This is a genomic window from Streptomyces resistomycificus, assembly GCF_001514265.1.
Classification (GTDB): Bacteria; Actinomycetota; Actinomycetes; order Streptomycetales; family Streptomycetaceae; genus Streptomyces; species Streptomyces resistomycificus.
This window is the reverse complement of record NZ_KQ948999.1, coordinates 113,139-170,809: the sequence shown is the minus strand read 5'-3', so window position 1 is coordinate 170,809 and position 57,671 is coordinate 113,139. Positions and strand designations below refer to the sequence as shown.

42 protein-coding genes and 1 riboswitch (2 of these 43 cut by a window edge) are annotated in these 57,671 nt (G+C 71.4%); of the genes, 24 read left to right on the top strand and 18 right to left on the bottom strand.

Features of this window, described 5'->3' with window-relative positions; genetic code table 11:
- Positions 1–981: the 3' portion of a chaperonin GroEL gene (gene groL, locus AQJ84_RS31060; RefSeq protein WP_053192629.1), read on the top strand. 645 nt of this gene lie to the left of the window's left edge; the window shows 981 of its 1,626 coding nt (coding positions 646–1,626); its start codon lies beyond the left edge, outside the window; the stop codon is at positions 979–981.
- Positions 982–1,060: 79 nt separating this feature from the next.
- Here the strand turns inward: groL and AQJ84_RS31055 are convergent, their stop codons facing one another.
- The 3 genes from AQJ84_RS31055 to AQJ84_RS31045 all read right to left on the bottom strand — a co-directional run bounded on the left by AQJ84_RS31055 (position 1,061) and on the right by AQJ84_RS31045 (position 3,443).
- Complete coding sequence (locus tag AQJ84_RS31055; protein WP_030045237.1) at positions 1,061–1,750, bottom strand: ester cyclase; 690 nt, start codon at positions 1,748–1,750, stop codon at positions 1,061–1,063.
- A 152-nt stretch (positions 1,751–1,902) separates the two neighbouring features.
- Positions 1,903–2,676 carry an SDR family NAD(P)-dependent oxidoreductase gene (locus tag AQJ84_RS31050; protein WP_030045236.1) on the bottom strand — a complete coding sequence of 258 codons (774 nt, stop codon included), beginning with the start codon at positions 2,674–2,676 and terminating at the stop codon, positions 1,903–1,905.
- A 98-nt stretch (positions 2,677–2,774) separates the two neighbouring features.
- Positions 2,775–3,443: an MOSC domain-containing protein gene (locus AQJ84_RS31045; RefSeq protein WP_053192631.1), complete on the bottom strand. Its 669-nt coding sequence runs from the start codon at positions 3,441–3,443 to the stop codon at positions 2,775–2,777.
- Between the two features lie 80 nt (positions 3,444–3,523).
- Between AQJ84_RS31045 and AQJ84_RS31040 the strand changes: the two genes are divergently transcribed.
- Entirely contained in the window at positions 3,524–4,426 is a 903-nt protein-coding gene (locus AQJ84_RS31040) for a LysR family transcriptional regulator (protein WP_053192633.1), read from the top strand.
- 39 nt (positions 4,427–4,465) lie between these two features.
- On the opposite strand, the gene AQJ84_RS31035 is transcribed toward AQJ84_RS31040, so the two are convergent.
- On the bottom strand, positions 4,466–4,795 hold the full coding sequence (locus tag AQJ84_RS31035) for a WhiB family transcriptional regulator (protein ID WP_030045232.1): 330 nt from the start codon (positions 4,793–4,795) through the stop codon (positions 4,466–4,468).
- A gap of 381 nt (positions 4,796–5,176) precedes the next feature.
- On the opposite strand from AQJ84_RS31035, the gene AQJ84_RS31030 reads away from it, so the two are divergent.
- The 4 genes from AQJ84_RS31030 (at position 5,177) to AQJ84_RS31015 (ending at position 9,546) form a co-directional block, all read left to right on the top strand.
- A complete protein-coding gene (locus tag AQJ84_RS31030) occupies positions 5,177–5,788 on the top strand; it encodes a response regulator transcription factor (protein WP_003948568.1) in 612 nt (203 codons plus the stop codon).
- Between the two features lie 265 nt (positions 5,789–6,053).
- Positions 6,054–6,641, top strand: coding sequence for a sigma-70 family RNA polymerase sigma factor (locus AQJ84_RS31025; protein WP_030045231.1), 588 nt, complete (start codon positions 6,054–6,056; stop codon positions 6,639–6,641).
- A gap of 155 nt (positions 6,642–6,796) precedes the next feature.
- Positions 6,797–8,305: an IMP dehydrogenase gene (gene guaB / locus AQJ84_RS31020; RefSeq protein ID WP_053192635.1), complete on the top strand. Its 1,509-nt coding sequence runs from the start codon at positions 6,797–6,799 to the stop codon at positions 8,303–8,305.
- A 116-nt stretch (positions 8,306–8,421) separates the two neighbouring features.
- Entirely contained in the window at positions 8,422–9,546 is a 1,125-nt protein-coding gene (locus AQJ84_RS31015) for a GuaB3 family IMP dehydrogenase-related protein (RefSeq protein WP_053192637.1), read from the top strand.
- 61 nt (positions 9,547–9,607) lie between these two features.
- Here AQJ84_RS31015 and AQJ84_RS31010 read toward each other — a convergent pair whose 3' ends face one another.
- Both AQJ84_RS31010 and AQJ84_RS31005 read right to left on the bottom strand, forming a co-directional pair.
- On the bottom strand, positions 9,608–10,186 hold the full coding sequence (locus AQJ84_RS31010) for a hypothetical protein (RefSeq protein WP_030045228.1): 579 nt from the start codon (positions 10,184–10,186) through the stop codon (positions 9,608–9,610).
- A 198-nt stretch (positions 10,187–10,384) separates the two neighbouring features.
- The gene (locus tag AQJ84_RS31005; RefSeq protein ID WP_030045227.1) at positions 10,385–11,593 is read right to left on the bottom strand and encodes a nucleotide sugar dehydrogenase; all 1,209 of its coding nucleotides are present in this window, start codon (positions 11,591–11,593) and stop codon (positions 10,385–10,387) included.
- Between the two features lie 292 nt (positions 11,594–11,885).
- On the opposite strand from AQJ84_RS31005, the gene AQJ84_RS31000 reads away from it, so the two are divergent.
- Positions 11,886–13,592: a glycerol-3-phosphate dehydrogenase/oxidase gene (locus tag AQJ84_RS31000; RefSeq protein WP_030045226.1), complete on the top strand. Its 1,707-nt coding sequence runs from the start codon at positions 11,886–11,888 to the stop codon at positions 13,590–13,592.
- A gap of 130 nt (positions 13,593–13,722) precedes the next feature.
- On the opposite strand, the gene AQJ84_RS30995 is transcribed toward AQJ84_RS31000, so the two are convergent.
- Positions 13,723–14,766 (bottom strand): serine hydrolase domain-containing protein, encoded by a 1,044-nt coding sequence (locus AQJ84_RS30995; protein ID WP_053192640.1) that lies wholly within the window; start codon positions 14,764–14,766, stop codon positions 13,723–13,725.
- Between the two features lie 203 nt (positions 14,767–14,969).
- On the opposite strand from AQJ84_RS30995, the gene AQJ84_RS30990 reads away from it, so the two are divergent.
- The 8 genes from AQJ84_RS30990 (at position 14,970) to AQJ84_RS30955 (ending at position 31,172) form a co-directional block, all read left to right on the top strand.
- A complete protein-coding gene (locus AQJ84_RS30990) occupies positions 14,970–17,168 on the top strand; it encodes a serine/threonine-protein kinase (protein ID WP_030045223.1) in 2,199 nt (732 codons plus the stop codon).
- A 206-nt stretch (positions 17,169–17,374) separates the two neighbouring features.
- Complete coding sequence (locus tag AQJ84_RS30985) at positions 17,375–20,362, top strand: protein kinase domain-containing protein (protein WP_053192645.1); 2,988 nt, start codon at positions 17,375–17,377, stop codon at positions 20,360–20,362.
- A 216-nt stretch (positions 20,363–20,578) separates the two neighbouring features.
- Positions 20,579–22,306, top strand: a complete 1,728-nt coding sequence (locus AQJ84_RS30980) for a serine/threonine-protein kinase (RefSeq protein WP_053192641.1) — start codon at positions 20,579–20,581, stop codon at positions 22,304–22,306.
- A 140-nt stretch (positions 22,307–22,446) separates the two neighbouring features.
- Entirely contained in the window at positions 22,447–23,781 is a 1,335-nt protein-coding gene (locus tag AQJ84_RS41520; RefSeq protein WP_037804764.1) for a serine/threonine-protein kinase, read from the top strand.
- 96 nt (positions 23,782–23,877) lie between these two features.
- A complete protein-coding gene (locus AQJ84_RS30970; protein WP_053192643.1) occupies positions 23,878–25,644 on the top strand; it encodes a serine/threonine-protein kinase in 1,767 nt (588 codons plus the stop codon).
- Between the two features lie 154 nt (positions 25,645–25,798).
- Positions 25,799–27,571, top strand: a complete 1,773-nt coding sequence (locus AQJ84_RS30965) for a serine/threonine-protein kinase (protein ID WP_059198888.1) — start codon at positions 25,799–25,801, stop codon at positions 27,569–27,571.
- A gap of 136 nt (positions 27,572–27,707) precedes the next feature.
- Entirely contained in the window at positions 27,708–29,321 is a 1,614-nt protein-coding gene (locus AQJ84_RS30960) for a succinic semialdehyde dehydrogenase (RefSeq protein WP_053191840.1), read from the top strand.
- Between the two features lie 75 nt (positions 29,322–29,396).
- Positions 29,397–31,172: a GMC family oxidoreductase N-terminal domain-containing protein gene (locus AQJ84_RS30955; RefSeq protein ID WP_030043149.1), complete on the top strand. Its 1,776-nt coding sequence runs from the start codon at positions 29,397–29,399 to the stop codon at positions 31,170–31,172.
- A gap of 115 nt (positions 31,173–31,287) precedes the next feature.
- Here AQJ84_RS30955 and AQJ84_RS30950 read toward each other — a convergent pair whose 3' ends face one another.
- Positions 31,288–32,337: an LAETG motif-containing sortase-dependent surface protein gene (locus AQJ84_RS30950; RefSeq protein WP_030043150.1), complete on the bottom strand. Its 1,050-nt coding sequence runs from the start codon at positions 32,335–32,337 to the stop codon at positions 31,288–31,290.
- Between the two features lie 232 nt (positions 32,338–32,569).
- On the opposite strand from AQJ84_RS30950, the gene AQJ84_RS30945 reads away from it, so the two are divergent.
- Positions 32,570–33,724 carry a hypothetical protein gene (locus tag AQJ84_RS30945; RefSeq protein WP_030043151.1) on the top strand — a complete coding sequence of 385 codons (1,155 nt, stop codon included), beginning with the start codon at positions 32,570–32,572 and terminating at the stop codon, positions 33,722–33,724.
- Positions 33,725–34,379: 655 nt separating this feature from the next.
- On the opposite strand, the gene AQJ84_RS30940 is transcribed toward AQJ84_RS30945, so the two are convergent.
- Positions 34,380–34,661: a chorismate mutase gene (locus AQJ84_RS30940; RefSeq protein WP_030043152.1), complete on the bottom strand. Its 282-nt coding sequence runs from the start codon at positions 34,659–34,661 to the stop codon at positions 34,380–34,382.
- Positions 34,662–34,975: 314 nt separating this feature from the next.
- Between AQJ84_RS30940 and guaA the strand changes: the two genes are divergently transcribed.
- Complete coding sequence (gene guaA, locus AQJ84_RS30935; protein WP_030043153.1) at positions 34,976–36,550, top strand: glutamine-hydrolyzing GMP synthase; 1,575 nt, start codon at positions 34,976–34,978, stop codon at positions 36,548–36,550.
- A gap of 12 nt (positions 36,551–36,562) precedes the next feature.
- Here the strand turns inward: guaA and AQJ84_RS30930 are convergent, their stop codons facing one another.
- On the bottom strand, positions 36,563–37,027 hold the full coding sequence (locus tag AQJ84_RS30930) for a pyridoxamine 5'-phosphate oxidase family protein (RefSeq protein WP_030043154.1): 465 nt from the start codon (positions 37,025–37,027) through the stop codon (positions 36,563–36,565).
- A gap of 138 nt (positions 37,028–37,165) precedes the next feature.
- Between AQJ84_RS30930 and AQJ84_RS30925 the strand changes: the two genes are divergently transcribed.
- The gene (locus AQJ84_RS30925; protein WP_053191838.1) at positions 37,166–37,975 is read left to right on the top strand and encodes a class II aldolase/adducin family protein; all 810 of its coding nucleotides are present in this window, start codon (positions 37,166–37,168) and stop codon (positions 37,973–37,975) included.
- A gap of 16 nt (positions 37,976–37,991) precedes the next feature.
- On the opposite strand, the gene AQJ84_RS30920 is transcribed toward AQJ84_RS30925, so the two are convergent.
- Complete coding sequence (locus tag AQJ84_RS30920; RefSeq protein ID WP_053191836.1) at positions 37,992–38,885, bottom strand: DUF4429 domain-containing protein; 894 nt, start codon at positions 38,883–38,885, stop codon at positions 37,992–37,994.
- A gap of 158 nt (positions 38,886–39,043) precedes the next feature.
- On the opposite strand from AQJ84_RS30920, the gene AQJ84_RS30915 reads away from it, so the two are divergent.
- Both AQJ84_RS30915 and AQJ84_RS30910 read left to right on the top strand, forming a co-directional pair.
- A complete protein-coding gene (locus AQJ84_RS30915; RefSeq protein ID WP_053191834.1) occupies positions 39,044–40,333 on the top strand; it encodes a hypothetical protein in 1,290 nt (429 codons plus the stop codon).
- A 128-nt stretch (positions 40,334–40,461) separates the two neighbouring features.
- Positions 40,462–41,007: a DoxX family protein gene (locus AQJ84_RS30910; RefSeq protein WP_078632253.1), complete on the top strand. Its 546-nt coding sequence runs from the start codon at positions 40,462–40,464 to the stop codon at positions 41,005–41,007.
- A gap of 37 nt (positions 41,008–41,044) precedes the next feature.
- Here AQJ84_RS30910 and AQJ84_RS30905 read toward each other — a convergent pair whose 3' ends face one another.
- Positions 41,045–41,287 carry a hypothetical protein gene (locus AQJ84_RS30905; RefSeq protein WP_030043159.1) on the bottom strand — a complete coding sequence of 81 codons (243 nt, stop codon included), beginning with the start codon at positions 41,285–41,287 and terminating at the stop codon, positions 41,045–41,047.
- Positions 41,274–42,827, bottom strand: a complete 1,554-nt coding sequence (locus AQJ84_RS30900) for a PspC domain-containing protein (RefSeq protein ID WP_030043160.1) — start codon at positions 42,825–42,827, stop codon at positions 41,274–41,276. The genes AQJ84_RS30905 and AQJ84_RS30900 overlap by 14 nt, the downstream gene beginning before the upstream one ends.
- A gap of 179 nt (positions 42,828–43,006) precedes the next feature.
- Here AQJ84_RS30900 and AQJ84_RS30895 point away from each other — a divergent pair, with 179 nt between their 5' ends.
- On the top strand, positions 43,007–44,296 hold the full coding sequence (locus tag AQJ84_RS30895; protein ID WP_030043161.1) for an ATP-binding protein: 1,290 nt from the start codon (positions 43,007–43,009) through the stop codon (positions 44,294–44,296).
- Complete coding sequence (locus AQJ84_RS30890) at positions 44,296–45,006, top strand: LuxR C-terminal-related transcriptional regulator (protein WP_030043162.1); 711 nt, start codon at positions 44,296–44,298, stop codon at positions 45,004–45,006. Before AQJ84_RS30895 ends, AQJ84_RS30890 begins: the two co-directional genes overlap by 1 nt.
- Before the next feature lie 61 nt (positions 45,007–45,067).
- On the opposite strand, the gene AQJ84_RS30885 is transcribed toward AQJ84_RS30890, so the two are convergent.
- The 3 genes from AQJ84_RS30885 to AQJ84_RS30875 form a co-directional block, all read right to left on the bottom strand.
- Positions 45,068–47,929, bottom strand: a complete 2,862-nt coding sequence (locus AQJ84_RS30885) for an nSTAND1 domain-containing NTPase (RefSeq protein WP_030043163.1) — start codon at positions 47,927–47,929, stop codon at positions 45,068–45,070.
- Complete coding sequence (locus tag AQJ84_RS30880) at positions 47,926–49,638, bottom strand: DUF4062 domain-containing protein (RefSeq protein ID WP_053191832.1); 1,713 nt, start codon at positions 49,636–49,638, stop codon at positions 47,926–47,928. Before AQJ84_RS30880 ends, AQJ84_RS30885 begins: the two co-directional genes overlap by 4 nt.
- An 84-nt stretch (positions 49,639–49,722) precedes the next feature.
- Positions 49,723–50,787 carry a C40 family peptidase gene (locus AQJ84_RS30875; RefSeq protein WP_030043165.1) on the bottom strand — a complete coding sequence of 355 codons (1,065 nt, stop codon included), beginning with the start codon at positions 50,785–50,787 and terminating at the stop codon, positions 49,723–49,725.
- Between the two features lie 484 nt (positions 50,788–51,271).
- On the opposite strand from AQJ84_RS30875, the gene AQJ84_RS30870 reads away from it, so the two are divergent.
- Positions 51,272–51,625, top strand: coding sequence for a hypothetical protein (locus AQJ84_RS30870; RefSeq protein ID WP_030043166.1), 354 nt, complete (start codon positions 51,272–51,274; stop codon positions 51,623–51,625).
- A gap of 319 nt (positions 51,626–51,944) precedes the next feature.
- On the opposite strand, the gene AQJ84_RS30865 is transcribed toward AQJ84_RS30870, so the two are convergent.
- Positions 51,945–53,102, bottom strand: coding sequence for a C40 family peptidase (locus tag AQJ84_RS30865; RefSeq protein ID WP_030043167.1), 1,158 nt, complete (start codon positions 53,100–53,102; stop codon positions 51,945–51,947).
- Positions 53,103–53,110: 8 nt separating this feature from the next.
- A riboswitch (cyclic di-AMP (ydaO/yuaA leader) is annotated at positions 53,111–53,261 on the bottom strand.
- A 349-nt stretch (positions 53,262–53,610) separates the two neighbouring features.
- Here AQJ84_RS30865 and pcrA point away from each other — a divergent pair.
- Positions 53,611–56,097: a DNA helicase PcrA gene (gene pcrA / locus AQJ84_RS30860; protein ID WP_030043168.1), complete on the top strand. Its 2,487-nt coding sequence runs from the start codon at positions 53,611–53,613 to the stop codon at positions 56,095–56,097.
- 114 nt (positions 56,098–56,211) lie between these two features.
- Here the strand turns inward: pcrA and AQJ84_RS30855 are convergent, their stop codons facing one another.
- Positions 56,212–57,671, bottom strand: the 3' portion of a protein-coding gene (locus AQJ84_RS30855) for a M23 family metallopeptidase (RefSeq protein ID WP_053191831.1). It continues 55 nt past the right edge of the window; 1,460 of the gene's 1,515 nt are visible here — the last part of the coding sequence; its start codon lies off the right edge, out of view; it ends in the stop codon at positions 56,212–56,214.

Below are 57,671 nucleotides of genomic sequence, written 5' to 3'. Positions count from 1 at the left end.
CCCTACATCCTCATCAACCAGGGCAAGATCTCCTCCATCCAGGACCTGCTGCCGCTGCTGGAGAAGGTCATCCAGGCGGGCGCCTCCAAGCCCCTGCTGATCATCGCCGAGGACGTCGAGGGCGAGGCCCTGTCGACCCTGGTCGTGAACAAGATCCGCGGCACCTTCAACGCGGTCGCGATCAAGGCCCCCGGCTTCGGTGACCGCCGCAAGGCGATGCTGCAGGACATGGCGGTCCTCACCGGCGCCACGGTCATCTCCGAGGAGGTCGGCCTCAAGCTCGACCAGGTCGGCCTCGAGGTGCTGGGCTCCGCCCGCCGCGTCACGGTCACCAAGGACGACACGACCGTCGTCGACGGCGCCGGCAACTCCGAGGACGTCGTGGGCCGCGTCAACCAGATCAAGGCCGAGATCGAGAACACGGACTCCGACTGGGACCGCGAGAAGCTCCAGGAGCGCCTCGCGAAGCTGGCCGGCGGCGTGTGCGTGATCAAGGTCGGCGCCGCCACCGAGGTGGAGCTCAAGGAGAAGAAGCACCGTCTGGAGGACGCCATCTCCGCGACCCGCGCCGCGGTCGAGGAGGGCATCGTCTCCGGTGGTGGCTCCGCGCTCGTCCACGCCGTGAAGGTCCTCGAGGGCAACCTCGGCAAGACCGGCGACGAGGCCACCGGTGTCGCGGTCGTCCGCAAGGCCGCCGTCGAGCCGCTGCGCTGGATCGCCGAGAACGCCGGCCTGGAGGGCTACGTCATCACCTCCAAGGTCGCCGAGCTCGACAAGGGCCAGGGCTTCAACGCCGCCACCGGCGAGTACGGCGACCTGGTCAAGCAGGGCGTCATCGACCCGGTCAAGGTCACCCGCTCCGCCCTGGAGAACGCCGCCTCCATCGCCTCCCTCCTCCTCACGACCGAGACCCTGGTCGTCGAGAAGAAGGAAGAGGAGGAGCCGGCCGCGGGCGGTCACGGCCACGGGCACTCCCACTGAGGCACGCGCCTGCCTGAAGAGGCACGCACGAAGAAGCCCCCGCTCCCTGTCAGGGAGCGGGGGCTTTCCCCTTCGCGGGTCACTGGCCGAGTACCCCCAGCTGCTCCATCAGCCCGGCCCGGTCGTACTGCCACCATCCCTCGCAGATCCGTCCCTCCCGGAACCGGTGCCAGGTCGTCCCGGTCATGGAGACCTGCTGCCCGGTGGACGCGATCCCCAGGAACTCGCCCGTCTGGCGCCCGCTCCACGTCCACCGCGTGCACACCCGGTCCCCCTCGGCGAGCTGGTCGTCCACCTGGAAGGAGAAGTCGAAGGACCGCCGCCACCCGTCGTACTCCGCACGGGCCCCACGCAGCCCGAGGTCCTCCGGGTTGGCGGGATCATGGTCCACGTAGTCGTCCGTGAACCGCTCGAACAGCTGCTCCGTCCGGGCCCGTCCGGCCTCCTCGAAGAACCCTCGCGCCACCACGCAGTTGAGCTGCTCGTCCCGCACCACGTCCAGATCGGTGAAGGTGGGCGTCTCGTCGCACAGGGCGACCATCTCCCGGAAGATCTTGTCCGTCTCCGGCAGACCGGAGTTGCGCATCGCCTCCTCGTACGACGCGAACTCCACGATCTCGACGAAGTGCGACGCGTCCGACCGGTCCTTGCCGATCAGACTGTGCGTCGCCGTCCGCTTGCCCTTGGTCTGCTCTACCCACGTGTCCATCAGCCGGTTCATCTCGTCGAACCGGCTGGTCCTGCAGTCGATGAGCTGCACGAATGTCATGACACCGCCTCCGGCCCCCCTGAGTCCGGTCGGACACCACCATCTTCCCACCATGCCGCTTCGGCGCCTCCCGTCCGTCCGGTACCAGGACGCCGGGCGCCGAGGGGAGCCGGTCAGGGCACCGGCGCGGCATGGGGGAATCCCACCTCCCCCTACTGCGGCCCGTACTTGCGCCCGGTCCGCGAGCTGATCCCGCCCAGCAGCCCTCGCGGCACCACCTTCACCATCCCCATCAGCGCCTTGTACCGGGGGTCCGGAATCGACACCGTCCTCCCGCGCGCCAGATCCCCCAGCGCCGCCGCCACCAGCTTGTCCGCGTCCAGCCACATCCAGCCGGGGATGTTGTCCGTCCCCATCCCGGCCCGCTCGTGGAACTCCGTACGGACGAACCCCGGGCACAGCGCCATCAGCCGAACGCCACTGCCCGCCAGGTCCTTCGCCGCGCCCTGCGTGAACTGCACGACCCACGCCTTGGACGCGCCGTACGTCCCGCGCGGCAGGAACGCGGCGACGGAGGCGACGTTGACCACACCGCCGCGCCCCCGCTCCCGCATCGCCTCCGCCGCCGCCGAGGTCAGCCGGAGCACCGCCTCGCAGTGCACCTTGAGCATCTTCAGCTCGTCGGCCATGGACACGTCCAGATAGCGGCCCTTGTTGCCGAAGCCGGCGTTGTTGACCAGCAGGTCGACGGGGTTCCTGCGGTCACCGATCCGGGCGGCCACCGATTCGATGCCGTCGTCCGTGGCGAGGTCGGCCGTGAGGACCTCCGCCTCGATGCCGTGCCGGTCGTGCAGTTCGGTGGCCTGTTCCCGCAGCCGCTTGGTGTCCCGGGCGACCAGGACGAGGTTGTGCCCGTCCGCCGCCAGCCGTCGCGCGAAGGCGGCGCCGATGCCCGCGGTGGAACCCGTGATGAGAGCCGTTGTCATGGCGCAAGGTTAATGACCCGGACCGCGTCCGTCCGCTCCCTGCACAGGGCCTCCTTACCCGGTGAGGCACTGGTGGACGGCGGCCCGGTGAGCCCTCGTCAGCCCCCGTGCTTCGCCACGTACTCCAGCGCCCACCGCCGTACCTCCGGGTGCAGTGCCTCACCCGCCGCCAACAGCCGCGGCTGCAGCTCGCGCTCGGTGGTGATCGCCCGGAACAACAGGGCCACCGTCACGTCGTGGTCGGGGCGGTGGACTATCTCCACGGGGTCCCCGGCACGGATCTCGCCCGGCTCGATCACCCGCAGATACGCGCCCGACGCCCCCTTCTGCGTGAAGCGCCGCACCCACCGCCGCTCACCCATGTGACCCTGGAAGGTGTAGCAGGGGATCCGCCCGCTGCTGACCTCCAGCACCACCTCGGAGCCGACGCGCCAGCGCTCGCCGACCAGCGCGCCGGAGACGTCGACGCCTTCGGTCGTGAGGTTCTCCCCGAAGACGCCGTTGGCCAGCGGGCGCGTCAGCTCCCGCTCCCAGTCGTCGAGGTCCTCGCGCGCCACCGCGTACACGGCCTGGTCGTCGCCGCCGTGGTGCCGCCTGTCGCACACCGTGTCCCCGGCCAGCCCGCTCCCCCCGGCCCCCTTCGGTCCGGGGGCGGCCACCCGCACCGCCCCGTCCACCGGTTGTTTGTCGATGCCGGTCAGGCCCTGAGGCTGGTCCGTGTACGCGACGGCCCGCGCGTGGCCCACATTCACCGAGAGAAGTCTCATGGCCGCACGCTAGGTGACCACACCCCAAAGCGTCGACGGGATATCGGGCGGGCTCCCCAAGGTCCGCTTATGCTCGACGAGTGATCGAGGCCCGTCATCTCCGCGTCCTGCGTGCCGTCGCCGCCACCGGATCCTTCTCCGCCGCCGGGCGCGAGCTGGGCTGCACCCAGCCCGCCGTCAGCCAGCAGATGAAGGCCCTGGAGTCGTCCGTCGGCACGCCCCTGCTCGTCCGCACCGGGCGCGAGATGCGCCTGACGCAGGCGGGCGAGGCGCTGGTGCGGCACGCGGCCGGGATCCTCGCCGGACTCACCGCGGCCGAGGAGGAGGTCGCCGCCATCGCGGGGCTGCGGGCCGGCCGGGTCCGGCTCGTCTCCTTTCCCAGCGGCAGCTCCACCCTCGTCCCCACCGCTCTCGCCGCCCTGCGCGCCGAGCACCCCGGCACCCGCGTCTCCCTTGAGGAGGCCGAACCGCCGCAGTCCGTCGGTCTGTTGCGCGAGGGCGACTGCGATGTGGCCCTCGCCTTCCGGTACGAGGGAGCGGCGGGCGCCGAGGAGTGGGACGACCTCGTCGTACGGCCCCTGCTCGGCGACCGGCTCGTCGCCCTCGTACCCGAACGGCACCGGCTCGCCCGCGCGCGGTCCGTCGCCATCGGCGAGCTCGCCGGCGAGCCGTGGATCGCGGGCTGCCCGCGCTGTCGCGGCCAGCTCGTCGAGGTGTGCGAGAGCGCCGGCTTCACCCCGCGCATCGACTTCGCCACCGACGACTATCCGGCGGTCGTGGGCCTGGTGGGTGCGGGACTGGGAGTCGCCGTCCTGCCCCAGCTCGCGATCGAGTCCGTACGCCCGCGGGGAGCGGCCACCGTGACGCTGGAACCGGCGGTCCGGCGGGAGATCGTCGCCCTGACGCTGCCCGATCTGGCCCAGGTGCCCGCGGTGGCGGCGACGCTGGAGCAGCTGGCACGCGCGGCGCAGGGGAAAAAGTAGGGGCACGCGTGCGCGTGCCCGTCTAGCAGAAACGTTCCTTCAGTTGTTCGAAGCGCCGTCCCCGACGGCCGCCGAAGCCGACACCAGCCGGTGGCGTGCCCGCCCCATGAGTTCCTCGCGCTCGTCTTCGGTCAGCCCGCCCCAGACGCCGTACGGCTCTCTGACCGCCAGCGCGTGCGCCGCACACTGCGCCCGCACCGGGCACCTCATGCAGACCTCCTTGGCCGAGTTCTCGCGAGCACTCCTGGCCGCGCCGCGCTCCCCCTCCGGATGGAAGAAGAGCGAGCTGTCCACCCCTCGACAGGCGGCCAGAAGCTGCCAGTCCCACAGGTCCGCGTTCGGTCCGGGAAGGCGGGAGAAATCTGCCATTGCGTGACCCCTTGTAGCCGTTCTGGGCGGATACGGTGTCCACGACCGTACATCTACGATCTAAGGAGATGAAAATATGACTCATTGCGAATCTAGCCTCAGACACCAGGAAATGGGAAGAAAAGGGTCTGAATGGGGCACGGGTTGTGATGAAACGTTGTGGGTACGCCGCGCATGTCTGCACCGTGTCCGCGCCCTCACGTAGAGTGCCGAAGATGGCACACGGCCCCGTAACTCTTTCGAGTGACCGTCGTTGAGAGTGCGGAGGCGGTTGAAGCAACAAGGGCTCGGGCAGGCGTCCGAGACGGTCGACCGCACAGGTGACGATTTCGTACCAGCCTGGAGGCTCAAGGTGACGTGCATCAGCTGCGGAGGGCGGCCATGACATCCGTCCTCGTCTGCGACGACTCCCCGCTTGCCCGAGAGGCGCTCCGCCGCGCGGTCGCGACCGTGCCCGGCGTCGAGCGCGTGACGACGGCGGCCAACGGCGAGGAAGTCCTCCGCCGCTGGGGTGCCGACCGCTCGGACCTCATTCTGATGGACGTACGCATGCCCGGTCTGGGCGGCGTCGAGACCGTCCGCCGGCTGCTGTCCGCCGACCCCGGTGCGCGCATCATCATGCTCACCGTCGCCGAGGACCTCGACGGCGTGGCCCTCGCGGTCGCCGCCGGTGCCCGTGGCTACCTGCACAAGGACGCCTCGCGCGCCGAGTTGCGCGCCACGGTCACGCAGGCCCTCGCCGACCCGACCTGGCGACTGGCCCCGCGCCGGCTGCGCTCCGCCGAGATGGGCGCTGCGCCCACGCTCACCGCGCGCGAGATCCAGGTCCTCGAAGGGATGAGCCACGGCCGCTCGAACGCCGAGATCGGCCGTGAGCTGTTCCTCTCCGAGGACACCGTCAAGACGCACGCCCGGCGGCTGTTCAAGAAGCTCGGCGCCTCGGACCGCGCGCACGCCGTGGCGCTCGGTTTCCGCTGGGGCCTGGTGCGCTAGGCCCCTCGCGTGGGTTGTAGCGGGGGTACGGAAATCCCCGCCCGCCGCTCGGTGGGCGGGGGTGGCAGAGGGGCCGGCCGGGCGCCCGATGCTCGTTTCGCCGCGGATGCCGCATCCTTGAGGTGTGGAGTTCCTCGGGGACGATTCGGTCGAGCGGAAGGGGAGGGCGCAGGGGATGAGTGCCGGCGCACCTGCTCATAACGCTTCAGTGCACAACGACCAGCGCGATGCCACGGAACGGACGCGGTCAAGGCACCATGGACCGATGCGCGACGACGAGGCGGGCACTGCCCCAGGGGCGATCGGTGCGCTCGTCCACCGCGCCGTCGACGGGGACGAGCAGGCCACGCACGACCTGCTCGCCCATGTCCACCCCCTGGCGCTGCGCTACTGCCGCACCCGTCTGTCCCGTCTCCCGGGCGATGCCCGGCACTTCGTCGAGGACCTCGCCCAGGAGGTCTGCGTGGCGGTCCTCCTCGCCCTGCCGCGCTACCGGGACACCGGCCGGCCCTTCGAGGCGTTCGTCTTCGCCATCGCCGCCCACAAGGTCGCCGACCTGCAACGGGCCGCGATGCGCCACCCCGGCTCGACGGCCGTCCCCTCGGACGAGATGCCCGAGCGGCCGGACGACTCGCTCGGCCCGGAGGAGCGGGCGCTGCTCAGCAGCGACGCCGAATGGGCCAAGAAACTGCTGGCCAACCTCCCCGAGAACCAGCGGGAGCTGCTGCTGCTGCGGATCGCCGTGGGCCTCACCGCGGAGGAGACCGGCCAGATGTTGGGAATGTCACCCGGCGCGGTCCGGGTGGCCCAGCACCGGGCGCTGAGCAGGCTGCGGGCACTGGCGGAGCAGTAGCCACTCCCCGTGCCCCGTCTGCGGATGAACGGGCGTTCGCCGGATTCCGTACGAACATACGAAGCCCGCGGTCACGCGGAACCGTGGAATTCGGGAGCCGCGCTTCCCGTTAGCATGGACATCCGCACCGATCAAGGCCATTTGGGGAAGGTGTCATGACTGCCAACGTCGACGGAGTGCCCGGAAAATTCGCGACGCTCGGGCTCACCTACGACGACGTGCTGCTGCTGCCGGGCCCGTCGGACATGGCTCCCGACGAGATCGACACCGCCTCGTACGTCTCCAAGAACGTGCGGGTGAACATCCCGCTCCTGTCCGCCGCCATGGACAAGGTCACCGAGTCGCGCATGGCGATCGCGATGGCCCGCCAGGGCGGCGTCGGTGTACTGCACCGCAACCTCTCCATCGAGGACCAGGCCAACCAGGTCGACCTGGTGAAGCGCTCCGAGTCCGGCATGGTGGCCGACCCGATCACCGTCCACCCGGACGCCACGCTCGCCGAGGCCGACGCCCTGTGCGCCAAGTTCCGCATCAGCGGGGTGCCGGTCACCGACCCCGGCAAGAAGCTGCTCGGCATCGTCACCAACCGCGACATGGCCTTCGAGACGGACCGCTCCCGCCGGGTGCGCGAGGTCATGACGCCGATGCCGCTGGTCACCGGCAAGGTCGGCATCTCCGGCGTCGAGGCCATGGAGCTGCTGCGCAAGCACAAGATCGAGAAGCTTCCGCTGGTCGACGACGCCGGTGTCCTCAAGGGCCTGATCACGGTCAAGGACTTCGTCAAGGCGGAGAAGTACCCGCACGCCGCGAAGGACGCCGAGGGCCGTCTCCTCGTCGGTGCCGCGGTCGGCGTGGCCGGTGACGCCTTCGAGCGCGCCCAGGCCCTGATCGAGGCGGGCGTCGACTTCATCGTCGTCGACACCGCGCACGGCCACTCCCGGCTGGTCGGCGACATGGTCGCCAAGATCAAGTCGAACTCGACCGGCGTCGACGTCATCGGCGGCAACATCGCCACCAAGGACGGCGCCCAGTCCCTCATCGACGCCGGCGTGGACGGCATCAAGGTCGGTGTCGGTCCCGGCTCCATCTGTACGACCCGGGTCGTCGCCGGTATCGGCGTCCCGCAGGTCACCGCCATCTACGAGGCGTCCCTCGCCGCCAAGGCGGCCGGTATCCCGGTCATCGGCGACGGCGGCCTCCAGTACTCCGGCGACATCGCCAAGGCGCTGGTCGCGGGCGCCGACACCGTGATGCTGGGCTCGCTGCTCGCGGGCTGCGAGGAGTCCCCGGGCGAGCTGATGTTCATCAACGGCAAGCAGTTCAAGTCGTACCGCGGCATGGGCTCCCTCGGCGCCATGCAGACCCGCGGCGACCGCAAGTCCTTCTCCAAGGACCGCTACTTCCAGGAGGGCGTCGCCTCCGACGAGCAGCTGGTCCCCGAGGGCATCGAGGGCCAGGTGCCCTACCGCGGCCCGCTCTCCTCGGTCGTCCACCAGCTGGTCGGCGGCCTGCGCCAGTCGATGTTCTACGTCGGCGGCCGCACCGTGCCGGACCTCCAGGACAACGGCCGCTTCGTCCGGATCACGTCGGCGGGCCTCAAGGAGAGCCACCCGCACGACATCCAGATGACCGTCGAGGCGCCGAACTACAGCCGCAGCAAGTGACCCCCACGCGCGCGTGAGACGTACCGAGGGCGGTCCCGGAGCATCCGGGGCCGCCCTCGTCGTGCCCGTCGGCGATACTGGAAGACGCTGAAACGCATCAGGGAAAGGCCACACACGTGACTGAGATCGAGATCGGGCGCGGCAAGCGCGGCCGCCGGGCGTACGCCTTCGACGACATCGCCGTCGTCCCCAGCCGCCGTACGCGGGACCCGAAGGAGGTCTCGATCGCCTGGCAGATCGACGCCTACCGTTTCGAGCTGCCCTTCCTGGCCGCCCCCATGGACTCGGTCGTCTCCCCGGCCACCGCGATCCGTATCGGTGAGCTCGGCGGCCTCGGCGTGCTGAACCTCGAGGGCCTGTGGACACGGCACGAGGACCCGCAGCCGCTGCTGGACGAGATCGCCGAGCTGGACGCGGACAACGCGACCCGCCGCCTCCAGGAGATCTACGCCGCTCCCATCAAGGAGGAGCTGATCGGGCAGCGCCTCAAGGAGGTGCGCGACTCGGGCGTGGTCACCGCTGCCGCGCTGTCCCCGCAGCGCACCGCCGAGTTCTCCAAGGTGGTCGTGGACGCGGGCGTGGACATCTTCGTCATCCGCGGTACGACGGTCTCCGCGGAGCACGTCTCCGGCTCGCACGAGCCGCTGAACCTGAAGCAGTTCATCTACGAGCTCGACGTCCCGGTGATCGTCGGCGGCTGCGCCACGTACACCGCGGCCCTGCACCTGATGCGCACCGGCGCGGCCGGCGTCCTGGTCGGCTTCGGCGGCGGCGCCGCCCACACCACGCGCAACGTGCTGGGCATCCAGGTCCCGATGGCCACGGCGGTCGCGGACGTGGCGGCCGCCCGCCGCGACTACATGGACGAGTCCGGCGGCCGGTACGTGCACGTGATCGCCGACGGCGGTGTCGGCTGGTCCGGCGACCTGCCCAAGGCGATCGCCTGCGGCGCCGACGCGGTGATGATGGGCTCCCCGCTGGCCCGCGCCACGGACGCGCCCGGCAGGGGTCACCACTGGGGCATGGAGGCGGTGAACGAGGAGCTGCCGCGCGGCAAGAAGGTCGACCTCGGCACGGTCGGCACCATCGAGGAGGTCCTCACCGGCCCGTCCCACACGCCGGACGGCTCGATGAACTTCTTCGGGGCGCTGCGGCGGGCGATGGCGACCACCGGCTACAGCGAGCTGAAGGAGTTCCAGCGCGTCGAGGTGACGGTGGCGGACTCGGTGCACCGCCGGTAGTCCGTACGACGTGGAAGGGGCCGCCCACCGTGAGGTGAGCGGCCCCTTTCGGTGCCTCGTCCTACGCGGCGGACTTCTTGGCGGCGGAGAACGCCGCGAACCCGCCGATGCCGAGGAACAGGAAGGTCATGACGTCGGCCTCCTCGCTCCAGACCTCCGTCACCAGGTCGAAGTAGTCCGTGAGGATGGTCGTCACCGTCATGCCGCTCTCGTCGGCTGCGATCATCGCGATGCCGAGCAGCTGGCCGGCGTACACCGCGCCCAGGGACAGGAGCGCGCTCACCACCGGCAGCACCGGGCTGGAGCCGCCCAGCTTTCCGGCTGCGAAGCCGATGAGGAAGCCGACGCCGACGGCCGCGTAGCCGATCTCGTACTCGGTGGCACCGACGATGGCGCCGTAGACACCGGCGGTGACCAGGGCGACGACGATCGCGACGGCCAGGCCGACGGCCATGCCGCCGATGCCCGTGTTGCCGCGGGCCGGGGCGGGCGGCGCCGGGGCGAACGCGCCCGCGGGCGGCGGCACGGTGCCGGGCTGCTGGGCGTAGGGGTTGCCGCCGGTGGGCTGGGGCGCGGCGTCGGGCTGCTGGGCGTACGGGTTGCCGTCGGCGGGCTGCGGCGGCGGTGCTGACTGGGTCATGACAGAGATCCCCCCATGTCCCTCGCGGGACGATGAACAAGCGGTGTGGTGCGCACGACGTGCGACGGGACTCGCGCACAGGTGTGCGACGAGTCGCCGAAGGTTAGCAGGCGCCCCCGTCCGGGCCACCAGTGAATTCGCGCTCGGTTTTCCCGCGCCCAACGCGCTGGACGCGGCGGACGCGCCGCTCACTCGCCGTCAGAGCCGGTGGGCCGCCCCCGTAGGCGTGGCCCCTCGCGTGTCCAGCAGCAGCTGGGCCTTCACCGACAGGCCCTGGAGGTCGTACGTGCGGTGCTGCTGGAGGAGGATCGTCAGGTCGGCGTGGGCGGCGGCCTCGTAGAGGGAGTCGGCGCGGGGGACCGGGCGGTCCAGTACGGTCCAGGCCGGGATGTGCGGGTCGTGGTAGCTGACGGAGGCGCCGAGCTCCATGAGGCGGATCGCGATCTCCTGGGCGGGGGTGGCCTGCTGGTCGGCGAGGTCGGGCTTGTAGGTGACGCCGAGGAGGAGGACGCGGGCCCCGCGTGCGGACTTGCCGTGCTCGTTGAGGAGGGCGGCGGCGCGCTGGATGACGTAACGCGGCATCTGGTGGTTGACCTGCTGGGCGAGTTCGACCATGCGCAGGGTGCGGCCGGCATGGCCGGTCAGGTCCTGCGGGACGGCGTGGCCGCCGACGCCGGGGCCGGGGCGGAAGGCCTGGAAGCCGAACGGCTTGGTCTCCGCGCAGCGGATGACGTCCCAGAGGTCGACGCCCAAGTCGTTGCACAGGACGGCCATCTCGTTGACCAGGGCGATGTTGACGTGCCGGTAGTTGGTCTCCAGGAGCTGCACGGTCTCCGCTTCGCGTGGTCCACGCGCGCGTACCACCTTGTCGGTGAGACGGCCGTAGAACGCGGCGGCGGACTCGGTGCAGGCAGGGGTGAGACCGCCGATCACCTTGGGGGTGTTGGCGGGGGTGAAGTCGCGGTTGCCTGGGTCGACACGGCTGGGGGAGTAGGCGAGGTGGAAGTCGCGTCCCGCGCGAAGGCCCGAGGCCCGTTCGAGGAGCGGGCGCAGGAAGTCCTCGGTGGTGCCCGGCTGGACGGGCGACTCCAGGATGACCGTGGTGTGCGGGCGCAGGTGTGCCCCCAGGGTGCGGGCGGCCGTCTCCACCTGGGCGAGGTCGAGCCCGCCGTCCGCGTCCCTCGGGGTCGGGGCGCAGATGACCGCGGTGCGCACCCGGCCGAGCTCGGCCGGGGAGGTGGCCGGCCGGAAGCCTCCCGAGAGCATCCGGCGCAGTTCGGCGGGGCTGAGGGAGCCGGCCTCGGGGCCGGTGCGGTAGCCGAGCGTGGGGATGCCGGCGACGACGGCGGCCTGGGCCAGGGGCAGTCCGTAGGGGCCGAGTCCGATGACGGCGAGATCTGCGGGCATGGCGAGGACCGTCCTTCCCAATAGCCGAAGCGGGGCAGGTGCGCAAGCCCTGTGGACAGGATGGGCGAGCGCAATGTCAGACTAGGAGTAAATATGACCGATATGTGGGATTGATTCCGTGTGTCTTCCTGTAGGTCCGTGAGGGTTGTTCCGCCGGTCCGTGAAAGTTGTCCACAGGCTGGGGCTCGTGGTGGCTGAACTTGGGCAAGCCGGTCAGAATTTGGGCATGGGGGATACGGACCGGGCCACTCCTCAGGGGTGAGACCGGCACGACCTACAGCGGGAGGCAGCGGTGAGGACAGCGACACTCGGACCGGCGCAGCGCGCCGAGTCACTCGCATCAATGGCCGAGCGCGAACTGGACGTGCTGGTGGTGGGGGCGGGCGTGGTCGGTGCGGGCACCGCGCTCGACGCCGTCACCCGGGGCCTGTCCGTGGGCCTGGTCGAGGCGCGTGACTGGGCGTCGGGCACGTCGAGCAGGTCCAGCAAGCTCGTCCACGGCGGTCTGCGCTATCTGGAGATGCTCGACTTCGCACTGGTCCGGGAGGCGCTGAAGGAGCGCGGCCTGCTGCTGGAGCGGCTCGCGCCGCACCTGGTGAAGCCGGTGGCCTTCCTGTACCCGCTCCAGCACAGGGCCTGGGAGCGGATGTACGCCGGCTCGGGCGTCGCCCTCTACGACGCCATGTCAATGGCGCGAGGGCACGGCCGGGGACTGCCCATGCACCGGCACCTGAGCCGTCGTCAAGCACTGCGGGTCGCTCCCGCGTTGAAGAAGGACGCGCTGGTCGGGGCGTTGCAGTACTACGACGCGCAGATGGACGACGCCCGCTTCGTGGCCACCTTGGTGCGCACGGCGGCGGCGTACGGCGCGAAGGTCGCCAACCGCGCGCGCGTGACCGGGTTCCTGCGCGAGGGCGAGCGCGTGGTCGGGGCCCGGGTGCAGGACGTCGAAGGGGGAGGGGAGTACGAGGTCCGCGCCAAGCAGATCGTGAACGCGACGGGTGTGTGGACCGACGACACCCAGGCCATGGTGGGGGAGCGCGGGCAGTTCCACGTCCGGGCCTCCAAGGGCATCCATTTGGTCGTGCCCAAGGACCGCATCACCTCCTCGTCCGGCCTGATCCTGCGCACCGAGAAGTCCGTCCTGTTCGTCATCCCGTGGGGACGCCACTGGATCATCGGCACGACGGACACCGACTGGGACCTCGACAAGGCGCACCCGGCCGCGTCCAGCGCCGACATCGACTACCTCCTCGAGCATGTGAACTCGGTGCTCTCGGTGCCGCTGACCAGGGACGACGTCCAGGGCGTCTACGCGGGCCTGAGGCCGTTGCTGGCCGGTGAGTCGGACGCCACCAGCAAGCTGTCGCGGGAGCACACCGTGGCGCATCCGGCGCCCGGCCTCGTCGTGGTCGCCGGCGGCAAGTACACGACCTACCGGGTCATGGCCAAGGACGCCGTGGACGAGGCGGTGCACGGCCTCGACCTACGGGTCGCCGAGTGCGTGACGGAGGACGTGCCGCTGCTGGGCGCCGAGGGCTACCGGGCGCTGTGGAACGCGCGAGCGCGGATCGCGGCCCGGACCGGGCTCCACGTGGTGCGTGTGGAGCACCTGCTGAATCGATACGGCGCGATGGCCGAGGAGGTCCTCGACCTCATCGCCTCGGACACCTCCCTGGGCGACCCCCTCCAGGGAGCCGACGACTATCTGCGCGCCGAGGTCGTGTACGCCGCCTCGCACGAGGGTGCGCGGCACCTCGACGACGTGCTGACCCGGCGCACCCGTATCTCCATCGAGACCTTCGACCGGGGCACCCGCTGCGCCCGCGAGGCGGCCGAACTGATGGCGCCGGTGCTCGGCTGGGACAAGGGCCACATCGAGCGGGAGGTCGAGCACTACGAGAAGCGGGTGGAGGCGGAGCGGGAGTCGCAGCGCCAGCCGGACGATCTGACGGCGGACGCGGCGCGGTTGGGGGCGCCGGACATCGTGCCGTTGTGAGGCGTGGGTCGGCGGCGGACAGTGAGCAGCGAGTGGGCGGCGGTCTGCGGGCAGCCCGTTGGTGGACAGCCGCCGAACGTCACTCGAACGGGTGTAGGCGGCCGGGATCCTTGTTCGGAGCCCGGCCGTTCTACGAGGTGCGGGGGCAGAACTCGGCGGCGAGCAGCCGGGGTTCGAGGTCGGGATCTGCAATCGTCGTCGTGTTCACGCGGAAGGTGAGGACGCGGCGGCCGTCGACCGTGGCTGCGGTGCGCACGTAGCTGCCGGTGATGCGGCCGTCGTGCCCCCACACCGTGGTGCCGCACGGCAGCTTCACGGGGATTAGGCCCATGCCGTACGAGCCTTGTGCGGTGCGGGTGTCGAGCATCTCGCGCAGTCGCCCCGGGGGCAGAAGCCGTCCGCCGAGCAGGGCGGCGTAGAAGCGGTCCAGGTCGGCGAGCGTGGTCACCAGCTCGCCCGCGGCGCCGGCCACCTGGGGGTCGATCTCGGTGACGTCGGTTCCGTCGGTGGCGTAGGCGCGGCCGTGCGGGGAGGGGAGAGTCGTGCGGGATCCGGGGAAGGAGGTGCCCGTCAGACCCAGCGGAGCGATGAGGCGGCGCTCGGCCTCGGTGGCGTACGAGTGGCCGGTGACCTGCTCGACGACCAGTCCGAGCAGCACGTAGTTGGTGTTCGAGTAGGCATAGCGGCCGGGGGTGGCCGGGGGGTGGGTGAGTGCGATGCGCAGGGCCTGACGAGGGCTGAGGGGGACGGCGCCGCCGGTGACCGCGGTGAAGTCGTACAGGCCGCTGGTGTGGGTGAGCAGGGCGCGAAGGGTCAGCGCGCGGCCGTCGTTGCCGGCTCCCCGCACCAGGCCGGGCAGGTGCTGCTCCACGGTGTCGGACAGTTTCAGCCGGTGCTCGGCGGCCAGTTGCAGGACGACCGTGGCGATGAAGGTCTTCGTGAGGGAGCCGGCCCGGAAGTGGTCGGCGCGGGCGATACCGCTGCCGCTCTCGGTGTAGCGGGTGCCGCTCTCCTCGCGGGCCAGCAGCGCCGCGGCGGGGGCGCCGCCCCGTGTGACCAGCAACGGAAGGAGCGCGTCCGTGGGTGGGGTCGTCGGCGGTGGGAATGCCGCGGGGGTCAGGGCGAGGAGGGCCAGGCACACGGGCACGGCCGACAGCGTCCGAAGCGTGGGCATCGCGGTGGTCCTCCCTGGTCGGGGCCATCATCCAGGTCGGGGGAGCGGGAGGTTCACCGGGGAGCCCGCGCGGAGGGCCGCCGGCGCGGGCGAAGGGCGGTTGGTGGGCGGTCGGACGGCGGTCAGAGGCACCCTGGGCGTCGGGCACTTGTCGGGTGAGGGACAATGGAGGCTCTGTCAGGGCGGGTTGCATGAGGGGACGCATGTCGGAGGCGGAGCGGGCGGGGACATCCCGTCAGGACACTCGTCAGGACAACAGCGGGCGTCTTCTCGCCGGGCGGTACCGGCTGGGAGGAGTGCTCGGTCGCGGCGGCATGGGCACCGTGTGGCGGGCCGAGGACGAGACCCTGGGCCGGACGGTGGCCGTCAAGGAGCTGCGGTTCCCGTCCAACATCGACGAGGACGAGAAGCGGCGGCTGATCACACGCACGCTGCGTGAGGCCAAGGCCATCGCGCGGATTCGCAACAACAGCGCGGTGACGGTCTTCGACGTGGTCGACGAGGACGACCGGCCGTGGATCGTCATGGAACTCGTCGAGGGCAAGTCGCTCGCCGAGGTCATCCGGGAGGACGGCCTGCTGGAACCCCGTCGGGCGGCGGAGGTCGGCCTGGCGATCCTCGACGTGCTGCGCTCGGCGCACCGCGAGGGCATCCTGCACCGTGACGTGAAGCCGTCGAACGTGCTGATCTCCGAGGACGGCCGGGTCGTGCTCACCGACTTCGGCATCGCCCAGGTCGAGGGCGACCCGTCCATCACCTCGACCGGCATGCTGGTCGGCGCCCCCTCCTACATCTCCCCCGAGCGGGCCCGTGGGCACAAGCCGGGGCCGGCGGCCGACCTGTGGTCGCTGGGCGGCCTGTTGTACGCGTCGGTCGAGGGCGCGCCGCCGTACGACAAGGGTTCCGCGATCGCGACGCTGACGGCGGTGATGACGGAGTCGCTGGAGGAGCCGAAGAACGCCGGACCGCTGAAGGACGTCATCTACGGCCTGCTCACCAAGGATCCCGCCAAGCGGCTCGACGACGCCGGTGCGCGGGCGATGCTCAACGCCGTGATCCGAGCACCGCAGTCGAAGGCCGAGCCCGAGGAGGCGCCGGACGCGACGAAGGTCGTGCCGCTGCCCCCGCAGCCCGACGAGCGGTCGGGCCGGGGCGGTTCGGCGGCTGGCGGGAGCAAGCGCGGCGAGGAGGCGGGCGAGCGGTTGCGCGGTGCCCTGCGTTCCGTGCGCAAGGCCGCCGGGGCGGCGGGTGCGGTGGCTTCCTCCGCGGCCGTGTCCCGGACCAAGTCCGGTGACGGTGCGACCGGTTCGGGTTCCGGTTCGGGTGACAGTGGTACGGCGGCTTCGGGGGCCGGTGGCACGTCGGGTACCTCGGGTGCGCTGCCCGGCGCCTCGGGTGCGGCCGGGGCGGCGGGCGCCGTTTCGACCTCGTCTCCGTCCTCGTCCGTGTCCGCGTCCTCCTCGGCGGCTTCGGGGCCGGCTTCGGGCCGGGTGCCCGGGGCTCGTGACGGGGGCCCGCGCGGGACCGGTGCCGCCGCGGGTGGCGCGAGTGCCGACGCGTCGTCGGACGGGCGCAGTTCGGGGTGGCCCGTGATGACGCCGCCGGATCTGCCGCCGCGGCCGGTGCCCAGGGCCCCCATCACCGATGTGGTGCCGAAGCGGACGCTGATGATCATCGCCGTGGTCGTGGTGCTCGCCGTGATCGGCACGGTGCTGGCCCTGACGCTGGGCGACGACGGGAGCTCCGACGGGGCCAAGGGTGGCGGCGCCAAGGCGACGACCAGCGCGAGCGCGGGTGCCGACACCAAGGAGGACGAGAGCGGCGGCACGCGCACGGACGGCTCGGCGCCCGAGTCCGCGGAGGCGGGCGCGGGGGCCGGGAGCACGCCGAGCACCGGCGCGAGCGCGTCCGGTGGCAGTGACGCGGGCTCCGGGAACGGGTCCTCAGGGGCCGGTTCCGGTGACGGCGACACCGCGGAGACGACGTACAAGGGCAGCCAGGGATATTCGATCGGGCTGCCCGAGGGGTGGAAGTACCAGTCGACGGGCTCGGCGGGGGACCGCTTCACCGGGCCCGAGGGGCAGAAGCTGCTCGTGGCCTGGACGTCCACGCCGAAGGGCGACCCGGTGGCGGACTGGAAGAGCCAGGAGCGCTACATGACGCGCTCCCAGTACGACAGGATCCGAATAGAGAAGGTGGACTACCGCGGCTGGAACGCCGCTGACTGGGAGTTCACCTATCAGGAGAGCGGGACGAAGTACCGGACGATCGACCGGGGATTCGTCGTCAACGGCCGACTCGGGTACGCGCTGATGTACACGGCGAAGGCCGCGGACTGGGGCAGCGAGCTGCGCGAGGGCACCTGGCAGACGCTGGCGGGCACCTTCGAACCGAAGGCGTGAGTGCTGCGGGAAGCGGCAAGGGGGCCGAGCTCGTGGTCGATCTCGTGTTCGATCTCGGGTTTGGGGCGTGAGATCTGGCATCCCCCTTTGCAGGTTGCCTCCGGCACGTATCGTGAGTGCTTGCGGACCGTACGCAGCCGGTAATGCGCCCGGAACGAGCCGCGAGGCGAACGGAATTGACCAACCGGACGGCCGGGGGAGGCAACGTGGACGACTATGCGGGACGGGTACTCGCCGACCGCTACCGCCTGCCGCTGCCGCCCTCCGACGAGTACGAACTCACCGAGACCCGCGCCTTCGACACCTACAGCGGGCAGGAAGTCCTGGTCAGGCAGGTGCCGTTGCCCGAGGTCGTCGAGGCGGAGGTGCTCGACGCGGAGGGGCTGCCGGACGGGTTCACGGCACGGGATCCGCGAGCCGGGCGACGCGGGCCGGCGGGCGCCGGTGCGGGCGCGCGGCGGCCGGCCGATCCGGCCGTACGGCGGGCCGTCGAGGCGGCGCAGGCCGCGGCCCGGATTCCCGACCACCCTCGACTCGACCAGGTCTTCGACGTGTTCGCGGACGGTGGGTCGCTGTGGATAGTGAGCGAGTTGGTGTCCGCCCGGTCACTCGCGGCGCTGCTCGCGGAGAAGCCGCTCACGCCGTACCGGGCGGCCGAGGTCGCCTCCGACGTCCTGATGGCACTGCGCGTGCTGCACGCACATGGCTGGGTGCACCGGAACATCACCGCACGCACGGTCCTCGTCTGCGACGACGGCCGTGTGATGCTGACCGGCCTCGCGGTGGGCGCGGCCGAGGAAGCGCTGTGCGGGTACGACCCGGTGCCGGCCGAGGCGGCCGAATGGGGCTCCGACGGTGACGGTGCCGGGGAGTTCGGCAACGGGCCTGAGGCCACGGGAACCGCAGGGGCCGTGGAAGTCATGGGAGCCGGTGGCCCGAGGGCGACCGGGTCCGGCCGGGCCGGCGGAGTCGAACGATCCGGCGGTGGCGGCTTCGGCGGGGCCGATCCCGAGGCCGCTCGGCGGGCCGCCATCGAGGCACGAGGGATCGGCGGGCTGCCGGCCTCCGGTGCGGAGTCTTCCGGCTCGGACGGGGCGGGGGCCTCGGCCGCGATCGCCCGCAGGGACGCCGACGGCGGGACGGACATCAGGGCGGCGCGGGCCGGGGCGATCGCCGCGTATCGCGCGGGGGCCCGGGCAGCGGCCCGGGTCCAGGAGGCTCAGCAGAGCGGGCGGGCGGCCCTGCCCGGAGCCCGCCCCACTCCCGAGGGTGACCCGGCCGCGTACGCCGACGGGCCCGCGCAGCCGCCGTACCCGGGGCCGTACTCAGAGGCGGCGGGCCACTCTGCCTCCCCCACGGGCAACGGCGCGCAGCCGTCGGCGTATCCCGCGGCGAACGGCGGGCAGCAGCAGCCGTATCCCGCGGCGAACGGTGGGCAGCAGCAGCCGTATCCTGCGGCGAACGGCGGGCAGCAACAGCCGTATCCCGGCGCCGACAGGGGGCAGCACGCGGCTCGCCGCGGTGACAACGGGGCGGCGCAGGTGCCGTATCCCGGAGCGACCGGGGCCCGGGACGCGGCCGGTGCCGTTCCTCCGGGGCAGATCGCCGACCCGTACGGCGTGCGAGGCGCGCCCTGGCACGGGGCCGGGCCTCGGGGAGGGGCCGGTGCGCCGCCTGCCGTGACGGGACCGGGTACCGGGCTCGGCTCGGATGCCAGGCGTGGCGCGGCGCCCGCGGCCGGCGGCCCGGCCGCGAGGTCTGGTGCTCCGGGGGCCGGGCGTCAGGGGCCGTCGTCAGCCGGCGTCACTCCCACCGGGATCCCGGCACAGGCCTCGCACGGTTCCTCGGTGCCCGCCCTTCCCGGTGCCTCCGCGCCGCCCCCCGGCGGTTGGGACGAGCCGGCCGCCGGTGCGCCGGTGCGGTGGCGTGGGCCCGCCACCGCGCTGGCGGCCGAGCGGGCACGGCAGGCGCGGATGGCTGTGGTGGGGCCCGTCACGGAGCGGTGGGCGCCGGAGCAGGCCGGTCCGGTGCACGAGAACTGGCAGCTGGCGGCGCCGATCGGACCCGCCACCGATCTGTGGGCGCTCGGGGCGCTGCTGTTCAGGGCCGTGCAGGGGCACGCGCCGTATCCGGAGGAGTCGACGGCCGAGCTGGTGCAGTTGGTGTGCGCGGAGCCGCCCGCGTTCGCCGAGGAGTGCGGGCCGCTGAGGCCGGTGGTCGAGTCGCTGCTGCGGCAGGACCCGACCGAGCGGCTGGACTTCGAGGAGCTGCGCGGCTGGCTGCGCTCGCTGGTGCGCTCGGCGCCCGAGCCGGAGGCCGGCGCGCATGTCGTCGCCGCGCCGCCCGCCGACACCAGCCGGCTGCCCGTCGTACGGCGGCGGGGCGAACTGGTGCGCAGGAGGCGGGCCGGGCTGCCCGCGACGAGTGCGCACGGGCGGCACAAGCGGGCGCGCGAGGAGGTCCGTTCGCCGAGGAGCCTCGGGCGGACGCTGCTGCTGCTGATCCTGCTCGCCCTGGCCGGGGCGATCGCGTACGCCGTGTTCCTCATGCCGAAGGCGGATCCGGGCGACCAGGGCGCCGGGGACCGGACCGGGGCCGCCGGGGAGGTGAGCCAGGCGCCCGACCCGTCCTCGGAGGCGAGCAGCGAGCCGCGGCCCGACCAGACCTCGCCCGGTACGTCCGAGGGCAGCCCCTCGGCGTCCGCCGGATCCACCGACACGCAGACGGCCGGTGCCGAGGTCGCCGACGGCTTCACGCTGCGCAAGGACACCGCGGGCTTCCAGGTCGCGGTCGCCAACGGCTGGGAACGCACACCGGAGAACGGACGCGGCCAGGTCGTGTACACACACGGCAACTTCGAGCTGATCGTCGTTCCGGGGCGGGACAGCGCGGCCGACGACGGCAGCGACCCGATGGTGTACCAGCGGGAGAAGGAGCCGGAGCTGCAGCCGTACCGCGACTCCAGCTGGGCCACCGCGACCGGGCTGAAGACCATCGAGGTGGGCGGCCGGACCATGGCCGAAGGGCAGTTCACCTGGACCGGCGACGACGGGCGCGAGCTGTTCGTGCGCAACCTCGCGATGCTGGTCGACGGGAAGTACCACGTGGTGCAGGTGCGGGGCCCGGAGGCGGAGCGGGACGAGGTCACGCGCCTCTACGAGCAGGCGGCACAGACGTATCAGGCCACCGGCTGAACGGGCCCCGAGCACGGTGAGCGGTCCGGCCGGCCGAGGGCCTGACACCACCGGGCCGAGCCGACGAGACGCCTGTCGTTACCTGTTGGTTTACTCGCGCCTCGCGAAGCGACAACCGTCACAGTGCGGTCTCCTTGACGCGCCCCTGGTTCCGTTCGGCGCGGAAGGGTCCTTAGTCTGACCCTGTCAAGAGCATTGCGGGGCAACGTGAATCAGATGCAGGGCCAGCTCCTCGCGGGGCGCTACCGGCTCGCCGACCCGATAGGCAAGGGCGGCATGGGCCGGGTCTGGCGTGCCCACGATGAGGTGCTGCACCGAGCCGTCGCGATCAAGGAGTTGACCGCCGCGCTCTACGTGTCCGAGAGCGACCGGACCGTCCTGCTGGCCCGCACCCGGGCCGAGGCACGCGCGGCCGCCCGGATCAACCACTCCGCCGTCGTCACCGTGCACGACGTCCTCGACCATGACGGCCGGCCGTGGATCGTGATGGAGCTGGTCGAGGGGCAGTCCCTGGCCGACGCCGTCAAGGACCGGGAGCGGGTCGAGCCGCGGGAGGCCGCCCGGATCGGCCTGTGGGTGCTGAAGGCGCTGCGCGCCGCACACTCCGCCGGTGTCCTGCACCGCGACGTGAAGCCTGGCAACGTTCTCCTGGGCCGGGACGGCCGCGTCCTGCTCACCGACTTCGGTATCGCGCAGGTGGAGGGAGACACCGCCATCACGCGTACGGGAGAGATCGTCGGCTCCGTCGACTACCTCGCCCCCGAGCGGATCCGCGGCCAGGATCCGGGCGCCTCATCCGACCTGTGGGCGCTCGGCGCGACGCTGTACACGGCCGTCGAGGGCAGGTCACCGTTCCGTCGGACCACGCCCCTGGCCACCATGCAGGCGGTCGTCGACGAGGAGCCCACCGAGGCGGGCCACGCCGGTCCGCTCGCGCCCGTCATCGCCGCGCTGCTGCACAAGGACCCCGCCCGGCGCCCGGGGGCCGCCGAGGCCGAGCAGATGCTCGCCGAGGCGGCGGAGGGGCGGCGGCCGAGCGCGGCACAGCTGTACGTTCCGACGCAGTACGCGGGCTCGGTCCGCGAGACGGGCAGCGACTCCGGGACGCACACCGGACCGCACACGCCGCGCTCGCCGCACTCGCCGTACACATCGAGGACTCAGCACACGCAGCACACTCGGCATCCGCAGCACGCTCCGCACACGCCGGTCACAGGGACGCCGTACCCGCCCTCGACCGGGCCGACGGTCCTCGGCGGCCCGGGGCAGCTCGCCGCCACGTCGCAGCCGCCGCGCAGGCGTCGTCGCCTGCGCACCCTCGCCCTCGTGGTCGCCCTCGCCGCGATCGTCGGAGGGGGTACGGCCGTCGTGGTGCAGCAGTGGGACGAGACGCGCCTGGAGGGGACCGGGGCGACGACCAAGTCGGCCCTACCCACGGAGGACGGCACGCCCGCACCGGAGAGCAGCGTCCCGGACACCTGGGTCCCGGTCACCGATCCTCTCGGATTCGGTCTCTCGCTGCCCGACAAGAGCTGGACGCGATCGGTCCACAGCACCGCGGGCGGCATCCAGCAGATCGACTACTCGCCCGACGGCGGCGAGCACTTCATCCGGATCGCGGTGGACGAGTCGCCGGACTTCGGCGACCCGTACGCGCACCAGATCGACCTGGAGGAGCAGCTGCGGGGGCTGGTCGACTACAAGCGCCTCAAGCTGGAGAAGAACATCTACCGCGACCGGAACGGCTCCCTGTGGGAGTACACGTGGACGGCGCAGGCCAAGGACACGTCGTTCCCCGGACCGCGCCGCGCCATCGAGGAGACGTACCTGGCGCGGGACGGTGTCGAGTACGCCCTCTACATGTCGTCGCCGGCCGAGAGCTGGGCGAAGACGCGGAAGCAGTTCACGGCGGTGCTGCAGGGCTGGCAGCCGCGGACCGGCTGACGCGCACCCGGCGGAGGCCCGGCTCGCGCTGACAAAGGCGCCAGGACCGGCTTCCGCCGCGCACCTCTGGCTTGCTCCTGACGTGGAATGGCCGGTCGCCGACCCGGAAGGGCTGCGTCCGGTGCGGCATCATGAGGCGCATGGGGACCGAGGGGGACAACCTTCGTGTGGTCGCGGGTCGTTACCGGCTCGAGGCGCGGCTCGGACAGGGTGGCATGGGGGTCGTCTGGAGGGCGACCGACCAGTTGCTCGGCCGGCAGGTGGCGGTCAAGGAACTCCCCCTGGACGACACGCTCTCCGCGGACGAGGCCCGTGGGCAGCGCGAGCGCACCCTGCGTGAGGCGCGTGCGGTGGCACAGCTGCGCCACCCGCACGTCATCGTCGTCCACGACGTGGTCGAGGACGGGGAACGTCCTTACATCGTCATGGAGTTGATCCGCGGCGGTTCGCTCGCCGACCGTATCGCCGAGCGCGGCCCGGTCGACGCCGCCGAGGCCGCCCGCATCGGCATCGCCCTGCTCGGCGCGCTGGGTGCGGCACACGCCGCGGGGGTACTGCACCGCGACATCAAGCCGGCGAACGTCCTCTTGGAGGACGACGCCGCCGAGGACCGGATCGCCCGGGACAGGATCGCCGGGGACAGGATCGCCGGGGACCGGTTCACCCGGGACCGGTCCGTCCAAGACGGGCTGGTCCAAGACGCGTTCGCCCATGAGGGGGTCGACCGGGAGGGGATCGACCGCGACCGGATCGACCGCGACCGGGCCCACCCCGCCCACCGTCAGCACATCACCCCCGGCCGCGTGATTCTCACCGACTTCGGCATCGCCCAGGTCGCCGGTGCCAGCACGCTCTCCGAGAGTGGGGCCTTCGTCGGGTCGCCCGAGTACACCGCGCCCGAGCGGATGTCCGGGGCGGGGACCGGACCGGCGTCCGACCTGTGGTCGCTGGGTGCGCTGCTGTGTACCGCGCTGAGCGGCGAGTCTCCCTTCCGGCGCGACTCGTTGGGCGGCATCCTGCACGCGGTCGTCTCCGCCGAGATACGGCCACCCGCGCAGGCCGGGCCGATCCTGCCCGTGATACGCGGCCTGCTCGAACGCGATCCGGGGCGGCGGCTGGACGCGCGGGAGGCGGAGCGGATGCTGCGGGACTTCCTGGAGACGGGACGTACGGCGAAACGATTCGGCGCAGGGGAGCGCCACCGGTACTCCCCGCGCAGTGTGCTGGTCACCGCGTTGCTGGTCACCGCGATGGCGGGGGCGGGCGTGTCCGCGGCGGCGCTGCTCACGGAGCGGGGCGGCGACGGGGGTGTGGTGCCCGTGAGTCCGACGCCGGTGACCACCGTCGGTACGCCGAGCGCGCCGACGTACGCGAGCGGGTCCCCGACCCCGGTCCCTTCGCTCTCCAGGTCCGCCTCCGGGGCCGTCTCCGCCTCCGCGACCTCCGCACCCACCTCCCATTCCCGCCAACCGTGAGTAAAGGGGAGATAAGTGACAACCTGAGTCACGGGTCTGTGACCGGAAAGCGCCAGAGGTGGAAGCGGAAGCACTTGGCGCGATATGGATGGACCCATGAGCAGCAACGGGGGAGCCCCTTACGGATCCGACGAGCCAACGAGTTTCGGTCTGCAACCGCCGAATCCGCGGGCACCGCATCCGCAGGCGCAGCATCCGCACGCGGCCGTGCCGCACCCCGACAACCCGTACGCGGCACCCACGCAGGTCGTGCCTGCGCACGCCTCCCCGCAGCAGGCGGCCGCGTCACAGGCTGCCGGCCCGGAGTCCGCCCCGCGGTCCGTACCGCACCCGCAGTCCGCCCCGCAGTCCCCGCCGGTCCAGGACGACCCCGGCACCGGTCGGCTCATCGCAGGCCGTTACCGGCTGCTCGCCAAGCTCGGGCACGGCGGCATGGGCACGGTGTGGCGGGCCAAGGACGAGACGGTGGACCGCGAGGTCGCCGTCAAGGAGCCCCGTGTACCGGACCACCTTCCCGACCGCGAACGTGCCAACGCCTTTGAGCGGATGCGCCGCGAGGCACGCGCCGCGGCGCGTCTGGACCACCCGGCCGTCGTCAACGTGCACGACGTGGCGGTCGTGGACGGCCAGCCGTGGATCGTGATGGAGCTCGTGCAGGGCCGCTCGATGGGCGACGCGCTGCAGGAGGGCACCCTCGGGGCCCGGGACGCGGCGAGAATCGGCCTCGAGGTACTGGGCGCGCTGGAGGCCGCGCACGCCGCCGGCATCCTGCACCGTGACGTCAAGCCGGACAACGTCCTGCTCGGCCGGTACGACCGGGTCGTCCTCACCGACTTCGGCATCGCCCAGATCGAGGGCGAGACCAATCTGACCGACACCGGCGGCTTCGTCGGGTCGCCCGAGTACATCGCGCCGGAGCGGGTGTTGGGCCAGCGCCCGGGCCCGGCCAGCGACCTGTGGTCCCTCGGCGTGGTGCTGTACGCGGCGACGGAGGGTGTCTCACCGTTCCGCCGCAGCAACACGCCGGCGACCCTCCAGTCCGTCCTCAACGCGACCCCCGCACCGCCCGCGGCGGCCCAGGGACCCCTCGCCCAGGCCATCAACGGCCTGCTCCAGAAGGACCCGGCCCGCCGACCGAACGCCGCCCAGGTCCGTGACCTGCTGGAGCGCACCGCGAACCCGCCGGCTCCGGCCCCGACGCAGGTCGTCACGGTCACCGGCGCCCCCGCCACGGCAGGCGGCGTACGGGTCGGCCGCAAGACCCTGCTGGGCCTCGGTGCCGCGGTCGTCGCGGCGGCGGTCGCCGCGTACGTACTGATCGCGGACCCCTTCGCGGGACCGCTGCCGGACGGCTGGAAGACGGTGTCCGTGGCGGACGTCGCCGCGACCCTCGCGGTCCCCGAGAAGTACACGCCGGGCAAGCCCGACCGGGAGAGCGACCCGAGTCACTGGGTGACGTACACCGACGCGAGCGGCGCCATCCGGATCGGCCTGACCCTGGACAAGAAGGCCGAGGACACCGGCAGCGAGATCGCGGGCTCCGCGGCCGCCGAGATGTACGACGACGACGGAGAGTTCAAGCGGAGCGGCGACTACCGGCTCGACATGTCCGCCGAGGGCCTGAGGACCAAGCCCGAGGACGCGACCTACCAGGGCAAGAAGGCCGCCGAGAACACGATCACCTACACCACCGACGACACCGAGAACCCTCGCAAGCGCGAGATGAGGATCTTCTACTACAAGACCTCCGGTGGCGACATGTACAAGCTCAGCGTCAGCTACCCGGGCGAGGGCGACTTCACGGAACGCGGACGCGAGGTGGCGAACACGGCGATCGCGAACCTGGACGTCGACAAGCTGTGACGGCCAAGGCCAAGGCCAAGGCCTGATACGGAGGCGTTGACCACCGGTCACTTCGGCCGCTGTCTCCGGGTGAGGGCTCCGCTGCCACCGGCTGCACGGCCGTACGCCCGTCCCCGCGTCGACAACTCCCCACCCCGCACGGTACTCATGGGACATGAGCAACGACGGTGGCTCCGGAGACGGCGAGGGCCGGACAGTCGGCGGGCGTTACCGGCTCGTCGAGCGGATCGGGTCGGGTGGTATGGGGACCGTGTGGCGGGCCGTCGACGAGCTGGTCGAGCGGGAAGTCGCCGTGAAGCAGCCGCGGTTGCCGGGGGACCCCGAGAGCGAGAGCCGTCAGCGCGCCGCCCACCGCCTCTACCGCGAGGCCCGGGCCGCCGCCCGTGTCGATCATCCCTCCGCCGTCTCCATCCATGACGTGGTGGTGGAAGAGGAGGACGGACTCCCCTGGATCGTCATGGAGTTGGTCCGCGGCGAGTCGATGCACGAGCTGCTCCAGCGCGGCCCCCTCGAACCCGCCGAGGCCGCCCGCATAGGCCTCGCCGTCCTCGGTGCCCTGCGGGCGGCGCACGCCGTCGGCATCGTGCACCGTGACGTGAAGCCCGCCAACGTCCTGCTCGGCCGGCATCACCGGGTCGTCCTCACCGACTTCGGCATCGCCCACGTCCAGGGCGAGGAATCCCTCACCGTGAGTGGGGAGTTCGTCGGCTCGCTGGAGTTCATCGCGCCCGAGCGGATGTCCGGCCCCGGCGCCGCCGGCCCCTCCTCCGACCTGTGGTCGCTGGGCGTGCTGCTGTACGCCGCCGTGGAGGGCGGGTCCCCCTTCCGCCGTACAACCCTGGAGTCCACCCTCGCCGCGATCCTCGCCGCGGACCCGCCTGAGCCGAAGCAGGCGGGTCCTCTCGGGCCCCTCCTCGTCAGGCTGCTGGCCAAGGACCCGGAGCGGCGACCGGGCCCTGAGGAGGTCGCCGCGGTACTGGAAGCGGCGGCGCGGGAGCGGCCGGTGCAGGGTCCCTTCGGGGATGAGGCCGAGGAGCAGGACGTCGGCGAAGAGGGTGAAGGGGGTGAGACGCAGGACACATCGGGGCTCAGGGAAGCGGCGGAGGACATCGGGACGGCGCGACTGCGCGATGCCGTACGACCGCCCGAACCGGCCCCCGCGGTCCAACCGGCCCCCGCGATCGATCCGGCCCTCGCGATCGATCCGACCCCCGCGATCGAACCGACCCCCGCCCCCGAACCGGAGGCGGTCGCCACGCCGAACTCCGAGGAGCGGCCACCGCCGAGGCGCCGCATCCTCCGCTACTCCGCCGTGCTCAGTGCCCTCCTGGTGGGCGGCATCTGGTTCGGCACGTCCTCCTTCGGTACGTCATCCTCCGGCACGGACACCGAAACCGGATCCGCCGGGGTACCGGCCCCCACCCACACCACCCCCACCACCCCGACCGACGTCACCCCCACCCCGGCCGACTCCTGGACAACGCACCCCGAGCCCGCCATGAACGCCACCCTGGCCCTCCCCGCCGACTACGAGGAAACCGCCCGCGAAGGCGGCGCCGACGACCCGCCCCGCCTTGTCGTCTACGACCTCGACAACACCATCCAGCTCCGCCTCACCCAGTGGGACAAGGCCCCCCGTTCCCTGGCGGCCCAGGCGCGGGAGGCGCACGACACCTGGAACGGTCACGACGGCGACGCGAGCACCCAGACGACCCCGACCAGCTTCGACGGCTACGAGGCGGTCCTCACGGACACCACGTACGACCTGGACACGCGCCCCACCCGGGTCATGCAGCTGACGATCCTCACCACCGACAGCCGCATGTACGAGCTGCGGGTGGACATGCCCAAGGGGACCCCGGACGAGAGGAAGGGCACCTCGGTGTTCAAGGCGGCCCGTGACCGGATGGAGATCGGAAACCGCTGAGGACGGGGTGGCCGCCGCCCTCAACGCCCTGATCAGCGCATTCGTTGCCACTGATCACTGGCAATGTGTGCGTACTCCGTGAATCCCTATTACCGACGGGTACCCAAAGCCGCCCCCGCGTCATACCCTGCGGCTCATGACGGACGCGCAGGCCCCGGCCAAGACCGGCACGAACCCCATCGCCCCCGCCCCCGCGGGCGCCCGTACCGCGGCCGACGTGGTCACCCCGGAGCTGATCGCCCAGCTCACCAAGGGCGTGGTCGGTTCCGGACGGACCGCGAACCACACGCCGTTCACCGGCGAGAAGCTCGCGGACCTGCCCGAGTCCACGCCCGCGGACGTGGAGAAGGCCTACGACGCGGCCCGCAGGGCGCAGTCGGTGTGGGCGCAGACGCCGGTACGCCAACGCGCCGCCGTTCTGCTCCGCTTCCACGACCTGATCCTCGAACGCCAGGCCGAAGTCCTCGACCTCATACAGCTGGAGACCGGCAAGGCCCGACTGCACGCCCACGAGGAGGTGCAGGCGGTGGCGGTCGCGGCCCGGCACTACGGCCGTAGGGCGTCCTCCTACCTGCGTCCCAAGCGGCACGCCGGCGCCGTACCGACCCTCACCAAGGTCACCGAACTCCGCCACCCGCGCGGGGTCGTGGGGCAGATAGCCCCCTGGAACTACCCGCTCGAACTCTCCGTCGGCGACGCGATACCCGCCTTCGTCGCGGGCAACGCGGTCGTGATGAAGCCCGACACGGAGACCTGCCTCACCGCGCTGTGGGCCCGTGACCTCCTCATCGAGGCCGGGCTGCCCGCCGACGTCTTCCAGGTCGTCCTCGGCGAGGGCCCGGTCGTCGGCCCCGAGGTGGTCAGGCACGCCGACTACGTCTCCTTCACCGGCTCCACCCGCACCGGCCGCGAGGTCGCCCAGGGTGCCGCCGCCCGCCTGATCGGCGTCTCCCTCGAACTCGGCGGCAAGAACGCCATGCTGGTCCTGGAGGACGCCGACATCGAGAAGGCGGCCGCGGGCGCCGTCCGCGCCTGCTTCTCCTCGGCCGGCCAACTCTGCATCTCCATCGAGCGGTTGTACGTCCACGAGTCGATCGCCGAGGCCTTCCTGGAGCGCTTCGCCGCCCGCACCAAGGCGATGCGGCTCGGCACCTCGCTCGCCTACGGGGCCGACATGGGCTCCCTGGTGGGGGAGCGGCAGTTGGAGACCGTCACCCGGCACGTGGAGGAGGCCGCCGCCAAGGGCGCGAGGATCGTGGCCGGCGGGGTGGCCCGCCCGGACATCGGCCCGTACTTCTTCGAGCCGACGATCCTGGACGGCGTCACGGAGCCGATGTCCGTGTGCGGCGAGGAGACCTTCGGCCCAGTCGTGTCCATCTACCGGTTCAAGACCGAAGACGAGGCCGTAGAGCAGGCCAACTCCACGTCGTACGGCCTCAACTCGTCCGTCTGGACCAAGGACGGCCGTCGCGGCCGAGAGGTGGCCGCCCGGCTGCGTACCGGCACGGTCAACGTCAACGAGGGCTACGCCCCCGCCTACGGCAGTGTCCAGTCCCCGATGGGCGGCATGAAGGACTCCGGCCTCGGCCGCCGCCACGGCTCCGAGGGCATCCTCAAGTACACCGAGGCCCAGACGGTGGCCCAGCAGCGGCTGCTGCCGATGGCTCCCTCGCTGGGAATGGACGACGAGAAGTACGCCCAGTTCATGAGCCGCAGTCTCCGGCTCATGAAGGCCTTCCGGTTCAGGTAGCCGACCCAGGGGCGCGGGAAACCGCGCGACCAGCCACGCATCACCCGCACTGCACACTCAACGAGGAGCCAGCACGTGCCACAGGACACCTACGACTACGACGTCATCGTCGTCGGCTCGGGCTTCGGCGGTTCGGTGACCGCCCTTCGCCTGACGGAGAAGGGCTACCGCGTAGGCGTCCTGGAGGCAGGCCGCCGCTTCACCCCCGCCACGCTCCCGAAGAACTCCTGGGACCTGAAGAACTACCTGTGGGCGCCGAAGCTCGGCATGTACGGCCTCCAGCGCATCCACCTCCTCGGCAACGTCATGGTCCTGGCGGGCGCGGGCGTCGGCGGCGGTTCCCTCAACTACGCCAACACCCTCTACGTCCCGCCGAAGCCGTTCTTCGAGGACCCGCAGTGGCGTGACATCACCGACTGGCAGGAGGAGCTGGCGCCGTACTACGACCAGGCCCGGCGGATGCTGGGCGTGCGCCTCAACCCCACGATGACGCCGTCCGACGTGCACCTGAAGGCGGCCGCCGAGCGGATGGGCGTCGGCGACAGCTTCCACATGGCGCCGGTCGGGGTGTTCTTCGGCGACGGCGAGGACGCCGACGGCGCCGCGAAGGCGAAACCCGGCGAGCGGGTGGCCGACCCCTACTTCGGCGGCGCGGGCCCGTCCCGCCGGGCCTGCAACGAGTGCGGCGAGTGCATGACCGGCTGCCGGCACGGAGCGAAGAACACCCTCAACGAGAACTACCTGTACCTCGCCGAGAAGGCGGGCGCGGTGGTCCACCCGCTCACGACGGTCGTGTCGGTCACGGACGACTCGCAGGGCGGCTACGCGGTGGCCACGCTCGCGACCGACCGCAGGAACAACGCGGGCCGGACCTTCAAGGCCCGCCGGGTCGTCCTCGCGGCCGGCACCTACGGCACCCAGACCCTGCTGCACCGCATGAAGCAGGGCGGCCAGCTGCCGCACCTCTCGGAGAAGCTGGGCGAGCTGACCCGCACCAACTCCGAGGCGCTGGTCGGCGCGCAGACCGACAACCGTCGCTACCGCAAGGTGACCGGCGAGCGGAAGGTCGACTTCACGCGCGGGGTGGCCATCACCTCGTCCATCCACCCGGACGCCAACACCCACATCGAGCCGGTGCGCTACGGCAAGGGCTCCAACTCGATGGGCGGCCTGTCGATCCTTCAAGTCCCGTACGCCGACGGCTCGTCCCGAGTCCTGGCCTGGCTGCGGAACGCCGCCCGCCACCCCGTCCAGGTCCTGCGCTCGCTCTCCAACCGCCGCTGGTCGGAGCGGACCATCATCGGCCTGGTGATGCAGTCGCTGGACAACTCGCTGACGACGTACCTGAAACCGGACGGGGTCGGCAAGGGCCTTCTGACCGCCCGCCAGGGCCACGGCTCCCCGAACCCCAAGCAGATCAAGGCGGCCTCGGAGGGCGCGTCGGCGATCGCCGCCGAGATCAACGGCTTCGCCGGCTCCAACGTGGGCGAGCTGATGGGCACCCCGCTCACCGCCCACTTCCTCGGAGGCTGTCCGATCGGCTCCTCCCGCGACACCGGGGTCATCGACCCGTACCACCGTCTCTACGGCCACCCCGGCATCTCGGTCGTCGACGGCGCCGCGGTCTCCGCCAACCTGGGGGTGAACCCCTCCCTCACCATCACCGCGCAGGCCGAACGCGCGATGTCGTTCTGGCCCAACAAGGGCGAGGCCGACCCGCGTCCGGCCCAGGGTGAGGCGTACGAACGCCTGCGGCCGGTGGAACCGGGCGCCCCGGCGGTCCCGGCGGACGCCTTCGGCGCGCTGAAGCTGCCGTTCCTGGGGATGCCGGCGGTGCCGCCCAAGAAGTGAGCGTGCCGCCCGAGAAGTCGGTGTGCCCGCTCAAGAAGTGAGCGACAGCCCACGAACGCGAGAAGGACCTGCGCCCCCCTCCGAGCGCAGGTCCTTCTCTTTCTCGCGGTGAGACTTACGCCTCCGCGCCCGCCTTCCGGCGACGCACCACGAACACCGCGCCCGCACCCGCGACGACGGCGACGCCGCCCACGAGGCCGATCATCGGCAGCGCGGAGCTGGAGCCGGTCTCGGCGAGGGTGCCGGTGGCGGAGACCTCGTTGACGTCCGTCAGGTCCGTCTTGCCACCCTGCGGCTTGGCGTCGTTCGGGTCACCGGCGTCGGAGCCGGCGGCCAGGATGTCGAAGAAGTAGACCCAGCCGTTCGGGTCGTCGGCGACCCAGCAGCCCTCGTCGTCCGCGTACTCGGCGAGACCGCCGGTCAGACCGAGCGAGTCCGGCACCTTGCCGCTGACGCTCAGCCGCAGCTTGTAGGAGATCGACTGGCCGGCACCGAGCGAGAACGAGGGGAAGGTGCCACCCTCGCCCGCGGCGTCCGCGATGGTGTCCCACGTGCGGGTGCCCGAGTTGAAGACCTGGACCTTGATCTCGCCGGAGTAGTCCTCCGCGTCCTCCCAGCCGATCGCGGCGACGCCGATGAGCGGCTTGATGTCCTTGATCTCGTCGTCGCCGTTGTTGGAGACGTTGAAGGAGAAGGCCGTCCAGCCGCCGCCGGCGACGATCGTCTCGGGCAGCCCGGCCAGACCGCTGGTCACGTCGGCGCTGAGCTCGGCGGTGCTGTTGCCGTCCTCGTCGACGCAGAGCTCGGGGTCGGCGGGCGCGCTCTCGCTGGCGCTCGGCGACGGGGAGGCGGCCGGCGAGCTCTCGTCGGCGGCCGGGGAGCTGGTGTCCGCGGCGGGGGTGCTCTCGTCGGCGGCCGGAGTGCTGGTGTCGGCGGCGGGGGTGCTCTCGTCCGCGGCCGGAGTGCTCTCGTCGGCGGCCGGAGTGCTGGTGTCGGCGGCCGGAGTGCTCTCCTCGGCGGAGGGCGTGGTCTCCTCCGCGGCCGGGCTGCTCGTCGACGTGTCAGGAGTGTCGTCCGTCGCGAACGCGGTCGGAGCGGAGAGCAGGGCGAGCGGGGCTATGACGGCCGTCGCGGCCGCTGCCGCCATGGCACGGCGAAGCTTCATTGAAGACCTCAAAGAATCCGTGTGCCGCGGTCGCGGCACGTTGGGAGAGGCCTCCGCGTGTGGGGCGCGGGTGTGGCCCTTGGTTCGCATGGTTTGATCCGCGAAGCCTGTGAATGGTTGCCCTCACTTTCACAGGATTCTTATGTGACCTGGATCACCGTTCAGGGGTGTGGCCGAGCTGACGTACGCTCAGCTGCCGAAAATCCAAGGCGCGAGAGAGGCGTACGGTTCCGTGGCCGACAGACCGTCCGAAGAGCCCAGACCCGGTTCGGGGCAGGGAGACGACGCCCCCATATCCGACGAGATGTGGCAGAAGTTCGTCGAGGACAGCGAGCGCGACACCCGTGGCTCCGCCCCGAAGGAGCCGTCCGCCCGGGCCCGCATGGTGACCGAGCGGCTGCGGCAGCAGGAGGCCCGAGGTGAGCTGCCCGAGGGCTGGCGCACCGGTCCGGCCTGGCAGGAGACGCACGGGCGGTCCGCCCGGCGCCGCCGCCTGTGGGCGGTCATCGGCATTCCGCTCGCCGTCGCGGTGGCGGTCGTGGCGATGAAACCGTCACTGCTGCCGGGCGACCCCTTCGGCGCCGGTACGACGGAGACCGCCACCTCGGCGCTGCCACCGGAGTCGGCGGCCCCGACCGCACCGCCCGGCGCGACGGACGCCGAGACCCCCACCCTGGACGAGCCGTTCGCCGGTTCGCCTGCGCTGCGGTGGGCCGACGGCGAGGCCGGCATCGTCCTGCCGAAGGCGAAGGCCGTCGACGGGCTGTCCGAGGACCGGGTCGAGCAGGCACTCCGGCTGACCAGGAAGCTGCTGGTCGCGGCGAACCTGGACCCGAAGACCGTGAGCGGCGGGCGCCCCGAGGCCGCCCTCGCGGTGCTCGACCCGAAACAGCCCGAGATGTTCGACGATCTCAACCGGTCCCTGCGCGCGCCCGACAAGGACAACGACCCGCTGCGGCTGTTCAGCCGCTTCGACTCCGACGACGTACGCCTCGTCGGCGACGTGATCAAGACGCGCGGCCGGATGACGTTCGAGAAGGGCGGCCAGGGCGGGGTGGCCGTGCACGCCGACTACACCTTCGTCTACCCGGTCGTGCGCACCGACGGTTCGACCGAGGTCACCCGCACCATCGTGCGCCGCGCCATCGACGTCGAGCTCCTCGACCCCGCCCGCTACGTGACCACTCCCGACCGCCTGAACGTGGTGCAGTACGCCCGGGACGTCGGCAACACGGCCTGCGACGTCCACGACGGTTTCCTGCACCCGCAGTTCCCGTCGACCACGCCCACGGACGCGGCCACCGGCCCCATGACGGACCCGTACGACCGTAGCCGTGACATCGGCGCCGACGGCGCGGGGACGTGTGGGACGGTGTCGCGCACCTGACGCGCCGGACAGACCGCATGCGAAGGGCCCCGCAGGCCGAAGCCGCGGGGCCCTTCTTTCGTCAGCACCGACGTCAGGGCAGCGTCGGTGCCTGGGAGCGGCGCCGGGGGGTTGCGCCGCTGGTCTTCGGGTGGCCGCTCGCCTTCCCGCTCCGGTCGGCGCCCCGGCGCGTTCGGGGCGCGCGGATGGTCTCGACCTTTGGCAGTACGGCGGTGCACATCAATGCAGTTGTCTACGGCGGGACTTGGGGGCTGTCTAGGCATCGTGCTCGATGGACGCGGCCACCGCAACCGTTTGACCCGGACTTGGGTATTTTGACTGGGACATTTTGGAATTCGGACACCTGGCCTGGACGTCCCGCCGGACGGCTCCGGGCGTCCCCGGAGCCGGCCGTTCTCTTGGGTGACCGGGCTGCTGTCCCCTGCCGTCCGGTCACTTGTCTGGAGCGAGGTCCCACGACACACGGCACGATCCGTACGTCTCATCGCTCCAGCGAGCCACGCGTGGTTCTTTCGGGCCCGCCCCTGGCTGGCACGGACACCACCACCAACGAAGCGCCTCACGTCACGGTCACGCGCCGTACGGGTGAGAGCGGGCCCGAACTCAGATACGACCGTCAGGGGCGCCCCTCAGGGACGACTCTCGGATACGACGCTCAGATGCGACCCCGGCACAGCTCGAGCAACGTCATCGCGACGGACGTACCGGGCCTGCCCAGCGCCTCGCTGTAGTGGTGGAGGACGTCCATCTCGCGCGAGAGGTTCACGCGGCGGCCGCCGGAGGTGATCCGGGCCTCCTGGATCACCGCGGACACGGCCATCCGTTCCTGGATCAGCCCGATGATCCGGTCGTCGAGCGCGTCGATGCGCTCACGGGCTCCGGTGATCACGTCGGCGGCCTCGGGGGTACGGGCGCCGGTCAGGTCGATGGCGGTCATGGGGGCTCCTCAACGGTTCGGTAGGCAGCACCCCGGAGCGAGATTCAGATCCGGAAAACACCAGGCGCCCCGGACCTTGTCGGCCCGGGGCGCCTGGGAAGTCGCTTGTCAGTGGCTCAAGCAGCACGACCATGGCAGCCGGTGGGCCGGTTGCCATAGGTAAAGAGGAAGGTCGGGTGCGTGAGCATGACGGCAGTATGCCACGGGCCTGGGCCGGGGTTCGGGCGGAGCCCTCGGCAGACGGGGACGCCACCCGCGGCCACCCCGTTAGAATCGGTCTCACAGACCCCCGCCCCACCGCCGGAAGGCACCCCGTGTCATCAGCGACAAACGCCGCCCCCGACACCGTCCTGGTCGTCGACTTCGGCGCACAGTACGCCCAGCTCATCGCCCGCCGCGTCCGTGAGGCCCGGGTCTACAGCGAGATCGTGCCGAGCACCACGCCGGTCGCCGAGATGCTCGCCAAGAACCCGGCGGCGATCATCCTCTCCGGCGGCCCCTCCTCGGTGTACGCCGAGCAGGCCCCCCGCCTCGACCGCGAGCTCTTCGAGGCCGGCGTCCCCGTCTTCGGCATGTGCTACGGCTTCCAGCTGATGGCGCAGACCCTCGGCGGCACCGTCGACAACACCGGCGCCCGCGAGTACGGCCGTACGCCGCTGCACGTCTCGAAGTCCGGCTCCACCCTGTTCGAGGGCACCCCGGACGAGCAGTCCGTGTGGATGTCGCACGGCGACGCCTGCTCCGCCGCCCCCGAGGGCTTCTCCGTCACGGCCTCCACGGACGTCGTCCCGGTCGCCGCCTTCGAGAACGACGAGAAGAAGCTCTACGGCGTCCAGTACCACCCCGAGGTCATGCACTCCACGCACGGCCAGCAGGTCCTGGAGCACTTCCTCTACCGCGGCGCGGGCCTCACCCCCTCGTGGACGACCGGCAACGTCATCGACGAGCAGGTCGCGGCCATCCGCGAGCAGGTCGGCGACCGGCGCGCCATCTGCGGTCTGTCCGGCGGCGTGGACTCCGCCGTCGCCGCCGCCCTCGTCCAGAAGGCCATCGGCTCCCAGCTGACCTGCGTGTACGTCGACCACGGCCTGATGCGCAAGGGCGAGACCGAGCAGGTCGAGAAGGACTTCGTCGCGGCGACCGGCGTACAGCTGAAGGTCGTGGACGCCCAGGAGCGGTTCCTCAACGCGCTCAAGGGGGTCAGCGACCCCGAGGAGAAGCGGAAGATCATCGGCCGGGAGTTCATCCGCGTCTTCGAGCAGGCGCAGGCGGAGATCATCGCGGACGAGGGGCCGGCGGTGGAGTTCCTGGTCCAGGGCACCCTGTACCCCGACGTGGTCGAGTCCGGTGGCGGTACCGGCACCGCCAACATCAAGTCCCACCACAACGTGGGCGGCCTGCCCGAGGACCTCGAGTTCCAGCTGATCGAGCCCCTGCGCAAGCTGTTCAAGGACGAGGTCCGGATGGTCGGCCAGGAGCTCGGCCTGCCGGAGGAGATCGTCCAGCGCCAGCCGTTCCCGGGTCCCGGCCTGGGCATCCGTATCGTCGGCGAGGTCACCAGGGAGCGGCTCGACCTGCTCCGTGACGCCGACGCCATCGCCCGTGAGGAGCTCACCGCGGCCGGTCTCGACCGGGACATCTGGCAGTGCCCGGTGGTCCTGCTCGCGGACGTGCGCAGCGTCGGCGTCCAGGGTGACGGCCGCACCTACGGCCACCCGATCGTGCTGCGGCCCGTGTCGTCCGAGGACGCCATGACGGCCGACTGGTCGCGGCTGCCGTACGACGTCCTCGCGAAGATCTCGACGCGGATCACCAACGAGGTCGCGGACGTCAACCGGGTCGTCCTGGACGTGACGAGCAAGCCGCCGGGCACCATCGAGTGGGAGTGACCCCCTCGGGGATCACGTCCGCTTGAGGGTCCGCACCGGCTCTCCGGGCTTCCAGACCTGGACGACCAGGTACGTGTCGTCCTCGACGTGGGTCCGCACGACCTCCGTCAGCTCGGTGCGGAAGAGGTGGAACTGCTCCGGCGGTTCCACCTCCTCGGCGTACCCGGCCATGGTCTCGGGATCGTCCACCTCGATCGCGCGCCCGCTGATCCGGACGTCACCGCCGCCCATCCCGGTGCCGTCCCCCGGATTGGCCTGGAGTGTGAAACGCGGGTCCCGGAGCAGGTCGCGAGCCTTGAGTGACGGCATCATGCCCAGCCACAGCTCACCGGCCCAAAAACGCACCTCCAGGCCGCTGGTGCGCGGCGAGCCGTCCTTGCGCAAGGTCGCGAGGACATGATGGGTGAAGGCGCCGAAACGGGCTTCGACGGTCTCGGCCAGGTCGGGTTCCGCGGAGGAGAAGGCTGCCCAGTTCATACCCGCCAGTCTCGCGCCGATACCCGACATCTTCTGTCCGGTAATGCTCGTACGCCTCATCTTTACAAATCAGCGCTGTTCTCCTGCCCTGACCGACGGTAACTTCCGCCACGTAAGCAACCCAGTGCTGGAGGACAGATGCACGGGACGCCCGAAGCCGGGCCCACTCCACCCCAGCCGCTCCCCACCGACCGGCTCCGGTTCGCCATGCCGCCGATGCACGACTCGGTCGACGAGGAACGCCGGCACCGCAAGGAACGGCTCGCGGGCGCCCTGCGGATCTTCGGGCGGCTCGGCTTCGAGGACGGTGTCTCGGGGCACATCACCGCCCGCGACCCGGAGTACAGCGACTGCTTCTGGGTCAATCCGTTCGGGATGCCCTTCAAACACGTCACCGTGAGCGACCTGGTCCTCGCCAACTCCGACGGCCAGGTCATCGAGGGCGGCTACCACGTCAACCAGGCGGCCTTCACCGTGCACTCCCAGGTGCACGCCGCCCGCCCCGACGTCGTCGCGGTCGCCCACTGTCACTCGGTGCACGGCCGCGCCCTCTCCGCGCTGGGCGACTTCCTGGACCCCATCACCCAGGAGAGCTGCGCCTTCTACGAGGACCACGCCCTGTACGACGCCTACACCGGCGTCGCCGTCGACGCCGACGAGGGCCGCCGCATCGCCACCGCCCTCGGTACCCGCAAGGCGCTCGTGCTGCGCAACCACGGGCTGCTGACGGTCGGCGACTCGGTGGACGCGGCGGCCTGGTGGTTCGTCTCCCTGGAGCGGTCCTGCCAGGTCCAGCTCACCGCGAAGGCGGCCGGGCGGCCCCTGCTGATCGACCACAAGGCGGCGGTGGCCACGCGTGAGCAGCTGGGCGGCGACCTGGTGGCCTGGATCAACTACCAGCCGATGTGGCAGGACGTCAGCCGGAGCGAGCCGGACCTGCTCGGCTGAGGGTCCGGCCAAGGGCCTAGAAGTCCCGGAGGACGGCTGCCTTCGTCATCGTGAACTCCTCGTCCGTGAGCACCCCGTCCCGGTGCAGGTCGCCCAACTCCCTGAGCCGCCGCAGGAGTACGTCGTGGTGGTCGGCCTGCGGCGGTACCGGCGCCGTCGGCGGGCGGAGGGCACTGCGCCCGCCGCCCTCCGTGCCGGTGCGGGTGGAGGGGTGCGGCAGCCGGGCCGTGACCGCGGTGGCGACGAGCGCCGTGAGCAGATCGCGGCGGGCGCTGCCCCACAGGTCCAGGGCGTACGGGTCCTTCTCGGGCGGCAGCTTGGACAGCGTCGTCTCGCGGGTCACGAAGCGCAGGAAGCCGTCCTCGTAGCCGGAGTTGGGCAGCCACTCGACCTGCACCAGATCACCGAGGTCGATGATGCGCGGCCCGGTCGCCCGCTTGACCCGGTCCGAGGTGTCGGCCCAGTCGATCCGGACCCGGGAGCCGTCGAAGGAGACCGTGCCGTCGGAGGAACGGACCGAGACCGGCACCGGCGGGCCGGGCAGCAGGTAGGCCTTGGTCGGTTCCGCGGGGACCTGGTCCAGCAGCAGACAGCGGCGGATCTCCTCGGCCACGTACTCCGCGACCCCCGCCCGGTCGACCTCCACCAGCAGCCGGTACGGATCGGCCGGGTCGGGCAGCCGGCCCCCGGTCGCGTGCAGCAGCGGGTCGGCGCCCTCGCGCAGCCGCATGCGCAGCCGGCCCCGCTTGCGTTCGGGCTCGAAGGCGATGCCCGAAATGGCCTCCAGGGGCACGACGACCTCGCCGTACGTCTGCCGGAACAGCGGCACGGAGCGATGGAGTCCCGGAGTGATCCTGACCGTGCTCCCGTCGAAGGCCCAGGTCCCGTCGCGCTGGATGATCTCGGCCATGGGGAAATTCTCGCAGCCGGGTCAACACGGCGCCCCGCCCTTCCCCCCGCCCTGACCGGACCTGCCCCGCACGGACCGTGTTCCGTAGGGCACAATTCGCTGTCATCACACGGGAGTTGCGGGGCCCAAAAACGGGCGGGGAAAGGCGGGCGTCGGGCGTGGCGGTGCAGGAGGCGAGACAGAGCGCGGACTCGGGCGCGTACGGGAGCGCGCACGGAGGTGGCTGCACCTGCGGGGACTGCCCGCACGGGGCGCGTGCGGGACACCGCAGGGCGGTCGCGGAGTTCCTGCTCAAGCGGGACGAGTACGCGGCCGGCCAGGGACTTCCGGCGGCGGTGGCCCACTCGGCCTCCGCCTCCCGCCAGTGGGTCTCGGAGGAACTGACCCAGTCCGCGGAACTCGTCGCCGAACGCGGCCGCGCCGAGGGCGAGGCCTGGCTGGCGCGCCTGTGGAGCCGCACGGCGGGTGTCGTGTGGGCGCTGGTCGTCCTGCTGCTGCTCGTACAGGCGCTCACGGCGATCGGCGCGGGCTGGACCTCGGCCCGCACCGCCGGCCTGCTGGCCGCCCTGCTGGTGGCCGGGGCCCTCACGGCCGCCTCCTGGTTCCACCGGGCGCGCGGCGGCGCGCTCGCGCCGGTGATCGGCGAGGACAACCGCCTCTCCACGTCCCGGGCGGTCGCGGTCGGCTGGGTGCTGTTCGTCGCGTACGCCGTCCTGGTGCTGGTGGGCCGGCTCGCCGCCGCCTCCGAGCACGCCGAGCGTGACGCGCTGATCGCCGGCCTCGAACTCACCCGCGGCGCGGGTGTGGTGACGGTCCTCGCCGTGGTGTGCGGGATCGCCGTCCTGGTACGGCGCGTGGTCGGGCTGCGGGTGCTCGGGCAGCGACTGCAGAAGGTCCGGGCGTACCGGCCGAGGGCCGCCGACCTGCTGACCGACGACGCGGGCCGCGGAACCTTCGCCGACATCCAGTACGTCGTCATCAGCACGGTCGCCCTCCTGTTCGCCGCCGTACGCCTCGCCCGCCGCCCCGACCAGCTGCCGGACCTGCCGTGGGGCCTCGCGGTGGTGGTCCTCGTGTCCGCCGCGACCTACCTCGCCGGCAAGTACGCCGAGGGCGGCCGGCCGGTCATCCTCTCCGTCGTACGTGCCCGTGAGGCCGGCGACCTGGACGGGCCGATCCGCACCGGTGACGACATCGAGATCCGGGGCGCCGCCTTCGTGCCGCCCGGCGCGCAGGACGCCGACCGGCTGTCCCGGATGGTCGTGCGCATCGGCCCGGTCAACGTCCACGTCCCCCTGGTCCCGGTGGCCGGCGGCTTCAGCAACCCCACGGACGCCGTCCTGACCGTGCCCGTGCCCGCCGACGTGGAGCCGGGCCGGGTGGAGGTACAGGTGGTGACGGCCGCCGGCGTCGAGACGAACCGGTACACGATCGACGTGACGGACTGATCGGGAGCGTGGCCGAAACCCCTCAAGTCGCAGAAACCGGTCCGGACAGGATTGAGCGGGTTTTCCCTGTCGTACGTATCGTCAGTCCGAGGGGTCACGGCACAGCGGGCGAGAGGCGGCTAGCAGCTATGACTCACGGCATGCGTACGGACACCCACTCCTCCTATCCCGACGGCGGCACGGGCTGGCGGGACAACGCCACCCGCTACGCCCTGCTCCCGCTCCGCATCTTCCTCGGCGTCACCTTCGTCTACGCCGGCCTGGACAAGCTCACCGACAGCGCCTTCCTGAAGGACTCCGGCTCCGGATCGGTCGGGGACCTGATGCGCACCGTGCGCGACTCCTCCGCGATCCCCGCCCTGGTCGACCTGTCCCTGAAGAACCCCGTCGGCTTCGGTTACGCCATCGCCTTCGGTGAACTCGCCGTAGGGATCGGCACCCTCATCGGCCTCCTCGCCCGCCTGGCCGCGCTCGGCGGCGCGTTGATCTCCCTCAGTCTGTGGCTGACCGTGAGCTGGGCCGCCGACCCCTACTACTACGGCAACGACCTCGTCTACCTCATGGCCTGGATCCCCCTGATCCTGGCCGGCGCCCCCCTCCTCTCCCTCGACGCGGCCCTGCGGGGCCGGCGACGCCGACGGCGAGCGGGGGATTACGGCGGCTACGGGTACTGAGCGTGGGGCGCGCGTCGGCCGGGGGCGGGCGGTCTCGTCAGCTCGGTTCCCGTGGTTGCGCCCCGGCGGGGTTCGTACGGCCCGCTCCGCGGCGACCGCGGACGGCCTGTGCCAGGACGCCGACCGCGCCCGCCACGCAGAGGCCGCCCGTGACGACGGGGATGACCACGAACCACGGGGTCTCCCAGAGTCCGCCCGCGTCGCCCGCGTAGACGACGCCCGCGAGGATCAGGAAGAACCCGGCGACCAGCCTCCCCGGCTGGAACTCATGACGCAGCACGGCGCACCTCCGCCTGTCCGATGCCGACGCCGAGATCGAGGTCCAGGGTGCCGGTGCCCTTGCCGCCGGCCGTCGGTGCCAGGGTCACCTCCTTGTGCTTGCCCGGTGCCACGTCCACGTCCTTCTTGTCGTCGCCCGGCAACTGGATGTCGCCCACGCCCACGTCGATGCTCAGCTCCACGGTCACGTCGGCGGGCACGATGATCAGCAGCCGTCCCATCCCCACATCGGCCCGCGTGGTCACCGTCTGCTTCTTCGCCAGGTCCAGCCGGCTCAGGTCCAGGGTGCCCACGCCGGTGCCGAGCTCGTACTCCCGCCGTACCTCACCCGCTGTGGCGGGGCGCCAGTCCGTGCGTTCCCAGTGCGTGGTGATGTCCTTCGGCAGGGCCGCCGAGGCGGCGAGCAGACCGGCTGTGACGATCGCCAGGAAGATCGATCCCGCTCCCGTGCGCCCCAGGAACGCGCTGACCGCGATCCCCATGCCGAGGACCGCGAGCGCACAGGCCAGGCCGGCCTGCAGGCTGGTGCCCAGGGTGTGGTCGTCCCACGTCAAACGGGTGCCGAGGCCGCCCGCGAGCAGGGCGAGCCAGAACACCCAGCCGCCGATCCCGCGGGGCCCGCGCGGCTTGGGCGGCCGGACGTACGGGGTGCGTATGTCCTCGCGGCGGCGCCAGGAGGCGCCCAGGCCGATGTTGACGGCGGCCGCGACGTCCCGGTCCCGGGAGTCCTCGGGGCCCCACAGATAGCCCGTGCCCCCCACATGGGTGCCGTCCTTGACGATGGGATCGCGCCACCAGGACGGGTAGGCGGCGGGCACCGGCGGTGCCTGCGCCTCCGGCGGGGCGTCGGACACCGCCTGGGCGGCCAACGGGTCGGTGTCGGGGGCGCCGCGATGCCGCGACCAGTACCCGGCACCCGCGAGGAGCAGGGAGAGGACCACGGCGAAGGTCAGCACCCCGCCGTTGTTCAGCAGCGTCAGGAACACCCCGCAGCCGACCAGCGCGAACAGTACCGCCGCCAGGGCCTGGCCGTCGACGCGGCCGGTCAGCAGCTTGCGCACCTCGTTCTCGTCCTCGTCCTCGTACGGGACGAAGAGCCATGCGAAGCCGTAGAAGATCAGGCCGATGCCGCCGGTCGCGGACAGCACCGCGAGGGTGATGCGGAAGATCACCGGGTCCATGTCGCACTGCCGCCCCAGCCCGGCGCAGACCCCGGCGAGCATCTGGTGCGGGCGGTCGCGGCGGAACCCGTGGGGCAGCTCGCCCGTGTCGGACTGCGGGGTGGCGGTGGCGGTGCCCGTCGTCGCGGTGTCGGTGTCCGTCGTGGCCTTGCCGGCTGTCCTTCCTTCTTCCTGCGCGCCCGCACGTACGTACGCGCGCGAGGCCTCGCCCGCGGCGGCAGGGCCGTCCGCGTGCGGCTCCGCACCCGCGGCGGCCGGGGCATCCGCGGCGGGCGCGGCATCCTGCGGCCCGGCGCCCGGCAGGGGGCGTGGGCCGGAGCCGGGTCCCGGACCCGTCGCGGCGTGCTCGTGATCGGTCATGGCTCCATGGTGACGGGCGAGCCGCCGCCGCGGGAGTCGGAACGACCCTGGCCGGACCCTGATATCTGCCCTGAGCCGACGCCGGGGAAGCGTTCGACGGCCGCGGGCGTCGAAGATCAGGGGAGTCTCGGGGGACAACCCTGATGCCCCGGCCCTGCCGCCGTGTGACCATCGTTGGCATGCCGGAAGCCGCAGCAGCGCCACTTGTCGAACCGCGGCCGCCGCGCAAGCTCTACCGCAGCAGCGACGGACGCTGGCTCGGGGGCGTGGCGCGGGGGCTCGCCGGGCATCTCGGCCTGCCCGTGATCTGGGTGCGGCTCGTCTTCGTCGGTCTGTTCATGGCGGACGGCCTCGGCGCCCTGCTGTATGCCGCGTTCTGGTTCTTCGTCCCGCTCGGCATCGGTGGCGTCGGCGGTCAGAAACCCCCGTCCCTCGTCACCACCGAGACCTCGCCGGACGGCCGCCGCAGACTCGTCACCCGCCGGCCCGACAAGGGGCAGATAGTCGCCCTGCTCCTCATGGTCGTCGTGGCGATGGTCTTCGTCGGCAACGTGAACCTCGGAAACGGCGCCAAGGCCTACCTCTGGCCCGTCGTCCTCGTCGGCGCGGGTGTCGCCCTCGTCTGGCGCCAGGCGGACAACGCCCGCCGGGCCCGCTGGGTCGAGGCCGGCCGCCGCCGGCGCACGCTCAGCCTGCTGCGTGCCGTGGTCGGCGTCCTGCTGGTCACCGCCGGTGTCTCCGGTGTCTTCGTGCTGCAGGGCTCCGCCGCCCACCTCGGCTCGGTCCTGCAGGCGGCCCTCGCGGTCCTGGTCGGCATAACCCTGCTGGCCGGTCCCTACCTGGTCCGCATGACCCAGGACCTCTCCGAGGAACGCCTGATGCGCATCCGTGCCCAGGAGCGCGCCGAGGTCGCCGCCCATGTCCACGACTCGGTGCTGCACACCCTGACCCTGATCCAGCGCAACGCGGAGAACGCCGGCGAGGTGCGCCGACTCGCCCGCGCGCAGGAGCGGGACCTGCGCACCTGGCTCTACAAGCCCGAGGGCACCGGCAAGGAGGAGGCCGACGAGCCCACCACCCTCGCCGACGCGGTGCGGCGCAACGCCGCGGAGATCGAGGACAAGCACGGCGTTCCCATCGAGGTGGTCGTCGTCGGCGACTGCCCCCTCGACGAGAGAATCGCGGCACAGATGCAGGCCGCACGCGAGGCGATGGTGAACGCCGCCAAGTACGGTGGCGAGGGCGGCGCCGTCCAGGTCTTCGCCGAGGTCGAGGGAAAGACGGTCTTCGTGTCCGTCCGTGACCGCGGCCCCGGCTTCGACCTCGACTCGATACCCGCCGACCGCATGGGCGTCAGAGAATCGATCATCGGCCGCATGGAGCGCAACGGGGGCACGGCGCGGCTGCGCGCGGTGCCCGACGGCGGCACGGAGGTCGAACTGGAGATGGAGAGGGCGGAGAAGACGTGATGAGCGACCCGACCGAGGGGACCGACGCGGCGGGCGGCGGCGCGGGTGCGCGCCACGTGCGCGTGGTCCTCGTCGACGATCACCGCATGTTCCGTACGGGAGTCCAGGCCGAGATCGGCCAGACCGAGCAGACCGGCGTCGAGGTCGTCGGTGAGGCCGCGGACGTCGACCAGGCGGTCACGGTCATCACCGCGACCCGCCCCGAGGTCGTCCTCCTCGACGTCCACCTCCCGGGTGGCGGCGGCGTCGAAGTCCTGCGGCGCTGCGCCCCGTTGATGTCCGACGCCGAGCAACCCGTGCGCTTCCTCGCCCTGTCCGTCTCGGACGCGGCGGAGGACGTCATCGGCGTGATCCGCGGCGGCGCGCGCGGCTACGTCACCAAGACGATCACCGGCACGGACCTGATCAACTCCATCTTCCGGGTCCAGGAGGGCGACGCCGTCTTCTCCCCGAGGCTCGCCGGTTTCGTACTGGACGCGTTCGCCTCCACGGACGCGCCACCGGTCGACGAGGACCTCGACCGCCTCACCCAGCGCGAGCGTGAGGTCCTGCGACTGATCGCCCGGGGCTACGCCTACAAGGAGATCGCCAAGCAGCTCTTCATCTCGGTGAAGACGGTGGAGTCGCATGTCTCGGCGGTGCTGCGGAAGTTGCAGCTCTCGAACCGGCATGAGCTGACCCGCTGGGCGACCGCGCGGAGGCTCGTCTAGCCGGCGGCTGTGCCGAGAGTTCGAACCAGACCGTCTTGCCCATCCCCAGGGCCGGCCCGGATCACAGCGTGAGTGAACGGCGTTCACGTCGGAGCGTCAGATACGCGGACTGGATGGGGAAGGCAAGGGTGCTGATGACCGTGGTCACAGTGAGGAGTACCGATGCTTCGAGCCAGACCACTAGGGCCAAGGCTGCCAACAGGACGACCATCAGGCCGCCGCCGCTCAGGAGCCGTAGTCTGCGGGCCTTCTCGGCGTCAGCCCGCGACTCCTCCACATAGGCCATCTCGAGTGGACTGAGCTTCCGCAGGTCTGCCGTGGTACGGATGAAGGTCACGCTCTCCTCACCGAGCAGTCCCTTTCGATCGCGCCCGGAGCGGGCCCAGTCCTCGGCGGCCGCGATCAGTTTCTGACGCAGTTCGAGCTCGGACCTGGCCTCCTCGATCCAGTCCCGGAACCTTGGCCACGCGCCCATGACCGCCTGGTGGGAGAGCCGTACGCGGGCTTCGTTCTGAGCATCGTCCGTGGTGACTAGCAGCCGGTGGCGAAGCATCAGCTCACAGACCTCGGCGGCTCCCATCGCCGTGACGGTACTTGCGAGCACTGTTCGTCCCACGGGCGGACCGTTGGGAGCGAACGCGACGAGACTCAGCAGGAGTTCACGAGCCCGGCTCCGGTCATCCGGTGAGAGGGAGGAGAACAGCGTCTCCGCGGCGTGGGCCAGGCCGCCCTGCACTCCGCCGGACCCCTCGTACGACCGATGGGTGAGGTAGCCGTCCACCCGCCGTTGCCACATCGAGAGAAGGACGGACTGCAGGAGCGCCAGGGAGCGTGGCTCGTCGCCCATGTCCTGCATGAGACGTTCGACAAGCCCGGGCTCCAGCTGCAGTCCAGTGGCCCGGGCCGGCATCAGCACGGCTTGTCGCAGTTCTTCGCGTGACATGGGCGGGACGATCACGGTGCGTCCCACGAGGAAAGACGCGTGTTCGTGGGCCTGGACGAGGAAGTCGCTGCGCAGGGCGGTGAGGGGGAGGAGCACCGGATCAGGAGCGTCGGTCAGTCTTCGCAGCAGCCCGATGACCTGCGCGCGCCGGTCGGCATCGGCGCTGGTGAACAGCTCCTCGAACTGGTCGAGTACCACCACCACGCGGTCGAACTGGGCGCCGAGCGCTCGGGTCAGGTCTTCCGGCCCCAGGTCCGACCCGCTGTCCTGCCGACGGCTCACCAGAGAACGCAGCGCCTCCAGCAATCCCTCCGCGCCGCCGTGCTGGTGAACCCTGACGATCGGCCACAGGTCGCTGCCCGGAAGGAGGCCCGCGCGCAACGCCGGCAGCACTCCCGCGTTCACGAGGCTCGTCTTACCGCTGCCCGGGCCGCCGAGGATCGTACACATCTGGTCCTGGCCCAAGGAGTGCAGGACAGCGCTGACCAGTTCCTCCCGTCCGAAGAACAAGCCGGCGTCAGCCTCAGAGAAGGGCGCGAGCCCGGGGTACGGACTCCTCGGAAGGGTGTCGGGCCCCTGGTCGGCCGGTACCGGTGACCTCAGTCCCGCCTGGACGGTCTGCAGCAGCCCGTCCATGTCCAGGCCTCCTCGGAAGTCGATGTACGGGAACTCCCGCAACGCTCCCGGCAGCCGCTTGACCCCGGGCAACAGCACCGGCATCAGGCGCGCGTCCTCCCTCGCCGACAGGGTGTGGAGTTCGTGCCGCTGGTACGCGCCCAGCTCTCCCGGTGGGCCGACGAGGACCAGGTTGACCTTCGCCCGGGGGATCTCATCCCACAGCTGGCCCGTCAGTGGCTCGGCGACTTGAAGATTGCCCCGTCCGGTCAGCAGTTCTCGGATCTGATCCGCCGTCTCCATGTCGGCGGCACGGTACGACAGGAAGACATCCGCCGACGCGAAGTGCGAGGTGGGGTCGTAACGCGTCTCGACCGGCTCCGTCGCGCCCCCGCCCGGGCGGCTGGGTGCGGATGCGGGCCGCAGCGACGCGAGTGGGTTGTCGTCGGGGGCCAGCAGGGTGATCGCCCCACGCAGGCTGGCGTACGCGTTCGCCAGACTCCGCCGCTCCTCCGCGCGGCCCGGGTCGGTGATGACCTGTTCGTCGAAGGCGTAGGCGGGCGCGTAGGGGACCTGGAGGTCCCAGAAGGGGAGGCCCGCCTGCTTCAGGGCGGCCGGGGTGAACGGGTCGAAGCTGCGGCGGAAGCGGTCGGCGAAGCCGGCGAGGAGGTCGGGGTCGTGCTGGTCGACGCGGGCGGGGACGACCAGAACCTCCAAAGGTCGGTCGCGGCGTACGGCGCGGACCTGAGGGGAGAGGAAGTGGCGGACCATCCACGCCGTGCCCTCGATGTTCTGGAGGTTGGGCGCGCACAGGGCGACGACGGTGTCGGCCAGCTGGTAGGCGCAGACGCCGCCCAACTCGGTCACGCCGGTGCGGCTGTCGACGAGGACGACGTCGTACCGCTCGGCGCAGGTGCGGCGGAACCACTCGAAGAACAGCTCGCCCGACCAGACGAAGTAGAAGTCATGCCAGTCGAAGCGACGCAACTCGGCGCCGTATCGACTGATCTGCTCGTCCGTCAGACGCAGTCCCGCCGGGAGCAGGTCGAGGCAGCCGCCGTCCGAGCGCCGCGGGTACACGGTCGAGACGTAGCGGTCGAGGTCGCGGAAGGCGTCCTCGCCCTCGGACGTTTCCGCGGAGGCGACGGACATCGCGTACTTGAAGGCGAGCAGCAGGTCGAGCAGTCCCTCCCGGCCGCGTACGCGCTCGTGGCTGATGGGGAAGAAGTGCTCCAGGCCGGGCGCCTCCAGGTCGAAGTCGACCATCAGCACGCGCATGCCGCTGCGGGCCAGCTGGTCGGCGATGTTGGCGAGCGCCATGGACCGGCCGACGCCGCCCTTGTACGAGTAGAAGGTGACGATCACGTCGCTCCGCCTTCGGTGACGAGCCGGGCCATCGACACATTGGGACGGGTGCCCAGCTCGGCCTCCAGGAGCCGGGCCTTGTCAGGGCTGGGCCGGGCGTTGCGGTAGGCGTCCAGGGTCTGCGGCAGGCTGGCGCGCAGCCACCGGTCGAGGTGGCGTCCGCTGGCCACGTTCATCTCACAGAGGGGATCGAGTTCGCCGCCGAAGCGGTGGTCGGTGTGGCTGAGCCGACTGGCCAGTTCGCGCCGGATGAGTTCGTGCGGGGTGCCGGCAGCCGGGTCGCCGGGAGAAAGGGTGATCAGGGAGACCTGGGCGCCTCGGTAGAGCGGGGACGAGAGGAAGGCGGACTCCAACTCCGGATGGAGGAGGGAGAGCTCGTCGGCCACGACGAGGCAGCCGTTGCGGGCGATGTCCCGGTAGACGAGGGAGTGGGCCGGGTCGTACGAGAGCAGATCGTCGAAAAGGTAGGGCTGCAGCCTGATCTGCCTGCCGCGGAGGAACAGGTCGGGATCGTTGACCCCTGCCACCGCGCTCTCCAGAACCTGGGTGATGGTCCGTCTCTTCTCGCCGAACGGTCTCCAGTCCGCCCGGGAGGCGCCGTACCGGGCGAGGACCGATTCCGGGGGCAGACCGAAGCCGCGGACGATGTCCGCCACCGGCCCGGACGCGGTGCGCAGCAGACCGTCCGCTTCCGGCCCGGTCATGGCCACCACCACGACGGGCAGGCCGATCTCCTGGTCGGGGCGGAGCAGCCCGACGAACCTCGACAAGGCCGCGTGGAGCTGGTTGTGGAGTGGCTGTGTCGGTGACTCGCCCAGGGCCTCGGTGATGCCCCAACGAGCCCCGTCGGACGCCACGCCGGGGTCGGTGCCGGGTGCGGTGATGCCGAGCAGCGGGGCCGCGGTGCGGGCCCGGGCCAGGTCCAGGATCCTGCGGGAGCGTTCAGGGTCCTCGTCGAGCATCGTGATCACTGACGGGGACAGCAGGAGGCCTACCGCACGCGCCGAAGTCACCGCTCGGTCCAGTGCCAGGATCTCCTCGGTGGTGGACGCCAGCAGGTGCGTGGTGGAGGTCGTGACGTCCCACGAGCCTCGGACGGCGGAGACCAACTTGTCGGCCACGGGCCGGTCCTTGAGGGCGTGCAGCAGATGCAGGTCGTGGGTCAGCCGCCGGGGATGCGGCGGCTCCGCGACGGGCCGGGGAGAGTCGGCACCGCCCACGGGAAGCTGCAGGTGGGGCGCGACGGCCCCCACCACCACCGCCGCGAGCTGGTCGGGGTTGCCGAACCAGCCGACGCCGTGCTCCTTCATCAGATCCGTACGCAGGCCCTTGATCCTGTCGCCGGGGTTCTCACCGGCTTCGGTCAGGGCGTCGATGTGGTCGGTCGGCCACGGCGTGCCGTCCTTGACCAGAAAGATCAGCCGCGTGCGTCCCGCCGCCCCGGCCTTGCGGTACTCCAGCTCGGTGATCGACCGTCCGTCCGGGTTCAGCGGACCGGGCTCGGGCACGAAACCGTAGCGGAAGGCGAAGAGCCCGATGTACAGGTCACACCCCTCCACGTCGGCCAGGCATCGCTCCACCGGGCGCTCGTCGAAGGCGGCGTAGTCCTCCATGGCGATGACGTCCAACCGGAGCCGACGCAGTGCGGTCAGCACCGCTGCCCTGCATCCCTCCAGGTCGGCCACCGTCGACGACAGATAGACCCTCACCCTACGTACCTCGCTCCTCACGCGGTGCAGAACAAGGTACAGGCGGCGACGGCGAGTTGGAGAGGGCTTTCGATCGAGGCCCCCTCACACCACCCGAGTCGCCCCCGCGAACGGCATCTCGCTGATCGGTGCCACGCGCACCGGGGCCGACGGGTTGGGGGCGTGGACCATCTGGCCGTTGCCGACGTAGATGCCGACGTGACTGATGGCCGAGTAGAAGAAGACCAGGTCGCCGGGGAGCAGTTCGGAGCGGGAGACGCGTTGGCCGGCGTCGATCTGGGCGTAGGTGGTGCGGGGGAGGGAGATGCCCGCGGAGCGGTACGCGGCCTGGATGAGGCCCGAGCAGTCGAAGGCGTCGGGGCCGGTCGCGCCCCAGACGTAGGGGCTGCCGAGTTTGGTGTAGGCGTAGGAGACGGCGTCGGCGGCACGGGAGTCGGGGGCCTGGGAGGTCGCGGAGCCGGGCGCCGCGAGGCCGTCACGGGCTTCCGCCGACGCCCGTGAGGCGCGGACCGCTTCGCCTTGGCCGAGCCGCGCGCGCTCCTCGGCGGGCAGCTGGGACAGCAGCTGTCTCGCTGTGTTCAGCTTGCCGGTGATCGTCTTCTTGTGCCGTTTCAGTTCCGCCTGGCGCGTCTTCAGCGAGGAGAGCTCGACGTGCGCGGCGCCGCGCAACTGCTCGATCTCCCGGAGCTGGTCGCGTACCCGGGCGACGGACGAGGCCTGGCGGTTGCCGGCCCGTTCGGCGAACTCGGCGCCGTCCAGGTACCGGTCGGGGTCGTCGGAGAGAGCGAGCTGCAGGGCGGGGTCGAGGCCGCCGTCGCGGTACTGGGCCGCGGCCATCGAACCCAGCGCGTCCCGGGCCGCGTTGAGGTGCTGCGTCCTGCGCGCCGCCTCGTCGCGCAGGGTCCCGAGCCGCGTCTCGGCCGCCTGCGCCTTCTCCCTCGCGCCGTTGTACTGCTCGGTGGCGACCTCCGCCTCCTGGTAGAGCTTGTCCACCTTCGCCTTGACCTGCGCCGGCGTGAGCTGAGGCTCGGCGTGTCCGATCCCGTCGAAGCCGGTCGCGGTCGCCGCGCCCGCCAGGGCGATGGTCGCCGCCGTACGGGCCTTGGCGCCGCCGAGCGGGCGTTGCCGGGGCTTGCGGTGCGCTGCCACGTGGACTGCACGTCCTTTCGTACGACCGCCGCGTGCGCAGTCCGTACGAACGCCAAGCGGAGCGGACGTACGGCCGCCCGGGGCGGGCGGTTACGCGTCCGGCGGCGGCCCGCACAGGGGGAGCGGGACGCCGCCGGACCTTCTCGGCGGTGGTGGCCGACTGCCGCCCCTGGCCCGGGCGGCGGTGGGGAGCCGGTCACCTGGTGGAGGACGCTAAACCTGACGGTGACGGCTCGGTAACGCGATGTACGGAAGTTCTTCCAGCTGACCAACAGGTGACCGTATGTGACCGTGATCCGGCTTCTGTGCCGTCGACTTCACGCTGAGCGATGACCGATGTGCCGAATCCGGACCGGAGGGGGCCATAGGGTGCTATGGGTCGCATATATGCAAGATCATGAAAGGGTCGGGAGGGGCGCACGGGCGGCCGGACCGGGAGGGCGGTGTCGGGTGGCGTACGCGCCCCTGATTAGGCTCCGGCCTCATGGACGTACTCATCCATCTCCTCGTCGCCCTGCACATCATCGGCATCGCCTCGCTGCTCGGCGGCTTCCTCACGCAGATGAAGGCGATGGGCCAGGGCACCGCCCGGTTCGTGCCCGCCATGCTGCACGGGGCGCTGACGATGCTGATCACCGGCGCGGTCCTGGTCGGCCTCAACCAGGCCGACGACCAGCCCGTCAACAACGTCAAGATCGGCGTGAAACTGGCGCTGCTGGTCGTGATCCTCGGGCTCGTCTACGTGAAGCGGGACGACGAGAAGGTGGAGAAGGGCCTGTTCGGGCTGGTGGGCCTGCTGACCACCGCGAACATCTTCATCGCGGTGCTGTGGACGTGACCTCGGCCCGGCCGGCCGCGTAGACCGCCGGCTCCGCCCCCGCGGCGACGACCGACCAGTCCGTCAGCGACCCACGGCAGCACCTCGCCGAGCGTCTCCAGCCACGTGACGTCGAGGGTCGCGGCGGAGGCCGTGAGCGCCCCGGACGTCCCGGCCTCCGCCGTCCACCCCGCACGGTCCCGCAGCAAGCCGTACGGCGAAGTCCGAGGGCGGCCCCAGCCGCGCGACGCACGCCACCGTGAGCGCGATCGGAGCGCCACGCGCCCGGAGGCGGGGCACGCGCGTGTGTGCCCCGCCCTCACCACAGAAGGGGCGTGTGTCAGGCCGGCCGTACCACCCGGTAGATCGACGACTCTCCGTCGTAGTAGATGGACTCCTCGCGGACGTACGCGCCCGGCTTCGGGGCGTGGATCATCATGCCGTTGCCGATGTAGAGGCCCACGTGGCTGATGTCGTCGTAGAAGAAGACCAGGTCACCGGGCTGGGCGGCGGAGAGCGGGACAGTGGTGCCGGCGTCGACCTGGTCGTAGGTGGTGCGGGGGAGGGTGACGCCGGCGGCCTTCCAGGCGGCCTGGGTGAGGCTGGAGCAGTCGTAGGAGTCGGGGCCGGTGGCGCCCCAGACGTACGGCTTGCCGATCTGGGTGCGGGCGAAGGTGAGTGCCTTCTCGGCCTTCGCGGCGTACGAGGCGTCCGTGACGGGGGCCGGCGAGGAGCTCGACGAACCGGTGCTCGTCTCCTGCCCGGCCGCGGCCTCCTCCTGGGCCTTCTGCTCCGCCGCCTGCTGCCGCGCCAGTTCCGCCGCCTTGCGCGCGGCCTCCTGCTGCTTCTCCCTCTCGATCGCCGCGAGCCGTGCCTTCTCCTCGGCGGTCAGCTGCGACAGCAGGGCGCGGGCGTCGGTGAGCTTCTTCTGGACGGTGGCCTTGGCGGTCTTCAGGTCGCCCTGCGACTCGGTGAGCGTCTCCAGGCTCCGGGTGGCCTCCCGGCGCTTCTCCATCGTCGCGGACTGCTCGGTGACGTAGTCGTCGACCGCGCCCTTCTGGCGATCGGTCATCCGGCCCATCAACTGGGTCTGGTCGAAGTAGTCCTGCGGGGAGTCCGCGAGCAGGAAGGTCGCCGTGTCGGGGGCGGAGGCGCCGGTGCGGTACTGGGCCGCGGCGAAGGAACCCAGCTCCTCCCGTGCCTCGTTGAGCTTCCGGGTGCGCTGGGCGACGTCGTCGAGGAGGGAGTCGACCTGCTTGCGCTGCTTGGCGGTCTTCTCCTGGGCCGCGTTGTACTTGTCGGTCGCCGACTCGGCCTGCCGGTACAGGTCGCCGACCTTCTTCTCGACCTCTTCGAGGCTCGGTCTGTCGTCGGCCGGGGCGGCGTTGGCCGACTGGGACAGCAGGGCCACGGAGGTGAGGGCGGCCGTGGCGAGAGCAGGGGTCCGTATGCCTGCTACGCGCGTACCCGAAGGACGCGACTTGCGGTGCGACGCCAAGGGAGGCGACTCCTTCCACGTTCCGCCTACCGAGTTAGCTGTCGGGTTCGGGCGGGTGGTTAGGAAGGTTTGCCCTACGGCCTTCCCCGGCGGGGATGCGGGCCGATTCACCCCAAGTTCGGTGGGTCCCCGGCTCCGGGCGCTCGGCGGCGCGTCGGACTCGGCGGAGGCCGCGCGGCCCGGCGACGTTCGCCGGAGGGGGTCGTACGGCCTGCCCGGAACGGTAGCCAACTGGTGTGGCCCCTGTGAAGGTTGATGTTCGATATGCCCGATACATTTTCGTGACCTTTGGTCAGGGCGTCGCGAGTCGCGTCCTGGTCAAGGGGTTGAGTCCTTGTTTGTGGCATTTGAGGTGATCGGAAGTTTTCGCCTGCTTCGCGGTATCGGCTCGCACCCCCGTCGCGGTCTGGTACCGGGGGATCACCCTCTGCTGAGGTCCCGCGGGAATCGGGCGATGTTCTCGGGGCGGCGGCGGGGTGTCAGTGGGGCGCCCTAGACTCGGAGGGCGATGAGCAGCCTCTTTGATGACAGCTTCCTGGCGAACCTCCAGGCCCCTCGCGGCCACGAGGAGGAACCCCCGCCGCCGCCCGAGGACGATCACGTACCGGAGCCCGTACCGGACGATCTGTTCGCCGGGAAGTTCGACGTGCCGCCGGACCGGGACGCCTACTACCGCGACGGCGCCCCGCGCCCCGCGGTGGACCCGGCCGCACTGCTGGAGGGGCTGAACGAGAACCAGCGCGCCGCCGTCGTCCACCACGGCACCCCGCTGCTCATCGTGGCCGGCGCCGGCTCCGGCAAGACCCGCGTGCTCACCCACCGCATCGCCCACCTCCTCGGCGAGCGGAACGTCCACCCGGGCCAGATCCTCGCGATCACCTTCACCAACAAGGCCGCGGGCGAGATGAAGGAGCGCGTCGAGCAGCTCGTCGGCCCGCGCGCCAACGCGATGTGGGTGATGACCTTCCACAGCGCGTGCGTACGGATCCTGCGCCGGGAGTCGAAGAAGCTGGGCTTCACGTCCTCCTTCTCGATCTACGACGCCGCCGACTCCAAGCGTCTGATGGCCCTGGTCTGCCGTGACCTGGACCTCGACCCCAAGCGGTTCCCGCCGAAGTCCTTCAGCGCCAAGATCAGCAATCTGAAGAACGAGCTGATCGACGAGGAGGACTTCGCCGCCCAGGCCGGCGACGGCTTCGAGAAGACCCTCGCCCAGGCCTACGCGCTCTACCAGTCCCGTCTGCGCGAGGCGAACGCCCTCGACTTCGACGACCTGATCATGACGACGGTCAACCTGCTGCGCGCCTTCCCGGACGTCGCCGAGCACTACCGCCGACGCTTCCGGCACGTCCTGGTCGACGAGTACCAGGACACGAACCACGCCCAGTACGCCCTGGTCAGGGAGCTCGTCGGCACCTCGGAGCACCCGGTCGACGTGCCTCCCGGCGAGGACGACCTGCCGCCCGCCGAACTGTGCGTCGTGGGCGACGCCGACCAGTCGATCTACGCCTTCCGCGGCGCGACCATCCGCAACATCCTCCAGTTCGAGGAGGACTACCCGGACGCGACGACGATCCTGCTGGAGCAGAACTACCGGTCCACCCAGACCATCCTCACCGCCGCCAACGCGGTCATCGAGCGCAACGAGTCCCGCCGCCCGAAGAACCTGTGGACCAACGCGGGCGCCGGCGCGCGCATCACCGGCTACGTCGCGGACACCGAGCACGACGAGGCACAGTTCGTCGCCGAGGAGATAGACCGTCTCACGGACGCGGGGGACGCGAAGGCGGGCGACGTCGCCGTCTTCTACCGTACGAACGCCCAGTCCCGTGTCTTCGAAGAGATCTTCATCCGCGTCGGCCTGCCCTACAAGGTCGTCGGCGGCGTCCGCTTCTACGAGCGCAAGGAGGTCCGGGACGTCCTGGCCTACCTGCGCGTCCTGGCCAACCCGGAGGACTCGGTACCGCTGCGCCGGATCATGAACGTCCCCAAGCGCGGCATCGGTGACCGCGCCGAGGCGATGATCGACGCCCTCTCCCAGCGGGAGAAGATCAGTTTCCCGCAGGCGCTCAAGCGCGTCGACGAGGCGTACGGCATGGCCGCGCGCTCCACGAACGCCGTGAAGCGGTTCAACACGCTGATGGAGGACCTCCGTACGATCGTCGAGTCGGGCGTCGGCCCGGCGACCGTCCTGGAGGCGGTGCTCGAACGCACCGGCTACCTCGCCGAGTTGCAGGCCTCCACCGACCCGCAGGACGAGACCCGGATCGAGAACCTCCAGGAACTCGCGGCCGTCGCGCTGGAGTTCGAGCAGGAGTCGGGGGAGGGCGAGGCGTCCGGTTCGCTCTCGGACTTCCTGGAGCGGGTGGCCCTGGTCGCCGACTCCGACCAGATCCCCGACGAGGACGAGGACGGCTCCGGCGTCATCACCCTGATGACCCTGCACACCGCCAAGGGCCTCGAGTTCCCGGTGGTGTTCCTGACCGGCATGGAGGACGGCGTCTTCCCGCACATGCGCGCCCTCGGCCAGGCCAAGGAACTGGAGGAGGAGCGCCGGCTGGCGTACGTCGGCATCACCCGCGCGCGGGAACGGCTGTATCTGACGCGGTCGTCGATGCGCAGCGCGTGGGGGCAGCCCTCCTACAACCCGCCTTCCCGCTTCCTGGAGGAGATCCCGGCGCAGCACGTGGACTGGAAGCGGACGGGTGCCACGGCGCCGGTGTCCTCCGGCCCCGTGTCGGCGGTGGCGTCCTCGCTGTCGTCGTCCCGTTCTCGCTCGTCGGCCTCGGGCGCGTCCGGCTTCGCCACGCGCCGGTCCTCGGAGAAGCCCGTGGTGGCGCTGTCGGTCGGGGACCGGGTGACCCACGACCAGTTCGGGCTCGGCACGGTCGTGGCCGTCAAGGGCACGGGCGGCAACGCCGAGGCGACGGTCGACTTCGGGGAGGCCAAGCCGAAGAGGCTGCTGCTGCGATACGCGCCGGTGGAGAAGCTGTAGGAGCGCAGGCGGGTGAGTGGCTGAGCAGACGGAGGCGGTGGCGGGGCGGAGGCTTTGAGCCGGGGGCGCGGGTCCAAGCCTCCGCCGGCTCCGCTCCGGTTTCCTGCGCCGGACCTACGTCGGGTCGATCCCGTGGCTGCGCAGCCACGGCAGCGGGTCGACGGCCGACCCGCCGGCCGGCCGAACCTCGAAGTGGAGGTGCGGGCCGGTCGAGTTGCCCGAGTTGCCGGAGTACGCGATCGGGTCGCCGGCCTTGACCGTCGTGCCGGAGGCGACGCGGTAGCTGGAGAGGTGGCAGTACCACGTCTCCGTGCCGTCCTTCGCGGTCACGATCATCATGTTGCCGTAGGCGCTGTTCCACTGCGTCCGCACGGTGCCGTCGGTCGCGGCCATCACGGTCGTGCCGTAGGAGACCGGGAAGTCGATACCGGTGTGCACGGACATCCAGTTGATGCCGGACTGGCCGTAGTAGGCGCTGAGCCCGTGCTGGGCGACCGGCAGGGCGTACTTGGGGCGCAGCCGCTCCTTGCGGGCCGCCTCCGCCGCCGCCTTCTTCTTCTCCGCGAGCTGCTGGGCCTTGAGGTCGATACGTTCCTGCGTCCGGCTGGCCCGGTCGGCGAAGTCGTCGGCGCCGGCGGTGAGGCTCTCCAGCTGCGTGTCCAACTTGTTGTTGGCGGCGGACGGCTTGACCGCGGTCGTGGTGTCGGACGCCGTCGTCACCGCGTCCTGGCTGTCGTCGGCCAGGGCGCTGACGGACGCGGCCGCGATCCCCGCGACACCCATCACACAGGCCGAGGGCACGGCCACCGTCAGCAGCGCGGAACGCTTGGGCGGCGTACGGCGGCGGGAACGCGACGCCCCGCGGGCGGCGGCACGCGAGGTGGGAGCGGCCACGGCCGGTGCGGATGCCGGGGTGACCTCTTCCTGGTCGTCGAGGAGAACCGTGTCCGTCGCGACGGGCGTCTCGCCGGTGGCGGCCAAGTCGGCGTCGTGCGCGGTGGTTTCGTCGTAGGGACCGTCGTACGACTCGTCGTACGCGACCTGCTCGAAGGCGGCCGTCGCGTGCTGCTCGTACTCCTCGTGGGCCGGCGTGCCGGCACCGCCGTCGGAGTTCCACTGCGTGGCGTCGTACGCGCCGGTGTCGAAGGCCTGCGTGCCCCATTCCCACTGCTGGGTCTGGTCCGCCTGGCTGCCGGCCTGGTCGGGCTGGAGCCAGGTGCTCGCGTCCCACTGGCCGCTGGCGTCGGGGCTCGTGGCCTGGGGCGGGATCGCGGACAGCTGCTGCTGCTCGGTGTTCCACTGCGTGGCGTCGTACGCGCCGGTGTCGTAGGCGGCGTGGTGCTGGGCGGCGTACGCGTCGTAGTTCAGGGTCTGGTGACTGCCCGTCGACCATGTCTGGGCGTCATACGAACCCGTGGACCCGTCACCGGGAAGGTTGCCGAACAGGGGGTCGGCCTCGAAGGACGCGGTGGCCTGGCCGGAGGTGTCGAATCCGGTGCCCGACGTGGCGTCAAAACCGTTGGCGTCGTAGGCACCGTACGTGGTGAAGTCGTCGTACTGGGCTTCCTGGGTGC

Bases quoted from the DNA above. Each gene is read 5' to 3' on its own strand.
- AQJ84_RS30920 (WP_053191836.1), bottom strand. From the start codon at position 38,885: ATGGCCGAGATCATCCAGCGCGACGGGACCTGGGCCTTCGACGGGAGC.
- AQJ84_RS30970 (WP_053192643.1), top strand. From the start codon at position 23,878: ATGAGCAGCAACGGGGGAGCCCCTTACGGATCCGACGAGCCAACGAGT.
- AQJ84_RS30965 (WP_059198888.1), top strand. From the start codon at position 25,799: ATGAGCAACGACGGTGGCTCCGGAGACGGCGAGGGCCGGACAGTCGGC.
- guaB (WP_053192635.1), top strand. From the start codon at position 6,797: ATGACTGCCAACGTCGACGGAGTGCCCGGAAAATTCGCGACGCTCGGG.
- AQJ84_RS30950 (WP_030043150.1), bottom strand. From the start codon at position 32,337: ATGAAGCTTCGCCGTGCCATGGCGGCAGCGGCCGCGACGGCCGTCATA.
- AQJ84_RS30980 (WP_053192641.1), top strand. From the start codon at position 20,579: ATGCAGGGCCAGCTCCTCGCGGGGCGCTACCGGCTCGCCGACCCGATA.
- AQJ84_RS31035 (WP_030045232.1), bottom strand. From the start codon at position 4,795: ATGGCAGATTTCTCCCGCCTTCCCGGACCGAACGCGGACCTGTGGGAC.
- AQJ84_RS30910 (WP_078632253.1), top strand. From the start codon at position 40,462: ATGACTCACGGCATGCGTACGGACACCCACTCCTCCTATCCCGACGGC.
- AQJ84_RS30990 (WP_030045223.1), top strand. From the start codon at position 14,970: ATGTCGGAGGCGGAGCGGGCGGGGACATCCCGTCAGGACACTCGTCAG.
- AQJ84_RS31055 (WP_030045237.1), bottom strand. From the start codon at position 1,750: ATGACATTCGTGCAGCTCATCGACTGCAGGACCAGCCGGTTCGACGAG.
- AQJ84_RS31010 (WP_030045228.1), bottom strand. From the start codon at position 10,186: ATGACCCAGTCAGCACCGCCGCCGCAGCCCGCCGACGGCAACCCGTAC.
- AQJ84_RS30930 (WP_030043154.1), bottom strand. From the start codon at position 37,027: ATGAACTGGGCAGCCTTCTCCTCCGCGGAACCCGACCTGGCCGAGACC.
- AQJ84_RS31050 (WP_030045236.1), bottom strand. From the start codon at position 2,676: ATGACAACGGCTCTCATCACGGGTTCCACCGCGGGCATCGGCGCCGCC.
- AQJ84_RS30900 (WP_030043160.1), bottom strand. From the start codon at position 42,827: ATGACCGATCACGAGCACGCCGCGACGGGTCCGGGACCCGGCTCCGGC.
- AQJ84_RS30895 (WP_030043161.1), top strand. From the start codon at position 43,007: ATGCCGGAAGCCGCAGCAGCGCCACTTGTCGAACCGCGGCCGCCGCGC.
- AQJ84_RS31025 (WP_030045231.1), top strand. From the start codon at position 6,054: ATGCGCGACGACGAGGCGGGCACTGCCCCAGGGGCGATCGGTGCGCTC.
- AQJ84_RS41520 (WP_037804764.1), top strand. From the start codon at position 22,447: ATGGGGACCGAGGGGGACAACCTTCGTGTGGTCGCGGGTCGTTACCGG.
- AQJ84_RS30940 (WP_030043152.1), bottom strand. From the start codon at position 34,661: ATGACCGCCATCGACCTGACCGGCGCCCGTACCCCCGAGGCCGCCGAC.
- AQJ84_RS30890 (WP_030043162.1), top strand. From the start codon at position 44,296: ATGAGCGACCCGACCGAGGGGACCGACGCGGCGGGCGGCGGCGCGGGT.
- AQJ84_RS30870 (WP_030043166.1), top strand. From the start codon at position 51,272: ATGGACGTACTCATCCATCTCCTCGTCGCCCTGCACATCATCGGCATC.
- AQJ84_RS31030 (WP_003948568.1), top strand. From the start codon at position 5,177: ATGACATCCGTCCTCGTCTGCGACGACTCCCCGCTTGCCCGAGAGGCG.
- AQJ84_RS30960 (WP_053191840.1), top strand. From the start codon at position 27,708: ATGACGGACGCGCAGGCCCCGGCCAAGACCGGCACGAACCCCATCGCC.
- pcrA (WP_030043168.1), top strand. From the start codon at position 53,611: ATGAGCAGCCTCTTTGATGACAGCTTCCTGGCGAACCTCCAGGCCCCT.
- AQJ84_RS31045 (WP_053192631.1), bottom strand. From the start codon at position 3,443: ATGAGACTTCTCTCGGTGAATGTGGGCCACGCGCGGGCCGTCGCGTAC.
- AQJ84_RS31005 (WP_030045227.1), bottom strand. From the start codon at position 11,593: ATGCCCGCAGATCTCGCCGTCATCGGACTCGGCCCCTACGGACTGCCC.
- AQJ84_RS30995 (WP_053192640.1), bottom strand. From the start codon at position 14,766: ATGCCCACGCTTCGGACGCTGTCGGCCGTGCCCGTGTGCCTGGCCCTC.
- AQJ84_RS30925 (WP_053191838.1), top strand. From the start codon at position 37,166: ATGCACGGGACGCCCGAAGCCGGGCCCACTCCACCCCAGCCGCTCCCC.